The sequence below is a fragment of the Pantoea sp. UYEF8 genome, assembly GCF_040546285.1.
GTDB classification, from domain to species: domain Bacteria; phylum Pseudomonadota; class Gammaproteobacteria; order Enterobacterales; family Enterobacteriaceae; genus Pantoea; species Pantoea brenneri.
Map to the genome: position 1 here is coordinate 1 of NZ_JBEPNM010000015.1, position 57671 is coordinate 57671.

Annotated in this window: 41 protein-coding genes, 1 tRNA gene, 5 pseudogenes and 1 riboswitch (1 of these 48 running past the window's edge); of the genes and pseudogenes, 22 read left to right on the forward strand and 25 right to left on the reverse strand. The window is 52.9% G+C overall.

The window, feature by feature from the left end; all coding sequences use genetic code 11:
* A partial coding sequence (locus ABIB18_RS20815) for an IS1 family transposase (RefSeq protein ID WP_001401901.1) occupies positions 1 to 79 on the forward strand: 79 nt, incomplete at its 5' end.
* Between the two features lie 15 nt (positions 80 to 94).
* Here the strand turns inward: ABIB18_RS20815 and ABIB18_RS20820 are convergent.
* From ABIB18_RS20820 to hutU, 5 genes and pseudogenes are all read right to left on the reverse strand, one after another.
* Positions 95 to 1027 (reverse strand): annotated as a pseudogene (locus ABIB18_RS20820) (IS3-like element ISKpn38 family transposase); the annotation flags it as partial.
* Positions 1028 to 1281: 254 nt separating this feature from the next.
* Entirely contained in the window at positions 1282 to 2091 is an 810-nt protein-coding gene (gene hutG, locus ABIB18_RS20825) for an N-formylglutamate deformylase (protein WP_004118865.1), read from the reverse strand.
* Positions 2084 to 3292 carry an imidazolonepropionase gene (hutI, locus tag ABIB18_RS20830; protein WP_354475540.1) on the reverse strand — a complete coding sequence of 403 codons (1209 nt, stop codon included), beginning with the start codon at positions 3290 to 3292 and terminating at the stop codon, positions 2084 to 2086. The genes hutG and hutI overlap by 8 nt, the downstream gene beginning before the upstream one ends.
* Positions 3293 to 3303: 11 nt before the next feature.
* Positions 3304 to 4695 (reverse strand): purine-cytosine permease family protein, encoded by a 1392-nt coding sequence (locus ABIB18_RS20835; RefSeq protein ID WP_004118873.1) that lies wholly within the window; start codon positions 4693 to 4695, stop codon positions 3304 to 3306.
* A 52-nt stretch (positions 4696 to 4747) separates the two neighbouring features.
* Positions 4748 to 6424 carry a urocanate hydratase gene (gene hutU, locus ABIB18_RS20840; protein WP_004118875.1) on the reverse strand — a complete coding sequence of 559 codons (1677 nt, stop codon included), beginning with the start codon at positions 6422 to 6424 and terminating at the stop codon, positions 4748 to 4750.
* A 499-nt stretch (positions 6425 to 6923) separates the two neighbouring features.
* On the opposite strand from hutU, the pseudogene ABIB18_RS20845 reads away from it, so the two are divergent.
* Both ABIB18_RS20845 and ABIB18_RS23815 read left to right on the forward strand, forming a co-directional pair.
* Positions 6924 to 7932: pseudogene (locus tag ABIB18_RS20845) on the forward strand (ATP-binding cassette domain-containing protein).
* A gap of 200 nt (positions 7933 to 8132) precedes the next feature.
* A pseudogene (locus ABIB18_RS23815) lies at positions 8133 to 9143 on the forward strand (aromatic amino acid lyase).
* A gap of 33 nt (positions 9144 to 9176) precedes the next feature.
* Here ABIB18_RS23815 and ABIB18_RS20860 read toward each other — a convergent pair.
* Together ABIB18_RS20860 and hutC are read right to left on the reverse strand one after the other, a co-directional pair.
* Positions 9177 to 9734 carry a HutD/Ves family protein gene (locus tag ABIB18_RS20860; RefSeq protein ID WP_004118884.1) on the reverse strand — a complete coding sequence of 186 codons (558 nt, stop codon included), beginning with the start codon at positions 9732 to 9734 and terminating at the stop codon, positions 9177 to 9179.
* Positions 9731 to 10492, reverse strand: coding sequence for a histidine utilization transcriptional repressor HutC (gene hutC / locus ABIB18_RS20865; protein WP_354475543.1), 762 nt, complete (start codon positions 10490 to 10492; stop codon positions 9731 to 9733). The genes ABIB18_RS20860 and hutC overlap by 4 nt, the downstream gene beginning before the upstream one ends.
* A 98-nt stretch (positions 10493 to 10590) precedes the next feature.
* Here hutC and ABIB18_RS20870 point away from each other — a divergent pair, with 98 nt between their 5' ends.
* Positions 10591 to 11958: a formimidoylglutamate deiminase gene (locus tag ABIB18_RS20870; RefSeq protein ID WP_354475545.1), complete on the forward strand. Its 1368-nt coding sequence runs from the start codon at positions 10591 to 10593 to the stop codon at positions 11956 to 11958.
* Between the two features lie 222 nt (positions 11959 to 12180).
* Here ABIB18_RS20870 and ABIB18_RS20875 read toward each other — a convergent pair.
* Both ABIB18_RS20875 and ABIB18_RS20880 read right to left on the reverse strand, forming a co-directional pair.
* Positions 12181 to 12873: pseudogene (locus ABIB18_RS20875) on the reverse strand (IS1 family transposase).
* 209 nt (positions 12874 to 13082) lie between these two features.
* Positions 13083 to 14085: pseudogene (locus tag ABIB18_RS20880) on the reverse strand (integrase core domain-containing protein).
* Between the two features lie 954 nt (positions 14086 to 15039).
* On the opposite strand from ABIB18_RS20880, the gene ABIB18_RS20885 reads away from it, so the two are divergent.
* From ABIB18_RS20885 to ABIB18_RS20900, 4 genes are all read left to right on the forward strand, one after another.
* On the forward strand, positions 15040 to 16446 hold the full coding sequence (locus tag ABIB18_RS20885) for a purine-cytosine permease family protein (RefSeq protein ID WP_004118895.1): 1407 nt from the start codon (positions 15040 to 15042) through the stop codon (positions 16444 to 16446).
* Positions 16447 to 16482: 36 nt separating this feature from the next.
* On the forward strand, positions 16483 to 18072 hold the full coding sequence (locus tag ABIB18_RS20890) for a class I adenylate-forming enzyme family protein (RefSeq protein WP_004118898.1): 1590 nt from the start codon (positions 16483 to 16485) through the stop codon (positions 18070 to 18072).
* Positions 18069 to 19061, forward strand: coding sequence for a thioesterase, FlK family (locus ABIB18_RS20895; protein ID WP_004118901.1), 993 nt, complete (start codon positions 18069 to 18071; stop codon positions 19059 to 19061). The genes ABIB18_RS20890 and ABIB18_RS20895 overlap by 4 nt, the downstream gene beginning before the upstream one ends.
* 99 nt (positions 19062 to 19160) lie before the next feature.
* Positions 19161 to 20311 (forward strand): IS3 family transposase gene (locus ABIB18_RS20900; RefSeq protein ID WP_087924331.1). Its coding sequence is split into 2 segments (ribosomal slippage): positions 19161 to 19419 and positions 19419 to 20311, totalling 1152 coding nucleotides; the frame shifts between segments, so codons are not numbered across the junction.
* A 13-nt stretch (positions 20312 to 20324) separates the two neighbouring features.
* Here the strand turns inward: ABIB18_RS20900 and hsdR are convergent.
* On the reverse strand, positions 20325 to 22754 hold the full coding sequence (gene hsdR / locus ABIB18_RS20905) for an EcoAI/FtnUII family type I restriction enzme subunit R (protein WP_354475608.1): 2430 nt from the start codon (positions 22752 to 22754) through the stop codon (positions 20325 to 20327).
* Between the two features lie 416 nt (positions 22755 to 23170).
* On the opposite strand from hsdR, the gene hhe reads away from it, so the two are divergent.
* Positions 23171 to 28861 (forward strand): DUF4011 domain-containing anti-phage protein Hhe, encoded by a 5691-nt coding sequence (hhe, locus tag ABIB18_RS20910; protein WP_354475548.1) that lies wholly within the window; start codon positions 23171 to 23173, stop codon positions 28859 to 28861.
* 297 nt (positions 28862 to 29158) lie between these two features.
* On the opposite strand, the gene ABIB18_RS20915 is transcribed toward hhe, so the two are convergent.
* From ABIB18_RS20915 to ABIB18_RS20935, 5 genes are all read right to left on the reverse strand, one after another.
* On the reverse strand, positions 29159 to 30451 hold the full coding sequence (locus tag ABIB18_RS20915) for a YagK/YfjJ domain-containing protein (protein WP_354475550.1): 1293 nt from the start codon (positions 30449 to 30451) through the stop codon (positions 29159 to 29161).
* A gap of 127 nt (positions 30452 to 30578) precedes the next feature.
* Positions 30579 to 30782, reverse strand: a complete 204-nt coding sequence (locus ABIB18_RS20920; RefSeq protein WP_283342604.1) for a helix-turn-helix transcriptional regulator — start codon at positions 30780 to 30782, stop codon at positions 30579 to 30581.
* 120 nt (positions 30783 to 30902) lie between these two features.
* Positions 30903 to 31691: a hypothetical protein gene (locus ABIB18_RS20925; protein ID WP_283342605.1), complete on the reverse strand. Its 789-nt coding sequence runs from the start codon at positions 31689 to 31691 to the stop codon at positions 30903 to 30905.
* A 120-nt stretch (positions 31692 to 31811) separates the two neighbouring features.
* Positions 31812 to 31887, reverse strand: a tRNA-Ile gene (locus ABIB18_RS20930).
* A 190-nt stretch (positions 31888 to 32077) separates the two neighbouring features.
* Positions 32078 to 32869, reverse strand: coding sequence for an SDR family NAD(P)-dependent oxidoreductase (locus tag ABIB18_RS20935; RefSeq protein ID WP_089561962.1), 792 nt, complete (start codon positions 32867 to 32869; stop codon positions 32078 to 32080).
* A gap of 138 nt (positions 32870 to 33007) precedes the next feature.
* On the opposite strand from ABIB18_RS20935, the gene ABIB18_RS20940 reads away from it, so the two are divergent.
* Positions 33008 to 33592 (forward strand): TetR/AcrR family transcriptional regulator, encoded by a 585-nt coding sequence (locus ABIB18_RS20940; RefSeq protein ID WP_354475553.1) that lies wholly within the window; start codon positions 33008 to 33010, stop codon positions 33590 to 33592.
* Positions 33589 to 34101, forward strand: coding sequence for a G/U mismatch-specific DNA glycosylase (mug, locus tag ABIB18_RS20945; protein WP_031376491.1), 513 nt, complete (start codon positions 33589 to 33591; stop codon positions 34099 to 34101). The genes ABIB18_RS20940 and mug overlap by 4 nt, the downstream gene beginning before the upstream one ends.
* Before the next feature lie 83 nt (positions 34102 to 34184).
* On the opposite strand, the gene rpoD is transcribed toward mug, so the two are convergent.
* The 3 genes from rpoD to rpsU all read right to left on the reverse strand — a co-directional run bounded on the left by rpoD (position 34185) and on the right by rpsU (position 38484).
* The gene (gene rpoD / locus ABIB18_RS20950) at positions 34185 to 36029 is read right to left on the reverse strand and encodes an RNA polymerase sigma factor RpoD (protein ID WP_031376492.1); all 1845 of its coding nucleotides are present in this window, start codon (positions 36027 to 36029) and stop codon (positions 34185 to 34187) included.
* 375 nt (positions 36030 to 36404) lie between these two features.
* Positions 36405 to 38150: a DNA primase gene (dnaG, locus tag ABIB18_RS20955; protein WP_031376493.1), complete on the reverse strand. Its 1746-nt coding sequence runs from the start codon at positions 38148 to 38150 to the stop codon at positions 36405 to 36407.
* 118 nt (positions 38151 to 38268) lie between these two features.
* Positions 38269 to 38484, reverse strand: coding sequence for a 30S ribosomal protein S21 (gene rpsU, locus ABIB18_RS20960; protein WP_001144069.1), 216 nt, complete (start codon positions 38482 to 38484; stop codon positions 38269 to 38271).
* Between the two features lie 278 nt (positions 38485 to 38762).
* Between rpsU and tsaD the strand changes: the two genes are divergently transcribed.
* The gene (gene tsaD, locus ABIB18_RS20965; RefSeq protein ID WP_069729241.1) at positions 38763 to 39776 is read left to right on the forward strand and encodes a tRNA (adenosine(37)-N6)-threonylcarbamoyltransferase complex transferase subunit TsaD; all 1014 of its coding nucleotides are present in this window, start codon (positions 38763 to 38765) and stop codon (positions 39774 to 39776) included.
* Between the two features lie 30 nt (positions 39777 to 39806).
* Here tsaD and plsY read toward each other — a convergent pair whose 3' ends face one another.
* Complete coding sequence (plsY, locus tag ABIB18_RS20970; protein ID WP_046289254.1) at positions 39807 to 40412, reverse strand: glycerol-3-phosphate 1-O-acyltransferase PlsY; 606 nt, start codon at positions 40410 to 40412, stop codon at positions 39807 to 39809.
* A 108-nt stretch (positions 40413 to 40520) separates the two neighbouring features.
* Between plsY and folB the strand changes: the two genes are divergently transcribed.
* Positions 40521 to 40880, forward strand: coding sequence for a bifunctional dihydroneopterin aldolase/7,8-dihydroneopterin epimerase (gene folB / locus ABIB18_RS20975; protein ID WP_031376495.1), 360 nt, complete (start codon positions 40521 to 40523; stop codon positions 40878 to 40880).
* Positions 40881 to 41073: 193 nt separating this feature from the next.
* Positions 41074 to 41892 carry an undecaprenyl-diphosphate phosphatase gene (gene bacA, locus ABIB18_RS20980; protein ID WP_354475557.1) on the forward strand — a complete coding sequence of 273 codons (819 nt, stop codon included), beginning with the start codon at positions 41074 to 41076 and terminating at the stop codon, positions 41890 to 41892.
* A 15-nt stretch (positions 41893 to 41907) separates the two neighbouring features.
* On the opposite strand, the gene ABIB18_RS20985 is transcribed toward bacA, so the two are convergent.
* On the reverse strand, positions 41908 to 43140 hold the full coding sequence (locus ABIB18_RS20985; RefSeq protein WP_031376497.1) for a multifunctional CCA addition/repair protein: 1233 nt from the start codon (positions 43138 to 43140) through the stop codon (positions 41908 to 41910).
* Positions 43141 to 43298: 158 nt separating this feature from the next.
* On the reverse strand, positions 43299 to 43919 hold the full coding sequence (locus tag ABIB18_RS20990) for a TIGR04211 family SH3 domain-containing protein (RefSeq protein WP_069729240.1): 621 nt from the start codon (positions 43917 to 43919) through the stop codon (positions 43299 to 43301).
* Positions 43920 to 44191: 272 nt separating this feature from the next.
* On the opposite strand from ABIB18_RS20990, the gene ABIB18_RS20995 reads away from it, so the two are divergent.
* The 3 genes from ABIB18_RS20995 to hldE all read left to right on the forward strand — a co-directional run bounded on the left by ABIB18_RS20995 (position 44192) and on the right by hldE (position 49886).
* On the forward strand, positions 44192 to 45502 hold the full coding sequence (locus ABIB18_RS20995; protein WP_354475558.1) for a CYTH domain-containing protein: 1311 nt from the start codon (positions 44192 to 44194) through the stop codon (positions 45500 to 45502).
* Between the two features lie 33 nt (positions 45503 to 45535).
* Complete coding sequence (gene glnE / locus ABIB18_RS21000) at positions 45536 to 48388, forward strand: bifunctional [glutamate--ammonia ligase]-adenylyl-L-tyrosine phosphorylase/[glutamate--ammonia-ligase] adenylyltransferase (RefSeq protein WP_354475560.1); 2853 nt, start codon at positions 45536 to 45538, stop codon at positions 48386 to 48388.
* Between the two features lie 70 nt (positions 48389 to 48458).
* Positions 48459 to 49886: a bifunctional D-glycero-beta-D-manno-heptose-7-phosphate kinase/D-glycero-beta-D-manno-heptose 1-phosphate adenylyltransferase HldE gene (gene hldE, locus ABIB18_RS21005; protein WP_031376500.1), complete on the forward strand. Its 1428-nt coding sequence runs from the start codon at positions 48459 to 48461 to the stop codon at positions 49884 to 49886.
* Between the two features lie 42 nt (positions 49887 to 49928).
* Here hldE and ubiK read toward each other — a convergent pair whose 3' ends face one another.
* A complete protein-coding gene (gene ubiK / locus ABIB18_RS21010; RefSeq protein WP_354475562.1) occupies positions 49929 to 50321 on the reverse strand; it encodes a ubiquinone biosynthesis accessory factor UbiK in 393 nt (130 codons plus the stop codon).
* Positions 50322 to 50491: 170 nt separating this feature from the next.
* Positions 50492 to 50650: riboswitch (FMN riboswitch) on the forward strand.
* Positions 50651 to 50760: 110 nt separating this feature from the next.
* Here ubiK and ribB point away from each other — a divergent pair.
* On the forward strand, positions 50761 to 51417 hold the full coding sequence (gene ribB, locus ABIB18_RS21015) for a 3,4-dihydroxy-2-butanone-4-phosphate synthase (protein ID WP_354475564.1): 657 nt from the start codon (positions 50761 to 50763) through the stop codon (positions 51415 to 51417).
* A 250-nt stretch (positions 51418 to 51667) separates the two neighbouring features.
* Positions 51668 to 52453 carry a 4,5-DOPA-extradiol-dioxygenase gene (gene ygiD / locus ABIB18_RS21020; protein WP_354475566.1) on the forward strand — a complete coding sequence of 262 codons (786 nt, stop codon included), beginning with the start codon at positions 51668 to 51670 and terminating at the stop codon, positions 52451 to 52453.
* A 38-nt stretch (positions 52454 to 52491) separates the two neighbouring features.
* Here ygiD and ABIB18_RS21025 read toward each other — a convergent pair whose 3' ends face one another.
* The 3 genes from ABIB18_RS21025 to tolC form a co-directional block, all read right to left on the reverse strand.
* Positions 52492 to 53652 (reverse strand): glutathionylspermidine synthase family protein, encoded by a 1161-nt coding sequence (locus ABIB18_RS21025; protein ID WP_354475568.1) that lies wholly within the window; start codon positions 53650 to 53652, stop codon positions 52492 to 52494.
* A gap of 7 nt (positions 53653 to 53659) precedes the next feature.
* Positions 53660 to 54334 (reverse strand): DUF1190 family protein, encoded by a 675-nt coding sequence (locus tag ABIB18_RS21030; protein WP_031376505.1) that lies wholly within the window; start codon positions 54332 to 54334, stop codon positions 53660 to 53662.
* 143 nt (positions 54335 to 54477) lie between these two features.
* Complete coding sequence (tolC, locus tag ABIB18_RS21035; protein ID WP_031376506.1) at positions 54478 to 55944, reverse strand: outer membrane channel protein TolC; 1467 nt, start codon at positions 55942 to 55944, stop codon at positions 54478 to 54480.
* 213 nt (positions 55945 to 56157) lie between these two features.
* Between tolC and nudF the strand changes: the two genes are divergently transcribed.
* The 3 genes in view from nudF to cpdA are tightly spaced (at most 42 nt apart) and all read left to right on the forward strand, a layout consistent with a single transcriptional unit that may run on beyond the window.
* Positions 56158 to 56793, forward strand: coding sequence for an ADP-ribose diphosphatase (gene nudF / locus ABIB18_RS21040; protein WP_354475610.1), 636 nt, complete (start codon positions 56158 to 56160; stop codon positions 56791 to 56793).
* Positions 56790 to 57215: a DUF1249 family protein gene (locus ABIB18_RS21045; RefSeq protein WP_031376508.1), complete on the forward strand. Its 426-nt coding sequence runs from the start codon at positions 56790 to 56792 to the stop codon at positions 57213 to 57215. Before nudF ends, ABIB18_RS21045 begins: the two co-directional genes overlap by 4 nt.
* Before the next feature lie 42 nt (positions 57216 to 57257).
* A protein-coding gene (cpdA, locus tag ABIB18_RS21050) for a 3',5'-cyclic-AMP phosphodiesterase (RefSeq protein WP_031376509.1) crosses the window boundary here: on the forward strand, positions 57258 to 57671 show its 5' portion. 414 nt of this gene lie beyond the right edge of the window; only the first 414 of its 828 coding nucleotides appear in the window; the start codon lies at positions 57258 to 57260; the stop codon falls past the right edge of the window.

Consider the following 57671-nt stretch of genomic DNA (forward strand, 5'->3'; position numbering starts at 1 on the left):
GTCGCTGTCGTTCTCAAAATCGGTGGAGCTGCATGATAAAGTCATCGGGCATTATCTGAACATAAAACACTATCAATAAGTTGGGACCATTACCCTCTTCTGCCATCAGTCTGCGGACAACCTTTTCAGAAATAACCCTGTTGTTACCGCGAAGCATCGCGTGAAGGCGCCGGTAGCCGTAACAGCGGTAATTCTCCTCAAAGATATCGGCCATGATCACGCGTATTTCCGCATACTTATCGCACAGACGTTTGCTGGCTTTGTGGTAAAAATAACAGCTGCGGGCAAGTTGCAGAACGCTTAGCAACTCAGCAACGGGGTACTTTTTCTTAAGGGCATCAACTATCAGGGTTTTCTCCCTGTTTTTCAGTGTCAGAAAGCTGATGCCCAGATCTTTTTTTATCAGTTCATTCGCCTTTGTCAGTATGTCACGTTCGAGCTGCAGCTGATGAACCTGCTGCCTGAGTCGCTGGATTTCACCGAGTAAAGCATCCTGATTTTTATCTTGAGGGGCTGCCTTTCGTTTGCGCATGGATTGATAAGCCTCGTCACTGATAAGGTCTTTCTTCCATTTGTACAGGACCGGGACGCTGACGCCTATGCTTTGTGCAACTTTACGCGCGGTTCCACGTCGGTTACAGAGCTCCCGGACGGCCTGAGACCTCTCTTCCGGGCTGAAGCATTTGTTTGTGCCTGAGCGAATGACCAGGGGACGCGCATTTGGGTAAAACTCTTCAATCCAGCGCTTTAGAATTTCGTTACTGGGGTAGCCGATGGCTCGGCGAGTGTACGACAGGCAACCACCGTGAGTAAGATAATGCTCAACAGCAGCAATTTTCTGTGTCCGTGAATAGCGTTCTCTTGGCTTTAATTCCCTGGGTAAATCGCCCTTCTCTTCATAAATCCGAACCCAACGGCCCAGCTGTTTTGTGGAAGGATATCCCAGCTCCATGACGACAACGGAGGCTTTCTTTCCGTACCGGTAATAGAGTTCGACGGCCCGGATCCGGTCCTCGTATGAATGCATAAATTAACCCCTGAAGGTCCAGGAATTCGTCCGCACTCCCCCTCGTCGTGAGGACAGGATTTTGTCTACAGGCGTGGGGTCAGTCCATTGGCTGATTATAACTGTCAAGCTGTATGGGGTCAGTTCCTTCATGGGAGAATCCTGCTTCAGCATTAAGGCTAAGCGATCGTTGTGTCAGCACTTCCCTTCCTTATCGCTTTCGTCTATTTTGGTGTTTTCGTGTGATTGTGTCTTCGGCTTTTCAATATACGTGTTCACATTCCGGGCTTGCCGTACTCCTCTCGTCCCCACTGCAACGCAGTATTAATCAACCTCTCCAGCAGTTGTTGCGCCTGCAGCCCTTTCTCCGGAAGATAAGCAAAGCTCTCCTCATCCATATAGCAGCACTGGGCCATTTCTAGCTGAACTGCATGAATATGGTTGACGGGATCGCCATAGTGACGGGTGATATATCCGCCTTTAAAGCGGCCATTGAGTATCCGGCTATACTGCGGGAACGCACTGCAGCTTGCCAGCAGCGCCTGGCTGAGCTGCGTCGAACAGCTGGCGCCGTCCGCCGTACCAAAGTTCAGATCCGGCAGGCGCCCTTCAAACAAGCGCGGCACCACGGATTTGATCGAGTGCGCATCCCACAACAGCGCATAGCCAAATTTCTCACGCAGGCGTGCCAGTTCAGCGGCAAGCGCCTGGTGATAAGGCTGCCAGACCTGTTTTAGGATCGCGTCCTTCGCCGCCGCGTCAGGCGCACCGCCCGGCACGAACAGGGCTTCGCCGTCAAAAAAGATATCGGTAAACAGCCCGGTTGTCGCCGTGCTGTAAAGCGGTTTATCATCCGCCGGGCGATTGATATCCACCACATAGCGGGAATAGCGGGCGCATAACGTGCTGGCCCCCATGTCCGCGATGGTCTTATAGAGCAAGGGAACATGCCAGTCGGTATCTTCCAGACGCTTCGCCCTCGGCGTGAGTCCCTGGTCGACTTCGGGGGTTAATAACGTTCCCGGATGGGGCATACTGACCAGCAGGGGCAGGTTCCCCTGCCGCAAATCAAACGCCTTAATCACAATAAACCTCCTTACCTTGATAAATCACCTGTTTCGAAAGGGAGCCTCCCAGCCAGTAGCTTAGCTCCGCCGGATGAGCGATATCCCACGCCACGAAGCTGGCCTCTTTTCCGGCTTCCAGAGAACCGCAAACTGTATCCAGCCCCAGCGCCTTCGCGCCGTTAAGCGTCACGCCAGCCAACGCCTCTTCCGGCGTCATGCGGAATAGCGTACAGGCCATATTCATCATCAGACGCAGGGACAACACCGGCGAGGTGCCGGGATTTAAATCGCTGGCGAGGGCAATCGGCACCCGGTACTGACGCAGCAGATCCAGCGGCGGTAGCTGTTTCTCACGCAGGAAGTAATAGGCGCCCGGCAGCAGCACCGCCACCGTCCCATGGCGTGCCATTACGGCGACATCTTCTTCGCACAAATATTCCAGATGATCCGCCGACAGCGCATGGTAGCGAGCGGCCAACGCCGCCCCATGCTGTAGCGTTAGCTGTTCAGCATGGAGCTTCACTGGCAGCCCCAGTTCCCGGGCCTTCTGAAAGACCCGCTCCACTTGCGAGGGCGAAAATGCCAGGTGTTCGCAGAACGCATCCACCGCATCCACCAGCCCTTCCTGATGCAGTTCCGGCAGCAGTCGTTCGCAAATATAGTCAATCCAGGCATCCGCCCGCTCCTGATACTCGACGGGCACCGCATGGGCCGCCAGGCAGGTACTGCGCACGGTCAGCGGCACAATGTCGCCTAAACGGCGGATCACCCGCAGCATTTTACGTTCGTTAGCCAGATCCAGGCCGTAGCCGGATTTGATCTCCAGCGCCGTTACGCCGTCCCGGCACAGCTCCCGGATACGCTGCCGCGCGCTCTCCAGCAACTGGCTTTCGCTGGCCTGTCGCGTGGCGTTGACTGTACTGGCGATCCCACCGCCGCCGGCCGCGATCTCCGCATAGCTCGCCCCGTTGAGACGCATTTCAAATTCCCGGGCCCGGTCGCCGCCAAACACTGCGTGGCTATGACAATCCACCAGTCCCGGCGTGACCACCCTGCCCTGCAAATCCACCTGCTGCGCAACGGGCAAGTCCGGCATTTCTGCCCGGTTCCCGGCCCATAACAGCACTGCGCCGTCGGTCAGCATCGCGCCATCGTTAAGCAACTGATAATGCCCTGCGGCCATGGTGGCGATCCGGCAGTGGTGCCAAAGGGTATACATGACGCTCTCCTTTAACGACTGATGGCGGCGACAGCCGCCGCGGACGGCGCTTTGCGCAGGACATAGTAGAGCCCCGCCGGAAGCGCCAGCCCAATGAGCCAGGAGATATCGATACCGCCCAGCATCTTCACGAATGGGCCGGAATAGAATCCACTATCAATAAACGGCGTCTGTACCGCCACTCCAACGAGATAAACCCCGAGCCCCGTCACATTCCACGCCCGATATTTCCCGTTCGGATCGTTCAGCGCCTCCATGTCTATCGCCTGATGGTTGAAAAAATAGTAATCCACCAGGTTAATCGCGCTCCACGGTGTAAAGAAAGTCAACAGGAACAACAGGAAGGATTTAAACGCCGACAGGAAAGAGTGTTGCCCGATAATCGCGATAGCGGTCGCCAGGGTAATAATCATCGCCAGCACCAGCAGACGTACCGACTGGCTTACGCGCACTCGCTGCTTCCCGCAGCTGTACACCGTCGCCAGGCACATCAGGCTGCCGTAGGCATTCAGGGTATTGATCGTCAGTTTACCAAACGCGATGCTCAGATATAACAGCGTGGCAATCGCGCCGGTGCCGCCCAGGCCGACGATATAGTCCACCTCATGACCGACCAGTTTTCCCTGAGAGAGAGCGGCAGCCAGCACCCCGACGGTCATGGCGATTTGCGCGCCAATCACCGAACCGCTCCCGACGGCGAAAAAGACCTTCCCGGGAGAGGTGCTGCGCGGCAGATAGCGGGAATAATCGGCAACATAGGGGCCAAAGGTGATCTGCCAGGAAGCCGCAAGGCCGGTGGCGGTTAAAAACGTACTCCAGCTAAAGGGTCGGATACTCAGCAGGTCGCCAATAGCCGGAAAGGCACTGATTTTCCACAGCAGGTAGATAAACGCGATAATCCCCACCAGGCTTGCCAGCTTACCCAACAGGTGGATCAACCGATAGCCGACGTAGGCGATAACCAGCGTGGCGGCAGCAAAAAGCAGAATGCCGCTGGTTTCCGTAGTATGGAAAACCGCTGAGATCGCCTGGCCGGACAGCACCGCCCCGGTGGCGATAAAGCCAAGGTACATCAGGCAGACCAGCAGAATCGGCAGGCAGGCGCCGTAGACGCCGAACTGTACCCGGCTGCTGATCATCTGTGGTATCCCCAGCTGCGGCCCTTGCGCGGCATGCAATGCCATCACAATCCCACCGGCAATCTGCCCCAGCATAAGACCGGCCAGCGACCAGAAAACATCCCCGCCGAATACAATCGTTAATGCGCCAGTGACCATGGCGGTAATTTGCAGGTTAGCCCCCAGCCACAGGGTGAACTGGCTAAAAATGCTACCGTGGCGTTCACCGTCAGGGATGGGTTCAATAGAACGTGTTTCGATGTATGTTGTGTTGTTATTATTCATGGCTGCACTCCGGTGAGGCGAAGGGGATACATTGCCCCCTTCGCCGGAGAAATTAATCCGCAATCATTGGCAGGTTAAGTCCTTGCTCTCTGGCGCATTCAATCGCGATGTCATAACCCGCATCCGCATGGCGCATCACACCGGTGGCCGGATCGTTGCTCAGCACCCGGGCAATACGTTCCGCCGCTGCATCGCTGCCGTCGCAGACAATGACGACGCCGGAGTGCTGGGAGAAGCCCATCCCTACGCCGCCGCCATGGTGCAGGGAAACCCAGGTCGCGCCACTGGCGGTATTCAGCAGCGCGTTCAGCAATGGCCAGTCGGATACCGCGTCGGAGCCGTCCTGCATCGCTTCCGTTTCGCGGTTAGGGCTGGCAACGGAGCCGGAGTCAAGATGATCGCGGCCGATCACGACTGGCGCCGACAGCTCGCCGCTGCGGACCATTTCGTTAAACGCCAGGCCCAGACGGGCGCGCTGCCCCAGGCCGACCCAGCAGATGCGGGCCGGCAGCCCCTGGAAGCTGATGCGCTCTCTGGCCATATCCAGCCAGTGGTGGAGGTGTTCGTCGTCGGGGATCAGCTCTTTAACTTTCGCGTCGGTGCGGTAGATATCCTGCGGATCGCCGGAAAGCGCCGCCCAGCGGAATGGGCCAATACCCCGGCAAAACAGCGGACGAATATAGGCGGGAACAAAGCCTGGGAAGTCAAAAGCGTTTTCCACCCCCATCTCTTTCGCCATCTGGCGGATGTTGTTGCCGTAATCGAAGGTGGGAATCTCCTGCTGCTGGAAGGCGAGCATGGCTTTAACGTGTTCGGCCATTGAGGCTTTCGCCGCGTGGATCGTCTCCACCGGGTGGGACTGCGCGCGTGCGCGGTAGTCTTCCCAGCTCATGCCCAGCGGCAGATAACCGTTGAGGGGATCGTGTGCGCTGGTCTGGTCGGTCACCATGTCCGGGCGCACGCCGCGTCTTACCAGCTCCGGTAAAATTTCCGCCGCGTTGCCATGCAGCGCGATGGATACCGCTTCTCCTTTTGCGGTATAGCGGGCAATGCGGGTCAGGGCGTCATCCAGGTCGCTCGCCTGCTCATCGACATAGCCGGTACGCAGACGGAAGTCGATACGCGACTGCTGGCATTCAATATTCAGCGAACAGGCTCCCGCCAGGGTTGCGGCCAGCGGCTGGGCGCCGCCCATCCCCCCCAGACCCGCAGTCAGCACCCAGCGTCCGCGCAGGCTACCGTTATAGTGCTGGCGCCCGGCTTCCACAAACGTTTCGTAAGTGCCCTGAACAATGCCCTGGCTTCCGATGTAGATCCATGAGCCGGCCGTCATTTGCCCGTACATCGCCAGACCTTTTGCATCAAGCTCGTTGAAGTGCTCCCAGTTTGCCCAGTGCGGCACGAGGTTCGAGTTGGCGATCAGCACCCGCGGGGCATTGTCGTGGGTTTTGAAAACCCCCACCGGTTTACCGGACTGGATCAGCAGCGTTTCATCATCATTGAGCTGCTTCAGGGTCTCCACGATCTTGTCGTAGCATTCCCAGTTGCGGGCCGCCCGGCCAATACCGCCGTACACCACCAGCTCTTTTGGATTTTCGGCGACATCGGGATCCAGGTTGTTCATCAGCATGCGCAGCGGCGCCTCTGTGAACCAACTTTTTGCGTTCAGCTTAGTGCCTCGCGGGGCTCTGATTTCAATATCGCGAAAACGGGTTGCTTGTTTACTCATGCGCTTTACCTTCTTATCTGTAACCTGTCATATGCTACTTAATCGTAAATTTTATTTTTTACGGCTTAGTTGTGTATACATGATAAGCATATTGAATGCCAGATTAGTAATAAATTTATAAAACCCATAAAATACAGCAAGTTAACATTAAATAAGAGAGGCATCCTGCGCTATACCATCGTGAACACACTGTGGTGATGTGCCATTATGGTGCAAAAATACAGCTCTCTGCCTTATTTTTGTGCACCAAAACATCACAAAAAGATAACACCAGTGCATTTTCTATCTCGTCATGACTTCTTATCTCGCCATAAACGGCAGTACCCTATAACGGAAAAATACACTAATGAATTGTTTTAAATCACTAAATAACCATCTTATTGCGTATTTCACTGGTACTGACGCAAGCGTTTTTGTTGTACATACAAGATTACCTATAGCAGAATTTTGTCGCGTGACTCCCCTGCACTCGGGAACACCACACACAACAATCAGACGCGTGAAGACGATTACCTTCCAGAATGTGGCTGAGCACTACGACAACGGTTCGATCGAAGTAAATGGCCTTAGCCTGGTAGCACCGTGTGGCAATATTAGGGTATTTGTCGGCCCTTCGGGCTGTGGAAAACCACCTTGTTGCGGATAATTAACCGGTTACTGGAATCGTTATGCAGGATTTGGCCCGATAACGGTTCCAGTAACCGAGCAAATGGATATCGTGCAACTGCGCCACTAAAAGTAAAGCCAGAGCCGGGGGAATTACTGGAAGTCGTCGGTCTGGATCCGCAAATCGCCAAACCTTCCGCTGACAGCTTTCCGGAGGCCAGCAGCAGCAGCGCGTGGGCGTTGCCCGCGCCCTGGCGGCAGACCCGGAGTTTATGTTGATGGACGAACCGTTCAGCGCGGTCGACCCGGTGGTCCGCGAACAGCTGCAGGAAAAGTTTTTGTGTATTCAGAAAGAGGTGAGCAAAACCATCATTATGGTCACTCACGATATTGATGAAGCCATGAAGCTCGGCGACCTGGTCGCGGTACTTAAACCTGGCGGCAAGCTGGCGCAGATGGCCTCTCCTGGCGAACTGCTCAATACGCCGCAAAACGCCTTTGTGTCGGACTTTATCGGCAAAGACAGAGGCTATCGCAAACTGAGTTTCCACGCCTCCGACACAGAAACCGGGTTACGCAACTAGCCCTATGCCGAGCTGGACTGTTCCTTCGAGCACGCCAAAGAGATGACCATCGACCGCTGGCTGCTGGTTACCCAAAACGGCAAAGCGTTTGGCTGGTTCGACACCCATCAGCCGGCAACAGCAATTACCCACGACAACATCAATCTGGGGGCGACGTTCCACCAGCAAGGGAGCCCGTTGCGCCATTTACTGGACGCTGCACTGAGCTCGCCCAACCACCGGGCCGTGATCGTCGATGAACGGCAAATCCCGCAGGGGACCATCCACCTCGATCAAGTACTCGACATGTGTAAATCCACGCGCCAGGAGGGAGCATGAGATTCGATTGGCTATGGGCGCAGAGCGATTAAATCTTCAACCTGTTTCTCTGGCACAGCTATCTCGAAATTGTGCAGGTAGTAATAGGGGTAATTCTGGCGCCCCCTGTAGCCTGGGGCATTCACCACCTGCCATCGGTCAAGCCGGCGATCGTTAACCTGTTTGGCATACTGTATACCATTCGGTCACTGGCGCTGTTTGTGCTGCTGCCCCCGCTGCTCTACACACAGATTCTGGACCCCATTAATGTTGTTGTCGCACTTGCCATCGGCAGCTTTGCGCTACTGGTTTGCACCGTCTGCGACGGGCTGAACTCCGTATCGGCCGATACCCGTCAGTCCGCGGCAGCGCTCGGGTATAAACCCGCCCAGCAGTTTTTCCAGAACGACCCGCCGCTGGCCGTGCCGGTGATTCGTTACGGTCTGTGCGTTGCCGTGGTGTTTAAGGTCAGAATCGTTTCCGTCGCGGCATTAATTGGCACACCACAGCTCGGCTCGCTGTTTACCCTGGTGCTTCCTGCTGCAATTTCTGACTCCCATCATCGGTGGGATCGCGGACAGCATCATTCTGGCGCTGCTGCTGTATATGCTGGTGGTTTACGCCACTCATCAACTCAGCAGCTGGCAACCTCAGAGAGGATAATTATGCTTCAGGACTCGCTTAGTATACGCTGTATCCCCCAGATCCGCGGTGCGCCAACGGCGCTGGCCGTTGCGATTGCCCAGTTGAGCACCGCTTCCCAGGCCCGTTGCGACCGAATAACCAATACGCATCTCAGCGGGCTGCCGGCCTTTCTTATCTCGCCGGATTCGGGGTACTCCGGGATGATGATCCCACCCTACGTCGCCGCTGCGCTGGCGGGCGATAACCGCAGTCTGGCCGGCCCGGTCAGTATCCACACGGTGTCCACCTGCGCCGGTCAGGAAGATCATGTCAGCATGTGGAGGTTGCCGCCGCACGCAAAGCGCTTCAGGCGGTAGAAACGCCGTGGACATCGTCGCCATCGAACTGCTGTGCGCCTGTCAGGCGCTGAAGTTCCATCGCCCGCTGCGTGCCGCCGTGGGCAGCGAGGCGACGCTGGAGAGAGTGCGTCAGGCGTGCCGTTTCGGGATAAAGATACGCTGCTCTACCCCGATATACATGCGCTACGCGCCCTGATTCATCAGGGCGAACTCAGCGCGATGCTGCAGGCATTGTGCGAAGAGGAGTGACAACAGGCGCCGCAGATGGAGCCTGCGGCGTGATTAAAGGGGAACCAGCGTGATGCGGGCCAGACGCACGCCCGGAGAGTCCTGGATAACCAGCGCCACCGCTTCATCCACCAGCAGGCTGTCGTAATGTTCCAGTAAATAGCGTTGGTCGCCGACGCTCACCCGCAACGCGGGCCCGGCATTAAACAATATCCGCAGTCCGCCCTGATACGACCACGTTCCCGCCCCGCACCAGCTCACCGTCGCCCGCAGAGCGGCTTCCCGGTAAATCACATTAAAATCCAGCAGCGGGCCGCCGACAATCTCACAGGATACGCCGCTCGCGCCGTTGAACCCCAGCGCCTGGAAAGGCGCAATCAATGCGCTGCGCTGCCCATCAATTGTCAGGTACATCCCGCCGCCTTCCAGCACGCTGATATTGCGCAGGTAGCCGGGAAATGTGGAGAACGGACCAGGCTGGCGAATGGTCGCCAGGGATATACGCCATTCATATTCTCCCGATTCCGGATAGCGGGCCACTTCGCGCGTCACGCCCAGGCCGTTTTTCCAGGGCATTTCCGTATACAACCCGGCAGGGAGCAGACGGATCATTTGCGCATGCTCCCTTCCAGACGGTAACGCGGACCGGGATAGACCAGGCGCACGCTGGTGACGATTTTCTTCTCCTGACGGCCGGTCCACGTCCGACGATTGACCAGCAGACAAGGCGTATGTTCATCAATTTCCAGGTAAACACACTCGGCCCGCGTGACGTTGACCGCTTCAATAACGTGTTCGCCTTCAACAATCGGCGCAATTGAGGAGAGATAGGCGTTCGGCGTGATACGTGTAAAATCCTGCTGCAGGTAGTCAGGCACAACCTGCATATTCACCAGTCGGTCTTCCAGCATAACCGGTACGCCATTTTCATAATGGCAAATCAGCGAATGGTACAGACCGCAACCCTGCTGCATGCCAAAGCTGAACGCCTGCTGGGCATCGGCTTCGATTTCCGTCAGTCTGAAAACTCTGGCGTGGTGGCGATGGCCACGGCTGACGATTTCGTCAGCTATATTGTTAATGTCCAGCAACGCCGACTGACCGCGAATTTCGGCGATAAAAGTACCGACCCCCTGCATTCGCACCAGCAAGCCCTCCGCGGTCAGTTCTCGCAACGCGCGGTTAATCGTCATCCTGCTATAACCAAACAGCGTAACCAGTTCGCTTTCAGAGGGAACACGGTAATTCGCTGGCCATGCCCCGCTGTGGATCTTGGTTTTGATCATGACCTTAACCCTTTCATAAAAGGGGGCGGGATGTTCAAGTATCTCATCCACGGAATCCGAATTTGACAAGTCATTACGCGCCATTAACTATTCCTCATATGCTGACGTTGTAAGTTTACTCTATGACCTGTTAGATGTATATATATGTACAAGTATATTAGCACTAATAATAAGGTGGTAAAATGGCAGTCTGGTTGGCAGAAAAAGCGCTTTTGTCTGATGGCTGGGCAAATAACGTCGGCATAACCGTGTCCGAAGAAGGCATCATAACCGCGCTGGAAAAGAACGCAGCGCCGAGTCCGCATGCGACGCGCATCAAAGGGGTCGTCGTGCCGGGTATGCCAAACCTGCACTCCCATGCCTTCCAGCGGGCGATGGCCGGGTTAACGGAGGTCGCGGGAAACCCGTCGGATAGCTTCTGGACCTGGCGGGATCTGATGTACAGGCTGGTAGATAAAATTACGCCAGAACAGCTGGAAACCATCGCCAGCTATCTGTACATCGAAATGCTCAAAGCCGGGTACACCTCGGTCGCCGAATTCCACTATCTGCATCACAGCAGCAGCGGCGCGCCTTATGAAGAGCGGACGGAATTAGCGCTGCGTATCGCCAGAGCAGCGAAACATACCGGCATCGGCCTGACGCTGCTGCCCGTCCTGTACAGTTACGCCGGGTTTGGCGCGCAGCCGCCCTCCGTTGGACAGCGCCGCTTTATCAACGATAGCGACAGCTACCTGACAATGTACGAGTCGCTCACATCGCGGCTGGCCGGCGAGCCAATGCAGCGTACCGGTCTGTGCTTCCACTCATTACGGGCCGTTACGCCGGAGCAGATTGGCGCCATTCTGGCCTGCCATCCTGGCCAGCAGCCGATTCATATTCATATTGCTGAACAGCAAAAAGAGGTGGATGACTGCCTGGCCTGGTCCGGCGAGCGCCCGGTGGAGTGGCTGTACAACCATCTCCCCGTGGATTCGCGCTGGTGCCTGATCCACGCCACTCATCTGATGCCTCAGGAAACGATGAAGATCGCCACATCCGGTGCGGTGGCCGGCCTGTGCCTGACCACCGAAGCCAATCTCGGCGATGGCATATTCCCCGGCCCACAATATCTGGAGAATAACGGCGTCTGGGGAATCGGTTCCGACAGCCACATTAGCGTCAGCGTCAGCGAGGATTTACGCTGGTTCGAATACGGGCAGCGCCTGATAGCCCAGCGCCGCAATCGGCTCATCGTCCCAGGCGAGCCTCACGTTGGCAACGTGCTGTATCAAGGGGCACTACGAGGCGGCGCCAGAGCGCTGGGCCAAAACATTGGCCAGCTAAGCGTAGGATATCGGGCCGATCTGGTCGTATTGGATAGCCAGAATCCCTTTATCGCCAGCGCAGAAGACCAGATGCTGCTCAACCGTTGGATCTTCGCCTGTTCATCTAATCCCATTACCGCGGTGATGACTGGCGGACGCTGGGTGATTGAGGATGGGCATCACCATCAAGAAGAATCTGTCTCACAGGCATTTATTCAGGTAATGAAACATCTTGCAGTCTGACATCGAACAAACCGGTTCAACGACGGTGAACCGGTTTTGTTTCTGAATGAAGTTTAAATAATTCAAATGATTTTACTAACGGGATCATGTCGGTCGTGAAGCATCGCCCCTCTTGCTTGGCTTCACTCCTTGCAATTCAGGAGGTGAATACCTTTTAATGCAGAATTATAAGTTACTGGTTATCTCATGAATCAATATGCTATTTAGGGTAATGACTCCAAATTATTGATAGTGTTTTATGTTCAGATAATGCCCGATGACTTTGTCATGCAACTCCACCGATTTTGAGAACGACAGCGACTTCCGTCCCAGCCTTGCCAGATGCTGCCTCAGATTCAGGTTATGCCGCTCATTTCGCTGCGTATATCGCTTGCTGATAACGTGCAGTTTTCCCTTCAGGCGGGATTCATACAGTGGCCAGCCATCCGTCATCCATATCACCCAAAGGGTGACAGCAGGCTCATAAGACGCTCCAGCGTCGCTATAGTGCGTTCACCGAATACGTGCGCAACAACCGTCTTCCGGAGCCTGTCATACGCGTAAAACAGCCAGCGCTGGCGCGATTTAGCCCCGACGTAGCCCCACTGTTCGTCCATTTCCGCGCAGACGATGACGTCACTGCCCGGCTGTATGCGCGAGGTTACCGACTGCGGCCTGAGTTTTTTAAGTGACGTAAAATCGTGTTGAGGCCAACGCCCATAATGCGGGCGGTTGCCCGGCATCCAACGCCATTCATGGCCATATCAATGATTTTCTGGTGCGTACCGGGTTGAGAGGCGGTGTAAGTGAACTGTAGCTGCCATGTTTTACGGCAGTGAGAGCAGAGATAGCGCTGATGTCCGCCAGTGCTTTTGCCGTTCGCACCACCCCGTCAGTAGCTGAACAGGAGGGACTGCTGATAAAAACAGAAGCCACTGGAGCACCTCAAAAACATCATCATACGCTTAATCAGTAAGTTGGCAGCATCACCCTCCTCGTGGATGAATACACCTCGGTAGGAGTACTGTCCTCATAAGTTACAGGTGATGACCAGTCCCAGTATCAGATACAACCATCAGTTTGTCATGTCGGTTGGTTGACCCTGACCCCGAATATGGTCCATTCGTAATCAGGAATAACAGACTTCATGTTGACTGCATATTCTGCCAACAGGCAGACTTCTCTGCGAATTTGGATGGCGTCATCCAACCGGGTATATAATACGGACGCCTCTGGTTATAGTGTATGCACCAGGCCTCGATTCTGCACCGTGCAACCTCCAGAGACATGTACCAGTCCTTGTTCAGTCATTCCTGTCGCAGACTGCCATTGAACGACTCCACTGTGGCATTGTCCCTCGGTGTTCCCGGCCTGGAAAAGTCTATATGGCCCTCCCCTTCATACACCAACTTGTCCAGCATTTTCCAGCAAATTCAGAGCCGTTATGAGTTTTCAGCAACTGTGGTAAGAGACGTGTGAGGGCAATGGTGTTCATCTCTGCGATCTCCGTTGAGCGCTGATTCTGGCCCACGCAGATCCCAAGAGATTCGCGTGTGTAGAGATCAATGACTGTCAGCTGGCGTAACCGACGCCCGTCAAATTAGGCATCAGAAAAAAAGTCCATGCCTCAGGCATGATTCGGATACAGCCCCTGCTCGCTGTAGAGTCGGTAAATACGCTTATGTTTATCCCGCCAGCCCTCCCGCCTTAGCATAACGTGAACCCTCCGGTAGCAATAGTGAACCCGTGTCTCGGTGATCCCACTGATACGCGAGCGCAATGCGCTGTCGTCTGTCGACACAGAACGGTAGCGTAGAGAGCTGCGGCTGACCCGTAGCGCAAAACAACACCGCCTCTCACTGGCTCTATAGCGTACCTGCAGGTCACGGCCCCATTCGCGCAGACGCGCCAGCGTCAGTTCTTTTTTGCCAGCACGTCTTCAGCATGGCCTTGTCGAGGCTCAGAACGGCAACCAGCATCTTCAGCCTGAGATTCTCATCCACAAGCTACCGCATGTGCTTCAGTTCGGTAGGAGATGTTGTGCCGTTTTTTTCGTCACGTATAACACGTGGGATCATAAATACCCTGCTTACGGCAGGCCTCCGGCACGGACGTCACCGGATCAGCCTGCTTCAGGGCAAAAACAATCTGCTCTTCGGTGAATCGTGATTTTTCATCGGCACGAACTCACCACCTCCGTTCAGGGAGTGTAGAACATGCCGGCATTTTGTTTCTGAATGGTGCAGGAGTTCGAGTCAGGGTTAGCTTAGTTGTATATACATGACCAGTTTAACGGTTGCAAAGATGGAGTGATATTTTTTATAAAACAGGAGGATATAATATTTTATTTAAATCAATAGCTAATGATTATCTAGTGGATAACTTCATTGCTCAATTGTGGTGCAAATGTTAAGTGTTTATCCCTGTAATGGGGCATGTCATGCTTACATTTTATCAACAATTGATTTCTTTGAGGATACTTTACAAAACTCCGCTCTGGTAAAACCAGCGGAGATAAAAATAACTGCTTTAAATTCAACTTTTTATGTTTTAGTGCGCAATCATGGCATGGCTAATGCAAGTTGTATATGCAGGCCTGTACATTAAATCTTTCTTACAGCTTATATTTTATGAGAAAAATCCAACAACCAAAGTAAAGGGGCGGTTATTACGATGAGTACCTTCAATCACAGAATTAAACATGATGGCTCTGACTTTGTGGTGGTTGATAACCAGAACCCGAGACTGCCGAGTACTTCAGGCGGAGGAAAAAATACATCACGATCGAAGATGATACTACGTCATGCTTAATTAATATCTGAGAGTAGTTAATTTCTGAGGTATTCGAATCAATGATATGAGGTTTATCCCATGAGGAGTAGTGGCGTATGTCGTCATAACACGTTTATCGTCAAGGTATCGGCACCCTAATTTATCGGGGCACTGCAAAAAAAACGGGTATTAAAGACTGAATCGCAGAAAGGCAGAGGTTTAAGTCTTCATGTTGATGACAGCAGGCGGCCTATAGCAGAACGAGTAAATGTTGCTAGCAGGCAGCGTACCGTTCAGATTATATGCTTGTAATTTTCAAAGGATTCATCTATGAAACATTCCACTAGCACTGTAAAGCACACGGTTATAGAAAGACGGTCAATCGATTATGTACCTGATAATGAGCGCTTCGGCAGCGCTATGGGACAGTTTACATTATGGCTAGGGGTTAACCTTAATATTACCGCTATTGTGACCGGCGCGTTGGCCGTTGTATTAGGCGGCGATGTTTTCTGGTCATTAATCGGTTTATTTATAGGTCAGATATTAGGCAGTATCATAATGGGGCTACAGGCCATACAAGGGCCAGCTACAGGACTGCCACAAATGATTCGAAGCCGTATGCAATTTGGTGTTTATGGCGCGGTCATCCCTCTTTTACTGGTAAGTTTTTTATATATAGGGTTCTCTGCTGGAGGCACCTTGCTGGCAGGACAGGCCGTGGCAAAAATTTTGAATGCCGCAGAATGGCAGGGTATCGTTTTATTCGGTGTCATCACGATCTTGGTTGCCACCTTAGGCTACCGCGCCATACATTCTTTAGCACGGATCGCGAGTGTGGTCGGCATCATTGCATTTATTTACATGTTCGTTGCATTATTAGCTGGCCATAATATTAGCAGTCTTCTAGAACAGAGAAAGTTTATTCCCAACCAGTTTATCCTTTCCATTTCACTGGCGGCGGCCTGGCAAATTGCTTATGGCCCCTATGTCGGAGATTATTCACGTTACCTCCCTACGGATACATCAAAACTGAAAGTGTTCTTTGCCGCCGCCTCTGGAACAACGCTGGGCTCTCAGGCAGCCATGACATTTGGTGTTTTTTCCGCCGCTATTGCCGGAGTGGCATTTACCGGACATGAAGTAGAATTCGTTGTAAATCTGGGGGCATCCGGTCTCGTCGCATCTTTGCTTTACTTTGTCGTAGGCTTCGGCAAAATAACCATGATGACATTGAATGCGTATAGCAGTTATATGTCGAGTGCGACGCTTGTGAATGGTTTCAGAGGAAAAGCAACCGTCTCTGTCGGTCATCGATTTATTTATGTATCAGCCATGATTTTGTTAGCTGTTTCCATTGCGTTATGGGGCTCGGGAAGCTTCATACACGCTTTTTCTTCTTTTTTATTATTTCTACTGACCTTTATTTCTCCCTGGAGTGCAATTTGCCTGGCTGACTGGCAGTGGGGGCATCGTTCTAAATGCGACCTACAGGCATTAAACGATCCACAAGGAATATATGGCCGCTGGAACTGGAGTGTAATTTCCATTTACTTCATTGGCTTATTAATGGAACTTCCTTTTGTTTCCAGCAGTATTTACACTGGTCCGATTGCAGGCTTGTTAGATGGCGCAGATATCTCTTGGTTAGTTGGCCTGATTGGCACCGGCATAGTGTATTACATTTACAGCAGAATATTGCCCCCCGCTTCTATGAAAATACAGGCTACTGATTAACAGTAAAAATAATAATCCCAAATAAAGGATCCATACATGAAATATATTGTTGACCCATTTTCCGAAAAAACGTCGCTTAATACGCCATACAGTTTACTGCGTCATTATGCAGAAAAATGGCCTGATAAAGAAGCTCTGGTATTCGATGCTGGTAATCAACGAATGACCTTCAGAGGTTGGCTTGACAGTGTCGACAAGTTGGCGCTAGAGCTAAGTCGTCGTGGTGTAAAAGCGGGTGACCCGGTGGCTCTGTTGGCAGAAAATCGTATTGAGTGGCCAGTTGCCCAGATTGCAATTTCGGCCTTAGGTGCGATACTGGTGCCTGTTAATACTCATTTCCGTGATAATGATTTACGCCACGTTCTCGATCACAGCCAAGTGGTTGCCATCTTGCTGTCCGAACGTTTTCGCTCCAGCGAATATTTAGCCATGGTACGAGCGATTCATCCTCAACTCCCTAGCCTAAGAGACATTATTAACTTCGATGATATGGAATATGAAGCGGTAATGCGCCAACCCGTTTTGGCTGAACTGACGGAGTGGGTATGGTCCCCCAGAGAGTTGGCTAGTATCCAATATACTTCTGGTACTACTGGACGGCCTAAAGGCGCAGAACTCTGTATGGAAGGGATAATGATGAATGCCTGGGGCACCGTGCAGCGGCTGGAAGTGACGGAGATGGATCGCTGGACATCCATTATTCCGCTCTTCCACTGTGCAGGTTGCATCATGAATATTCTGGCATGCCTGACAGCTGGTGCGACATATTTGGGTATGCGTGCTTTCGACGCCGGACAAATGCTTTCGCTGATAGAACGGGAGCGCTGTACAGTTCTGACGGGAGTCCCCACGTCCTACTTAGCGATGTTAGAGCATCCGGACAGACCATATTTCGATCTCTCGTCTTTGCGTACCGGAACCTGCGGTGGTGCAGACTGCGATCCGAGACTTCTGGAACAGTGCGCGCGGGCGTTTCCTATTAATGGGTTGGTGCAGGTTTACGGGCAGACGGAAGCCAGCACACTGATAGCGTTAGATTACTGGCAAAGTCCCCAGCGCTTTGCCACCGCTGGCTTGCCCTTACCTGGAGTTGAAGTGCAGGTCTGCGATCCGAATACCGGAGTGGTACTCCCCCACGGGGAAATCGGCCAGCTACAGGTTCGTGGGCCAATGGTCATGTTGGGATATCATCGAGATGCGGAGGAAACCGCTCGCTGCATCGATCCTCAAGGCTGGATGAATACGGGCGATCTCGGTCGGCTAAACATCGATGGTAGGGTCGAACTGGTAGGAGGACGCCTGCGCGATATGATCATTCGCGGTGGTGAAAATATCTATCCTGTAGAGATAGAAAATCTGCTGCGTGAGCATCCGTCGATCACTGAAGTTGCAGTCTTCGCTCTACCCGATAAATTTTACGGCGAAGTGGTAGCCGCCGCTATTGAGTCCACCAAGCCGTTATCCAAAGATGAAATAAGAAAAGCCTGTGTTGGTAAAATAGCTGGTTTTAAACATCCTGCTCGGGTCTTTACCATCGTAGAATGGCCGATGACGTCAAGCGGGAAGATCCTCAAGCGCATGTTGAAAACCGCAGCCCTTGATGGGCAACTGAAGGAGCTTTTATGAAAATGAGTGTGACAGGCTATCCACATACATGCGTCTTCACCCCTGGGCCGCACCAAACAGCAGCTGCAATTGGCAACACGGGTGTGAAAGTGGTGTCGACACCAGCGTTGATCGCTCTATTGGAGGAGACCAGTGCCGATGCTGTAGCAAAAGACTTACCGTCCGGCTGGGTGAGCGTGGGAACCCATGTCGACGTACATCATCATAAACCCGCCTGGCCTTATCAGGAGGTTCGCTGTACGGCGACGTTAATTAGCGCAGACGAGAAAAGATTGCAGTTTTTCGTACAGGCGCATCAAGCGGGAGCATTGATCATGAGCGGTAAGCATGAACGTGCTCTAGCGCCACTCAGCCGTTTTGAACGTGCTGATGGTAAACTGCCAGAGGGAGCTCCGCTGGAGTTTTTCTTTGATTTTCACAGCCCTTGGTGCTACCTCGCCTTCCCCCGTCTAAGAGAAATTGCCGCTGCGTACGGAAGAATGATAGTACTACGTCCCTTCCATCTGGCTAATTTGATTGACCGCATAGGTGGTCGTAGACCGTTGGATGCCTCGCCAGCGTTTGTCAACTGGTTCAAACAAGATATGCAGGACTGGGCGCGCATTCGCCGGCTGCCACTAAGTTATCATCCTAAGTTCCCGTTGCGGCCTTCACGTGCGCTGCGAGCTACCCTGTATGCAGTTGAAGAGGGGCTGGGAGAAGCATTCGCCTTCAAGGTGATGCAGGCGTATTGGTCACAAAGTCTGGATATTAGCGATGTTGCCATCTTAGGCGACTTAGCCACTTCAGTAGGGCTAGATAAAAATGCGTGCATCTCCTCCATCGGCGATGAAGCCCGGAAGCTAGCCATAGTCTCGAACACAGATGAAGCTATTGCTCGCGGGGTATTTGGTGCACCAGCAGTGTTTGCCGATGGCAAACTGTTCTGGGGAAATGACCGCCTTGATATGATGGACACTTGGCTGGCATCTGCGGGAGAGCGCTGCTGAGCCACCGACGGAGAGAAGTAGGCTAACGCTTCCTTCTGATCTTACCCACGAATAGTGGACACACGACTAAGTGAGTAAACTCTTAACCAGAGGTGACTCATGACAAAACCAGCATCAACCAGTAAGAAGCCCCGCAAACAGTACACGCCTGAATTCCGCAACGAAGCCCTGAAGCTTGCGGAACGTATCGGTGTTGCTGCCGCTGCCCGGGAACTCAGCCTGTACGAATCCCAGCTCTACGCATGGCGCAGTAAGATTAACAATGCCCGCAGCTCTTCCGAACGTGAGCAGGAAATGTCCGTTGAAATTGCCCGTCTTAAGCGCCAACTGGCGGAACAGGCAGAGGAGCTGGCCATTCTCCAAAAGGCCGCGACATACTTCGCGAAGCGCCTGAAATGAAGTATGTCTTTATTGAAAAACATCGGGCTGAGTTCAGCGTCAAAGCCATATGCCGGGTACTGCGGGTCGCCCGTAGCGGCTGGTATGCGTGGCGTCTGCGTCGTCAGCAGATAACACCACGTCAGCAGTTCCGGCTCGTCTGTGATACTGCTGTCCGTCAGGCATTCACTGAGGCAAAACAGCGTTATGGTGCGCCTCGTCTCGCTGACGAACTGCCTGAGTACAACGTCAAAACCATTGCCGCCAGCCTGCGGCGTCAGGGGCTTCGCGCAAAAGCGGCCCGGAAGTTCAGCCCGGTCCGATACCGCGAACATGGCCTGCCGGTGTCTGAAAATCTGCTGAAACAGGATTTTTACGCGAGTGGCCCGAATCAGAAGTGGGCGGGTGACATCACGTACTTGCGCACGGACGAAGGCTGGTTGTACCTGGCGGTGGTCATTGACCTGTGGTCCCGTGCTGTCATCGGCTGGTCGATGTCGTCGCGGATGACAGCGCAGCTGGCCTGCGATGCGCTACAGATGGCACTCTGGCGACGTAAGCGCCCGGAAAATGTCATCGTGCATACGGACAGAGGCGGGCAGTACTGTTCGGCAGACTATCAGGCGTTACTGAAGCGGCATAATCTGCACGGTAGCATGAGTGCCAAAGGATGTTGTTACGACAATGCCTGCGCGGAAAGCTTCTTCCACTCGCTGAAGGTGGAATGTATCCACGGGGAACGCCTTATCAGCCGGGAAATCATGCGGATGACGGTGTTTAATTATATCGAGTGTGATTACAATCGGTGGCGCCGACACAGTGCCTGTGGCGGACTCAGTCCCGAACAATTTGAAAACCAGAACCTCGCTTAGGGCCGTGTCCACATTACGTGGGTAGGATCAGTTCGTAGATTTCGTTTTCCAGTTCACTCACGGCACTCATGTAGCTTTCCTTGTCACCAAAGTTCTTTTTGATGATCTCCAAAGGGCGGCCCATGGTATCAAAAGGTCGAAGCTTCAGTACCTGAATATCTTCGATTTCCTTTACGCCCGCATCGGCGTATTTATCGAGCAGGTTGCTCAACACGGCCTGAGCCGACTCAGAGTATTTGGTGAAGTAATTACGCTTTCGTACATTATCGGCGCGTTCTCGGCGGGTGAGCGGCGGCTGGCCGTACACGACATGGCAAAGCATATCGAAGGGATCCAGCTCTTTGCCGACCTCTTCCGTCAGCACATCCCAGATAATGCCCTGCTGTTCCAGCTCTTCGATAATGGCCTGTTTACGTTCAGCACTTTGCCAGCGCTGAACAAAGTCATTTAAAGACGCATACTCTTTCATCAGCGTACGACGGGTGTAATCCTGAAATGATTCGGTAACAAGCTTACCATCAGCGTCGTAATACTGAACGCGTTTAGATAGCACGTTAACAGCAACGCCTTTAACGTAAAACTTTCTGCGTCGTTCTTCGTCAGTTTCGGGCAGTTCGCCGTCAGGTTCGGTTTCTGTTGAGGGGCCAGAGGGATAGTCTGGTGATGCCTCTTCTGCATGGCCTGTTTGACCCGCTCCATCTGATACTTCATCTTCCAGCTGTTCATCAAAATCTGACTCTGGATCGGCGACCTCATCTTTTGTCGTCGTTATGACTTTCACCGGCAAGCCATCAAAGCGTTCATCTGCAAACAGTTCGGTGGCTTTTCGGAAATCCAGAATGGTGAACCATAGCTTGTTGTAGCGTTCATCAATACGCGTGCCGCGTCCGATGATCTGCTTAAATTTGGTCATCGACTGGATGTTTTGTTCAAGCACAACCAGCTTACAGGTTTTGGCATCCACACCCGTTGTCATCAGTTCTGATGTGACGGTAATGACCGGGTAGGGCTTCTTCGGATTGATAAAGTTATCGAGCTGGTTTTTTCCCTCAGTCTCATCGCCGGTAATACGCATGATGTATTTATCATTTTCTTTCATTTGCGCTGCGTTGAGATTCACCAAGGCACGCCGCATCCGCTCTGCGTGAGGTATGTCATTACAGAAGACGATGGTTTTATCCATGGGGTTGGTACGCTTGAGGTAATCCGTAATGGTTTCTGCCACCAGCTGAGTGCGTTCATCAATGACTAAGTTGCGATCAAAATCTTTTTGGTTGTAGATACGATCTTCGATCAGTTCACCATTTTTATCAACTTCCCCTTTCGCTGGACGCCATCCTTGCAGGTCAACATTGATGTCAACGCGTACCACTTTATAAGGTGCCAGGAAGCCATCCTCAATGCCTTGTTTAAGCGAATAGGTATAGACCGGCTCACCGAAATAATCTGTATTTGAGACCTCATGGGTCTCTTTCGGCGTCGCCGTTAAACCGACCTGAGTCGCACTACTAAAATATTCCAGAATCTCGCGCCAGGCGCTGTCTTCAGCGGCGCTGCCGCGATGGCATTCGTCAATGATGATCAGATCGAAGAAGTCACGCGCAACCTGCTTATACGCTTTTTCATGCTCTTCGGTTCCTGTCATCGCCTGATACAGCGCCAGATGGATTTCGTAAGCGGGATCGACAGTGCGGCCAGTGATTTTGGTCATTGCCTGACCAAAAGGCTGGAAATCGTTGGTGCGGGTTTGATCAACAAGAATATTGCGATCGGCAAGGAACAGGATGCGTTTCTTGTGCTTGCCTTTCCATAACCGCCAGATAATCTGGAAAGCGGTGTAGGTTTTGCCGGTACCGGTTGCCATCACTAATAAGATGCGGTTCCGGCCTGCTGAGATAGCCTCAAGCGTTTTATTGATTGCCTGAAGCTGATAATAGCGCGGCGATTTACCGGAGCCGTCGTCATAGTAGTCCTGCGTAATAACAGGCAGCTGTGCGGCGGTATAGCCTTTCCAGAGACAGAACTTCTCCCATAACTCAGCAGGCGTTGGGAACTCTTCAAGTGTGATTTCTCGTTCCAGCTGATCAGGGTTCGTTTTGTCGTGAAATACGAAGCCATCACCATTGGAGGCAAAGACGAAAGGAACCTCTAACAAGGCGGCATAACCCAGTCCCTGCTGCATCCCTTTGCCGATTTCATGCTTGTTTGCTTTCGCTTCAATGACAGCCAGCGGTAAGCCTGGCTTATGGTAGATTACGATATCTGCTGATTTGACTTTCTGACGTGATGCCAGCTTACCCCGCACAACTACCTTGCCATCACGTAACTTCACCTCCTGGCGAATCTGCGTCATATCATCCCATCCAGCCTTTTTAATCGCAGGCAGAATAAATTTAGTTACGATGTCGGTTTCAGTCAGTTGAGCTTTGTTCACGCCAGCCATAGCATTTCCGGTCAGATAAAAGTGAAGGAAGATGGACCGATTTTTGCACAAATAAAGTGCTTCGTTAATGCCTTTAGCTAACAAAATCAGCCCGGTGAAATCTTTTATCATGCTAAGTCAAATTTGCAGTTTTGTGCTTTTTGTTAAATATTGCTTATTGATGATCCTCTTGTGTTCATCACTGCTCAGGGTATGATTTTCTATCCCAATGCTTACCGGTTGGGTTTTTCAGGTAAAAAAAGCCTTTTTTCCGGTAAGGTCTGTCTCTGAATTCACCAGCGTTAGCAATAAAAACAGAACTCGTCACGACAGCCAGAATGACTTTAAGTGGCACGGCTTCTATTCCTGACAGACATTGAGAACAGACAGGTTGGTGAATTCTTTTAATCTTTTGCTGATGATCTACAGGGTTTGATATGGCGGAACACTCTTCTTCAATCGATGACGAATCTCAAGGGTATATCCTTAAATCACTTGAGGATATGCGGCGTAAATTGCTGGATTTGACTTCACGAAACCGGCTATTAAATTTTCCGGTTAACCAAAAGCACTCTTCCTTACGTATCATCAATGAGCTGCCAGATCAGCTATTTCAAACCCTCAGGTCAGAACAGGTCATGCAGTTCGCTCCTGTGCCGGATCCGACCAAAGCACAGTTACAGCATTTTGGTTATCTGGATAAAAATGCCTCTTCAGCAGAAGAGAAAGCAACGAAATCCTTGCCCGATGCGAAAACCTGGGCTGGAAAATTGGGTATCAATACCAGCTATGAGTTGCTGAGCAGTGCTCAAAACAATATCTCATCAGAAGATTATGAGCTGGTAATCAAAGCAAGAGATGTCATCCTTGAGCATCTGAAAGAAAACGGGGGCTCTTTAGCAGGCATCAGAAGTACTGAGGCTAACTCCGGCCTTCCAGGCGAACATCTGGATTCTCTTCTTACCCGGTTTGGCTACAAAGATATCGGTGAGTTTGAGCGCGATACGAAAGCGGGCAAGCCGTTGCGTAAACCATCAGTTCAGGCATCCCTGACCGATGACCAAATACAGACACTTTACTATCCAGCCGAGCTGGAAGCCGTGTTGCGCTCTATCCATGGTAAGGCGCAGGTCGCAATTGAAGAGACGGGGGCCGGTATTCTCTATTTGTCCCTTGGCTTTCTGGAATGGTATGAAAGCGAAGATTCAGATAAGGCTCGACTTGCTCCACTCTTTACTGTTCCGGTGACGCTTGAGAAAGGTAAGCTCGATCCACAGGCCGGCCTCTATCGTTACCACTTACGTTATACCGGGGAAGACATTATCCCTAATTTGTCGCTGCATGAGAAATTACAGGGCGATTTTGGTATTGCCTTGCCCAGCCTTGATGACGAGATGTTGCCTGAAACTTACTTCAAACAAATACAGGCAATCATCGAAAAGAATAAGCCGCGCTGGAAAGTGCGTCGCTACGGAGCATTGAGCTTATTAAACTTCAGCAAGATGCTGATGTATCTGGATCTTGATCCAGAGCGTTGGCCTCAAGGTAGTAAAAACTTACTGAATCATGAAGTGATCAAACGCCTTTTTACGTCTCAGGCGGGAAATAATTCGAATACAGGAAGCTTGTCCAGGGAGTATTCGATCGATACTCTCGATAACATTCATGAAAAATTTCCGCTTATTTATGATGCTGATAGTTCGCAGCATAGTGCTCTGATTGATGCTGTAAACGGCGAAAATTTGGTAATCGAAGGACCACCAGGGACGGGGAAATCACAAACAATAACGAACCTTATTGCCGCTGCGATGCTAAATGGTAAAAAGGTTCTCTTTGTTGCGGAAAAGCTCGCTGCGCTAGAGGTGGTAAAACACAGACTCGATAAGGCGGGATTAGGTGACTTTTGTCTGGAGCTTCATAGTCATAAATCGCATAAGCGTAAGGTTTTAGAGGATATTCAGAAAAGGCTGCATAATCCGTCATTGCAAAAAACGCCTGCGCAAATTGACGCAGAGATTTCACGCTATGAAGATTTGAAGAGTCAGTTAAACAGTTACGCTCAGGAAATTAATGAGATTTGGAAGCATACCGAGCTTACTATTCACCAGATTTTGACCGGGGCGACACGCTATCGACGCGAACTGGGTATCGATCCCACTCAATTGCATATAGAAAACCTTTCGGGGCAGAAATTGGATCGCGTGGCGCAGTTAAGACTACGTGACCAAATCAAAGAGTTTAAAGATGTCGTTGTGGAATTTCGTCAACAGGTCGGTGAGCAGGCTGAACTATGGGAGCATCCCTGGTATGGCATCAATAACGTCGATATCCAGCTTTTCGACAGTGATAGAATCGTTTCAATTCTGAATGAATGGAATGTAGCGCTAATCTCATGGCAGCAGGCACTCTCAGGTTTTCTAAATCAGTATTCGATTGTTACTGCCAATCATGATGAAATGAGCTGGCAGACTCAGTTAGTTGAGTTGTCCGGTCGACTTCCGGATCTGCCCGCTGAAGCTGATTTTCAGGCTTACGCCAGACTTGATGACAATAAGGTTGAACATTTAAAAAATTGGCTGGTGGATTTCAATGTCGTTCAGGCTGATTATCGTCATATGGCTGACTACCTGATGCCTGAAAAATTGCGTCTCCTTGAGGAAGGGGCTTCTGCGCCTGACTTCCCGAATATCGCTAAAACGTTTGGTCTGGATAGCGTGACCACGCTTGCTGATGTCGTACGTCTGATTCGCAGTTTAGAGCAAATGCATGCTTCTTTTGAATCAGATCGTGAGCATCTTTCCGCACTACTTGAATCTTTACCATCTTCTGTTTCCGAAAGATTTCCTGTTACTCCGCAAGGTTTTAGTCAAATAGCGACATTTATTTATGTTGCATTTGAGCTACCTGGCGATTTAGTTAAATACAGACATGAAAGGTTCGATGATGATGGTATCGAGCCGCTGATCGAAGAGTTAAGCCAGCGGTTGGCATCGTTACAGACCCTGCGCGACCAGTTAAAGTCACGCTTTGTACTGAATAAAGTAACTGATGATGAACAGCTGAAGACTATTGAAAGCAGCTTGCACGACTCTGGCTTGTTTAGCTGGTTAAGCGGCTCATGGCGACAAGCCAAAAATACGCTAATCGGCTTATCCAGCGAACCTAATACAAAATGGAAAACGCTTTATGATGAACTGCCCAGGCTTCGTCAGTATGCTCAAGAACTAGCTGAGTTTGAGGCACGTAATTTTAGCCAAATTTTCGGTGAGCTTTATCAAGGATTAGAAACCGAGCCGAGCCAGATGCGGCAGCTTCGAGACTGGTATAGCAAAGTGCGTAGTGTCTGGGGTATCGGCTTCGGCGCTAACGTTGCCATAGGCAGCGCTTTACTCACTTTGGATAGTCAGATTTTCAAAGGTATCCAGCAGTTAAAACATCAAGGTGTGGATACTCAAATCTCGCAGCATCTCACCAAACTGAAAGAGTATGAAAAAACTATCCCGTCAAACGTTTTGTTCCCTGAAAACGTTCAAACACTGACCGGTGACACAAATATTTTTTCACCTCTTATAGCGAACCTTAAGGATGCACTGTTTCCAATACAGCAATGGTTTACAGCTGAGCAACTTACTTTGGAGACAGTAAATGAAAAGATCGTCATCTTGCATCAAATACAAGAAAAGCAGAGTGCTATAAGTGAAGATACCTTGCTTGGAGATATTTTTGCGATAGCCAATGAAATAGCTTTTGGAGCAAGTAAAGATAACACGCGTCTTCTAAATGTGATGAGTGAAACCATTACTTTTACAGAACAAATGCGTGAAAAAATCCACAACTCTGATTTGGCTGATGCTATCAAAAAGTTATCCGGCGGCGATGAGTACCGAAGCCTACAACAGCATTTTCACGCCCTTGAGCACAAGTGGGAAATTCAAACAGACCGGCAAATGAATTTTGCAAAGGAGACTCAGCTTGATATTGTGCAATGGCAGCAACGATGCCAAGATCGTCTCTCCGCATTAATAGAGCGTAATAAAGGAGCAATATCTAAACCTCGATGGTTAAATGGTTGGATTAATTTTACCCGCGTATCTAAAGCAATTGAAAGTAACGGACTACAGCGTATCCGTGATGCGATCATGAGCCATACACTTGCAATTGAACACATCGATACCGGCTTGCAGGTGGCTATTTTCGATCAGCTGGCGCGCGAAGTTGCTTCTGAACGTCCGCATCTTCTACAGGTGTCGGGTAATAGCCGGAGCGCCATGCAGAAAACATTTCGTGACTATGACAAGGCGCTTCAGAAACTGCAGCGTGAACGTATCGCAGCCGTTATTGCGAGCAATCCGGTTCCCCAGGGTGCATCAGGGGGAAGAAAAGCAGACTATACGGAAATGGCTCTTATCAGAAACGAGACCGGCAAGAAGACGCGGCACGTTCCGATTCGTCAACTTATTAATCGAGCCGGTCGCGCACTGCTCCAGTTGAAGCCCTGTTTTATGATGGGGCCAATGTCTGCGGCTAATTACCTTCAACCGGGTGACATTGAATTTGATCTTGTTGTGATGGATGAAGCTTCACAGGTTAAGCCTGAGGATGCGTTGGGAGTTATCGCGCGCGGTAAGCAAATTGTTGTAGTTGGTGACCCTAAACAGCTTCCGCCAACCAGCTTCTTTGATCGTGCAGGCATTGATGATGATGATGAAGACACCGCTGCAGTAAGTCAGACTGACAGTATTCTTGATGCCTCTTTGCCGCTTTTCAAAATGCGCCGTTTAAGATGGCATTATCGTTCTCAGCACGAGAGCCTGATCGCCTACTCTAACCGTCATTTTTATAATAGCGATTTAGTGGTTTTCCCATCACCTAACGCTCATGCTCCAGAGTATGGCGTTAAATTCAGCTTCGTTAAAAACGGCCGTTTTATTAATCAGCATAATATTGAAGAAGCTCGGGTTATTGCCAAGGCTGTGGCTTTACATGCAATTCATTCACCTGAGGAGTCTTTGGGGATCGTAGCCATGAACTCAAAGCAGCGTGAACAAATTGAACGAGCCATTGACGAAATGTGTCGTGAAGACTCTCAAGCTGAGGCGGCTATCGATCGGTTAAGAACGAAAAGCGATGCACTCTTTGTTAAGAACCTCGAAAACGTTCAGGGCGATGAGCGCGATGTCATCTTTATTTCGTTTACTTATGGGCCGGGTGAGGCCGATGGCAAAGTATATCAACGCTTTGGCCCTATCAACTCAGATGTCGGCTGGCGTCGCTTGAACGTTCTTTTCACTCGTTCCAAAAAAAGGATGCATGTTTTCAGCTCAATGCGAGCGGAAGATGTTCAGGTAACAGAAACATCTAAGCGTGGCGTTCAGGCTTTACGCGGCTTTTTGCACTTTGCTGAAAAGGGCAACATGGATGGGCTTTCTCAGATTACTGGAAAAGCGCCGGATAGTGATTTTGAAGTAGCCGTTATTACAGCGCTGGAAAGTGCTGGCTTCCGTTGTGAACCTCAGGTCGGGGTAGCCGGATTCTTTATTGATATTGCGGTTCGTGATCCCGGTAAGCAGGGACGTTATTTGATGGGGATTGAGTGTGATGGTGCAACTTACCATTCTGCTAAGTCCGCTCGTGACAGGGATCGCTTACGGCAGGATGTGTTAGAGGGACTGGGATGGCGGATTCGTCGTATATGGTCCACAGATTGGTTCAGTAATCCGGATGAGGTTTTAGCACCTATCCTTCGCGAATTACATCAGCTAAAAACTCCGGCTCCTGACGAATCCTACTCGGAAGAACAAGCTATCGCTGAGTTAGTTGTTGAGGAACATAAAAATAGAACGGATATTGCGGCATACAACAATACTTCTGAGCCTTTGAGAGCGAGGCTAGAACGTTTCGCTCGTGAAGTTATTGATATAGCCTGTCCCGACATTCCTGCTGAAAACAGACTACTTCGACCGGCAATGATTGAAGCTTTAGTAGAACATCAACCACTTTCACGGTCAGAATTTGTGGAGCGTATACCAAAATATTTGCGTGAAGCGACCGATAGCAAGGCTGGGAAAACATATCTCAATAGTGTGTTAGCGTTGATTGATGGTGAAGATATCTCAAGCGAGATTTAGTACCTCGCCTGAAATGTTGGAGCATGGATGCTCAACAGAGACATATGAGCCAGGGCGGTGATCATTAATCGTGATCATAAAAATAGTGATCACTCCGTTCGTGAGTGATCACTATACTGATTAACTAACTGATTTTTTTGTTTTTTTATCATCTACCCTTGCGCACGTGATCATTTTCTTGATCACTCATTTATATAATGTATTGAAAATAAAGGAATTTCTACTGCGTCGTTTTAACAGCTGATATTTTTAATATGACTTGTGTCGTCAATGTCGCTATACAGTCATTACACTCATCTAAATCATATCTCGTATTGTAAATGGCGGGATAATCCCTTGGGGTAAGTTAATCAGATAACGACGCGCAGTACTGGCTTTCAAATTATGCAGCTCGCAGTAAAGCGTCACCGAAGTACCTATAGGCCAAAAGTGAGTGTAATAGCGATCAAAGTGTTCTTTCCAGAAAGCGCTCATCTTACGTTGCTTCAATCGGCGGACTGCATTTTTTTCCGGTAATTTATTCATTTCAACATACTGCTCTGCACTCACTCCGCATTGTTTGAATTGTTGTTGCCAGGTGCAGCGATGCATACTCCAATAGACCAGACGCTGGATTTCAACTCCTGAGTCTCTGAAATTTTTATAAACCCACCAGCGCGGTAGGCTATGTTCGTCTGCATATTCCGCTGGTGATACGTTGTGATTGAGGACCATTTGCAGGTAATTCTGACGATGTCTAAAGACGTCAGGTTCATTTTTTCCTGTCATGAGATTAATTGTGTTTAACGAATATGGCTTGAACCAATTCAGCTCATCGTCTTCCCACCCGGGGAAACGTTTTGGCTGGTGGTCGTTATCATGTTGTTCGGTAGAAGACAAAATGGTTTTTTCCTCAGTCTCTAAGGTGGAGTCAATAATGGTATGGAATGCTTTCTGCTTTTTCTGATGACGAATCCCGGTTTCGTAAGTTTTAATCCCAGCAGGGTTTCGCTCTTTACTCCGCCTCTTTCCAAGGTAGCTTATGCGCTTTATAAATCTCGCTTGCGAATCGATATCTCCACGGTTGACCTTGTACCATGGATTTTGTGGCAACCAATGAGTTCCGCCGGTGGTGCTCTCCCATAGCTCGGCCATTAAATCCACTAAAGGCTGCGCATAACAAACATAATGTCCATTAAGAATCAGCACATAGTGGTAGTGCTGCGCGTGGGACTTATCCTGCTCACGCACCCATGCAAAATTAATAAATGTTTTGGGATACTTTTTGCGGATAGCAGGAATAAGCACCCTCTGGAAACGGGTCATCGGACTATTGTCATGCGTATATGTGCTAAGCCTGAAATCCATGCGGATAGCAAACAAACGGCTTGAGAGCTGAAGTGATTCCTCAGCCAATGCAAACAGTCTATTTAAAATGCCTTTATTCTGGTCTGATTCACTGGGAATCACATTCCAGATAATGTCTTTGTAAATGAAACTATATCTGTTTGAATCGAACATCATGGTCAGCCTATAAGTAAATATTATAAATATCCTGAATCCTGTCAGTACCCGGTAAAACTTATTTCCAGCCGCCTCAATGCCTGGCAAGATTTTTCACCGTTATTTAATATTGCTTTCCTGCATAGATCTTGTTTCATCCTGTTACAGGAGTACGGAGCAATAAAAAAGCAGAGCGGGGCTCTGCTTTAATTTGCAACAATTGTGGATTTTATTATTAGCTTCTTTTTTGCCAGGCTTCGTAATCAGCAAACTTCCAGCCAATTGTACGGCCTTCACGCATGATCGGCTGCGGGAAGGCACCTTGTTTAACCCAGCGGTAAAGGGTTGTCCTGCTGCAATCTAATAACTCCATCATTTTGCTGATGCGGATAATAGGTTGCGGACGGAAATGTACTTCGTGGATGTTGTTTGTGTTCAACTCATACCTCATTAAATTGCTTTGGTGTGAGCGAGATTGAAACAAAATTGCGAAATGCTGTCCGGTGAGTACCTTGGGTAGTCACCGGTGACTACTTAGTATCTTATTGATTTTTATTGATTATAACGGATCGTTATTTTTAGGCGGTTTCTTGGTTGCTCGGGACAGTAACCTTGCGACTTGTTCCATTGACAAGGGAGGAGAACCATTTTTCCAAAGATGAAAGCCTTGGTCTTCCAATTCCTTAGCTATCTTTGACGGCAATGGCAGAAAGTTTTTTAAATCATTTTTTGTTTTATGCTTCCATTCATGAGGCTCGTTATAAAGAACGTATAATGCTGCCAGAAGAATCTGTTCGCGGTTAGTAGCAAATTTCTCGGCGTTTGGATGTGGCTCACTAAGCTCTTTTTTCAATCGGGCATTTTCTGAACACAATTGCTCAATTTCCGCCATTAAGGTGGCTTCACGATCCGTCCATGAAGGTGCCATAGTCCCCGCATCGTTAAAGTCTGTATCGAAGGCGCTTTTTAAGTCAGCTTTCCGGTACCCATAGAGTTCCAGTTTCGGATCGTTGATGCTTTCATCGTTCAGCTTGCTCATGAGTGATTGAGCCGAAGTGCCAATAAAGCGTCCCAACTCTTCAAAAGATCGAGGCTTGCTATCCCTTTCTCTCTCTAGTGACGCATTCAAGATGGACACATCAAGCATTAACCCGTTTTCTAATCGATATAGCTTTGGAGCTACTTGTAGAGCAAGAAGCGTAGTAACAAAACTATCAGCAACGTCTTGCCATGAAGCGGACGGTTTAACGGATTTCATATACAAGCAAATTTGTTTAAGGCTGACAAACTCCGCTTCTTTGTCACGCCGCTCACTAATCTTTTTGTCGATTCTATCAAACAGGTTCATGTTCACTGAGTCCTGATAGCAGATGATGTAGCATGAGGATTACATCACCCACTACATCACCTTAAAAGCCAGAAAACAAAAAGGACTCAGCCAGTTTCCTGTCTAAGTCCTTGATAAATTTGGTGGCCCCTGCTGGGTTTGAACCAGCGACCAAGCGATTATGAGTCGCCTGCTCTAACCACTGAGCTAAGGGGCCAGCGGAGCGGGGATTATAAAGTATCTCTTCTGAGCGATCCAGCACTCAGCCACCGGTTGCTGAAATAAGCAGCAAGCTTTTAATTGCTGATTTCTATAACAAATATCCTGATAAACCGTAACAGGGTCTCAAACTGGTACGGCAGGATGCCGCCGTACCCTCATCAAAAACGCCCTGACGGGTAGCGGAATCAGCTCTGGTGGTAGCGCGTAGCGGATTTATTACGCGACAGGTGAGGCACCATAGTGCCGCGTGCGCGATCGTAATCCTGCCACATCTGCAGATCTTCCAGCGGTGGAATCGTTACCGCTTCCTTGTTGTCGAGGCCCGCCAGCGCCGCATCGACCATTTCATCGACTTCCATCAGCATTTCGGCAGGGATGGTGTTGATCGGCTGGCCGGCACGGTCAAAAATCTCGGTACGGGTTGCGCCAGGCAGCACTGCCTGCACCTGCACACCGCTGTCAGCAAGCTCACGCTGCATCGCACGCGTTAGCGTCAGTACGTAAGATTTAGTGGCATTGTAGGCACCGTTGAACATCTCATGCACCAGTGCCAGCACCGAGGCAATATTAATAATGATGCCGTTGCCACGCGCTTTGAAGACCCGGGCAGCGGCCTGCGCCAGCCGGGTGGGCGTCACGATATTTAACGTCAGCATGGTATTGATGCGGTTGATGTCCGCCTCAAGGAACTCTCCCTCCACGCTCATACCCGCGTTGTTCAGCAGCAGTGTAATGCTGGCATTAGTGACCAGTTCAGACTCTACCCGCTGCACATCCTGTTCACTGGTTAAATCAGCAGCCAACACCTTAACCTGAATAGCGTGCTGCTCACTCAGTAACGCCGCCAGCTGGTTCAGACGCGATTCGTCGCGTGCCACCAGAATCAGATCGTAACCGCGTGCAGCCAGTCGTTTTGCATAAGTTGCGCCGATGCCGCTGGACGCACCGGTTATTAACGCCGTACCTGATGTTGACATAATTTACTCCTCGTATGATGGTCGTCATAATTCACACCAATATGACGACCATCATATGCGCCGTCAAGCTGGAATATGATGAGCGTAATAATTACTATAATAGCCAGAAGCAGCGCATCTGAAACCGCAGGAGAGGATATGGAGAAGCAGACCAGCAAAGCGCATACGCGGCAGCGTATCCTGAGTGAGGCTGCGCGAGTTATGCGTGAAACCGGCACCGAGGGCATTGGTGTGGCGGCTCTGATGAAGCGGGTTGGCCTGACGCACGGCGGCTTTTATGCGCATTTTGCCTCACGCGAGGAACTGGTACAGGAGGTGCTTAAGCATATGTTTGCCGAGGCGGGCAGTTTTGCGCCAGCGGATCGGGTGACCCAGCCAGGCCAGCGGTTAGCCGGATTTATTGATACCTACCTTTCCGAGGCGCATCGCAATACCCCAGCGGAAGGATGCCCAATCGCTGCGCTGGTGAGCGAAGTCGCGCATCTGCCTGAACAGACCCGCTCTATTTTTACGCAGGGTATCGATGCGCTGCATGACGGCCTGGCGCAGATGCTGCGCGAGCTGGAGCGTGAAGATACGGATGCGCTGGCATCCAGTATGCAGGCCGAGATGGTCGGGGCGCTGGCGCTGGCGCGTGCCTGCCCGGATGCGAAGCATGCCGGTCAGCTGTTACAGCGCAGCCGTGACGCCCTGAAGCAGCGCGCCGGACTGGTGGCAGCATGATTGAGCACAGTATCCGCGACATCATCAGCGCCAATCTGAACGTCCTGTTCTGTGGCATTAATCCGGGTCAGTCAACTGCACATCAGGGCTATCACTTTGCCCATCCCGGCAATCGCTTCTGGAAAGTGATCCATCTGGCCGGTTTTACTCAACAGCTGCTTAAACCGGAAGAGGAGCAGCGGTTAACCGAGACGGGATGTGGCATCACCATGCTGGTTGAGCGTCCAACCGTGCAGGCGAATGAGTTAGCACCGGATGAATTACGCGATGGCGGCAAGCGCCTGATTGAAAAGGTGCTGCATTACCAGCCCGCAGCCTTGGCGATTCTGGGTAAAGATGCCTTCCGGCGCGCCTTTCAGCAGAGCAAAGTGGAATGGGGTAAACAGCCGATAGCGATCGGTAAAACGGCGGTGTGGGTACTGCCGAATCCCAGTGGACTGAATCGCGCTTCACTGGATGAGATGGTTGAAGCCTATCGACAGCTCCATAACGCATTGCAGGCGGGTTAAAACCGACGGTAACAGCAGGGCAGGGCGGTTATTGCTAAACGACAGGCATAAAAAACCCCGGCGTGCCGGGGTTTTTGTCTGACTTAATCGTCGAGGAAGCTGCGCAGCACTTCCGAACGGCTCGGATGGCGCAGTTTACGCAGTGCTTTGGCTTCAATCTGACGAATACGCTCACGCGTCACGTCGAACTGTTTGCCCACTTCTTCCAGCGTATGGTCAGTGTTCATGTCGATGCCGAAACGCATGCGCAGCACTTTCGCTTCACGTGCGGTCAGGCCAGCCAGCACGTCGTGGGTCGCAGAACGCAGACTTTCTGAGGTAGCAGAGTCCAGCGGCAGCTCCAGCGTGGTGTCTTCGATAAAATCGCCCAGATGCGAATCTTCATCATCACCAATCGGCGTCTCCATTGAGATCGGCTCTTTAGCGATTTTCAGCACTTTGCGAATCTTATCTTCTGGCATCAGCATACGCTCAGCCAGTTCTTCCGGCGTCGGTTCACGGCCCATTTCCTGCAGCATCTGGCGCGAAATACGGTTGAGCTTGTTGATGGTCTCAATCATATGCACCGGAATACGGATGGTACGTGCCTGGTCAGCGATAGAGCGGGTGATTGCCTGACGGATCCACCAGGTCGCATAGGTCGAGAATTTGTAACCACGGCGATATTCAAACTTATCAACCGCTTTCATCAGGCCGATATTACCTTCCTGAATCAGGTCGAGGAACTGCAGACCACGGTTGGTATATTTCTTCGCAATCGAAATAACCAGACGCAGGTTTGCTTCCACCATCTCTTTCTTCGCGCGACGCGCTTTCGCTTCACCGATCGACATGCGACGGTTGATATCTTTTACCTGCTCAATGGTCAGGCCGGTCTCTTCTTCGATCTGCGCCAGTTTCTGCAGGGAACGCATAACGTCATCCTGCACTTCCAGCAGCTTTTCAGACCACGGCTTGTTCATCGCCAGCGCCGCTTTGAACCAGCTTTCGTTGGTTTCATTGCCGGTGAACAGGGTAATGAAGTTTTTCTTCGGCATTTTGCACAGTTCGATACACAGCTTCATGATCAAACGTTCCTGAGTACGGACACGTTCCATCATTTCGCGCATGTTGTTCACCAGGTAATCGAACTGCTTCGGTACCAGGCGGAACTGTTTGAAGACGTCAGAGAGGTTCTGGATTTCGGCAACGGCATCAGCGTGGCTGCGGCCTTTGCTCTTAATCACATTGCGGGTGGTTTCATACTGCTTACGCAGGTCAGAAAACTTCTCGCGCGCCAGTTCCGGGTCGATAGAGTTATCGTCGTCGGAGCTGTCATCGTCGCTCTCTTCATCTTCTTCTTCATCGTCAACACGATCGGCTTCAGAAAGCTCAGAGCCCACGTGCGTTGCCGTAGGGGCCAGATCTTCTTCCGCGTTAGGATCGACGAAACCGGTGATCAGATCGGACAGGCGTGATTCGCCTGCTTCAACTTTGTCGTACTGATCCAGCAGGTAAGTAATCGCCTCAGGGTATTCAGCAACGGAACATTGAACCTGATTGATACCGTCTTCAATACGCTTCGCGATGTCGATTTCGCCTTCGCGCGTCAGCAGTTCGACGGTACCCATTTCACGCATATACATGCGGACCGGGTCGGTAGTACGCCCAATTTCAGATTCAACGCTGGATAACACCTGAGCTGCAGCTTCCGCGGCATCTTCGTCAGTATCGGAGCTGTTTTCGTTCAGCATCAGATCGTCGGCATCCGGGGCTTCTTCAACCACCTGAATACCCATGTCGTTAATCATCTGGATGATGTCTTCGATCTGATCTGAGTCGACGATATCTTCCGGCAGATGGTCATTGACCTCAGCATAGGTCAGATAGCCTTGCTCCTTACCACGGGTGACAAGAAGCTTAAGCTGTGACTGCGGGTTTTGCTCCATAAGACGGTATCCACACTTCTGTTAATTAGATTGGTGTCGGTCGGCAGCGAGCCAACAATAGCAGTGAAGGCGTTTAGTTCTTGCCGCTGCCCTCGTCGCGGCGTGGGCTTTGCCCATCAGTATTCGGCACTTAAGCCGCTTGTATAAACTCGGTGCTAATGGCCTGGCTTACTCGCCATTCTGGTCCCCGGCAGTGCTCGCCTTCCTCACGTACTTCAGTACGCTGCGGAGGCTGTGCGCTGGCGATAACCAGACTGGCAGCGACGCCGACGGCCTTTAAAATTTGTGCTGCTGGCCTGGCTTACTCGCCATTCCGGCCATAAAACGCTTAATCTGTCCTTTCATACATCAGAACGGACAAATCATTAAAAAAGGTTATTTTCTGGCAAAAGCCTGGCTCAGTGTCCAGAGCTCGCGGCGCTCATCGGCGCTCAATCCCTGGGTGCGCTCGCGCGCAATCAAAAACTCCAGGCGCTCTTCAAGAGCAGAATCGTAGATGCTGGCCAGCGAGTCCTGAAACACCGCTTCGGCTTCCTCATCTACTATCATGTGGTTCCAGATCGCCAGAGTTTCAAGCGTCTGACTAAAATTTGTCCCGCGATATAACTCTAGTAGCTGTCCGGTGGTCAATCCAGGATTCTCATTACAACGGCCCACTAATTCGATAAATAGCGGTAATCCCGGCATTTTTGACTCAGACAACCCATCAAGCGACGGCACCAGGGTGGCCAGCTGCGGGTTCTGAATCAGCAGCGCGACCAGCACCCGCATCGTGGTTCGCTTAAGCGGTGGTGCAACTGGCGCCGTTCCGCTTGCGGCCAGCTTAGGCATCAGCTTTTCAAGCTGATTGTCATCCAGGATACCCAGCTTATTGCCCAGCTCCTGACGCATATAAATACGCAGGGTTTCGCCAGGAATCTGCGAAATCAGCGGCAAAGCCAGCGTACTCAGGCGGGCTTTACCGTCGCGTGAACTCAGATCAACCTGCGGCAGCAAACTGTCGAATAAAAACGAAGAGAGCGGCATTGCCTGCTCCATCCTCGCTTCGAAAGCCGCTTTGCCCTCTTTGCGCACCAGCGTATCCGGGTCTTCGCCATCCGGTAAAAACATAAAGCGTAGCTGACGACCATCATTCATGTAAGGTAATGCGGTCTCAAGCGCACGCCAGGCGGCTTCACGGCCAGCGCGATCGCCGTCGTAACAGCAAATCACGTTGTCGGTACTGCGAAACAGTAGCTGAATATGCTCAGCCGTGGTTGAGGTGCCCAGCGAGGCGACGGCGTAATCAATGCCGTACTGCGCCAGTGCCACCACATCCATGTATCCCTCGACCACCAGTAAACGGGCGGGTTCCGGATGATTTTTTAGTGCTTCATACAGGCCGTAAAGCTGACGACCTTTATGAAAAATAGGTGTTTCCGGCGAGTTCAGATACTTAGGCGTATCGTTGCCTAATACCCGTCCGCCAAAACCAATGACGCGGCCACGCTTATCGCGAATCGGAAACATGACGCGGTCGCGAAACCGGTCATAGGTGCGACCCTTATCATTGCTGACCAGCATGCCAGCTTCCATCAACGACTCACGGTCTTCCGACTGCTTACCAAACCGTTTGAGAACGTTATCCCAGCCGGCAGGCGCGTAACCAATGGCGAAATGATTGATGATATCGGCGCTCAGACCACGACGATCAAGATAGTCGCGTGCTGGCTGCGCACTGGATTGCTGCAGGCCCTGCTGATAAAAACCGTTCAGGTTCTCCATCAGCTGATACAGGCTCTGGCGCTGATGGCGTTCCATCTGGCTGGGCCCGCTGCCTGCTTCATAAGGCACGTCTAAACCGTGGGAAGTGGCAAGCTCTTCGATACTTTCAACAAACTCGAGACGATCGTAGTTCATTAAAAAGTCGATAGCGTTGCCGTGTGCGCCACAGCCGAAACAGTGATAGAACTGTTTTTCGCCGTTTACGGTGAAAGAGGGCGTTTTTTCATTATGGAAAGGACAGCACGCGTGGAAATTCTTACCCTGCTTTTTCAGCTTAACGCGGGCATCGATCAGATCCACGATATCCGTGCGGGCAAGTAAATCATTAATAAATACGCGTGGAATTCGTCCAGCCATACGCCCCAGATTTTCAGCTCATAAACGGCAACAAGCCGCGCTTCCTTTCGGAAAGCACGGCCTTTTACTTGACTCTGTCTGCGTTTAACACGCGGTGGAGGCGGACCTCCAGAAGAAATTAGTACAGACGAGTGCGGCGTGCGTTTTCGCGAGCCAGTTTCTTGGCGTGACGCTTAACTGCAGACGCTTTAGCGCGCTTACGTTCGGTAGTCGGTTTTTCATAGAACTCACGACGACGAACTTCAGCCAGAACGCCTGCTTTTTCGCAGGAACGCTTGAAGCGACGCAATGCTACGTCAAATGGCTCGTTTTCACGTACTTTAATTACCGGCATGTAACTCTCACCTCGATAAAATTCGGTTTTTGCTGCTGACTGCGGCGCCAGCACATTTCAAAATGGTGCAGCATTTTACTCCAACTCGCGTTGGTTTGTAAAGCACCATGGATAATTTGAAACCAACAGGAGCGTTTGCCTGTGCGGCTGCCGGTTTTTCCAGGGGCGGGAGTATAGCGTACTCTTTAGCCGACAGAAAATGACTTTTTGCGGGGATTGCCCGCTCTGCCCGCACAATTGCTGTGCTAAACTGCGCGCCGCGAGAAAGAGGTGATGCAATGCGAATTCTGGGTATTGAAACGTCCTGCGATGAAACCGGCATCGCAATTTATGACGATGAGGCCGGGTTACTGGCGAATCAGCTGTACAGCCAGGTAAAACTGCACGCCGATTATGGCGGTGTGGTGCCGGAACTGGCATCACGCGACCACGTGCGTAAAACGGTGCCGTTAATTCAGGCGGCGCTGAAACAGGCTGGGTTAGCGCCGAATCAGATCGATGCGGTGGCGTATACGGCCGGTCCGGGCCTGGTCGGCGCGCTGCTGGTCGGTGCCACTATTGGCCGCGCGCTGGCCTTCGCCTGGAAAGTGCCCGCGGTGCCGGTTCATCATATGGAAGGCCACCTGCTGGCACCGATGCTGGAAGACAATCCGCCTGCATTTCCGTTTGTGGCGCTGCTGGTATCGGGCGGGCATACCCAGCTGATTAGCGTCACCGGTATCGGTGAATATGCATTGCTGGGCGAATCAATTGATGATGCGGCCGGTGAGGCGTTCGACAAAACTGCCAAGCTGCTCGGGCTGGATTATCCTGGCGGACCGATGCTGTCGAAGATGGCGCAGCAGGGAACGGCAGGACGCTTTACCTTCCCGCGTCCGATGACCGATCGTCCGGGGCTGGACTTTAGCTTCTCGGGCCTGAAAACCTTTGCCGCCAACACCATCCGCGCCAATGATGATGACGCGCAGACCCGCGCTGATATCGCCCGGGCCTTTGAAGATGCGGTGGTCGACACGCTGGCGATCAAATGCAAGCGCGCGCTGGATCAAACCGGTTTTAAACGTCTGGTGATTGCCGGCGGCGTCAGCGCCAACCGGACGCTGCGTGAGCAGATGGCGGTGATGATGCAGAAGCGTGGCGGAGAAGTATTTTACGCGCGCCCTGAGTTCTGTACCGATAACGGTGCGATGATCGCGTATGCGGGCATGGTGCGGTTGAAAGGCGGAACGCGCGGGGGATTAGGCGTCAGCGTACGACCACGCTGGCCGCTGGCGGAACTCCCCGCCATCTGAAGGTAAAAAAGCCGGCTTAGCCGGCTTTTTTTATTCCTGCGATTTCTTCTTACGCTTCCAGATCTTTCCTTCCTGACCGCGCCACAAACGCTGAATATTGTCGTGATGGCGTAACAGGATCAGGCAGGAGAGCATCGAAACCGGAAAGGTGAATTGGGGCTTAAACCACCAGACGTAGAACGGAGCAATCAGCGCGCTGACAATCGCGCCGAGCGATGAGTAGCCGCTGAGCAGCACGGTGAGCAGCCAGGTGCCGGTCACCAGTCCGGTTAAGTCCCAGCCAATCGGCGCAATCGCCCCGAAAGCCGTCGCGACACCTTTGCCACCGCGGAACTGGAAGAACACCGGATAGATATGACCGAGGCAGGCCGCGATCGCCGTCAGGCCCAGAAACAGTGGCGTCACATGCAGCAGATACGCCAGCCAGACCGGCACCATCCCTTTCAGCACATCAAACACCAGCACGCAGGCTGCTGCCGCTTTACCACCAAGGCGTAACACGTTGGTAGCGCCAGGGTTGCCTGAACCGTGGGTACGGGGATCGGGCAGGCCAGCGAGTTTGCAGACCAGAATCGCACTGGAAATCGAACCGCAGAGATACGCGAAAATAATCATACCAGGCGCGAAAGCACTCATAACACCGTACCGTTACCTTTTGGGTCGTTTTGATCTCATCAACCGTGGATAATACGCATAATCCGCCGGAAGTGGTATCCGGCTTAGCCAAAAACAGAGACCATCATCATGGATATCGTATTTATAGAACAACTCACGGTGTTCACCACCATTGGCGTTTACGACTGGGAACAGGGTATGCAGCAGAAGCTGGTGCTCGATGTCGAAATGGCGTGGGATAACCGTCTGGCGGCGCGCAGCGACAATGTGAACGATTGCCTCAGCTATGCCGACGTCTCTGAAGCGATTCTGACGCACCTGACCGGCAGTCGTTTTGCGCTGGTTGAGCGGGTTGCTGAAGAAATCGCGGATCTGTTGATGAACCGTTTCAATTCGCCTGGCGTACGCGTAAAGGTAAGCAAACCGGGCGCTATCGCCCAGGCAGCGCAGGTTGGCGTGCGAATTGAGCGCGGGACTATTCCTAAATAAATGCGATGTGATTGCCATCACAATGAAACCAAACCAAATTACTGTCTGTCATAGCGAGTGCCGTTTCGTTGGAGCAAGCGAAATGGCCTAAGACCTTAAGGTTTTACTCAGGCTGATGCAGGCATGATTTCAGGCGATAGCCTTTGCGCTAGCGCCTTTTTAATGGTTTTAAAACGGATAGAGGAAAAATTTGATGGCAGATATTCATCAGCTTTGGGTAGCTGCAATCCTGGGCGTTGTGGAAGGGCTGACCGAATTTTTACCGGTCTCATCCACAGGGCACATGATTATAGTGGGTCACCTGCTGGGCTTTGAGGGCGAGAAAGCAGAGACCTTTGAGGTGGTTATCCAGTTAGGCTCGATTCTGGCCGTTGTCGTGATGTTCTGGCGGCGTCTGTTTGGCCTGATCGGTATCCACTTCGGTGAAGTAAAACATGAAGGTGTCGGTAGCGGACGTTTATCACTGATCCACATTCTGCTGGGCATGGTGCCAGCGGTGGTCGTGGGGCTGGTACTGCACGATCAGATCAAAACGCTGTTTAATCCGATCAACGTGATGTATGCGCTGGTGGTGGGGGGCGTGCTGCTGCTGGCGGCAGAGTATCTCAAACCGAAGCAGCCGAAAGCGGTCGGCGTCGACGATATTACCTATCGTCAGGCGTTTATGATTGGCTGCTTTCAGTGCTTAGCGTTGTGGCCGGGCTTCTCTCGTTCAGGCGCGACCATTTCCGGCGGGATGCTGATGGGCGTGAGCCGCTATGCGGCCTCTGAGTTCTCCTTCATCCTGGCGGTACCAATGATGATGGGCGCGACGGTGCTTGATATGTGCAAGAGCATCGGCTTCCTGACCATGGCTGACTTTCCGATGTTCGCCGTGGGCTTCGTAACCGCCTTCGTGGTGGCGCTGATCGCGATTAAAGCCTTCCTGGAGCTGATTAAGCGTATCTCGTTCGTCTCATTCGCCATCTACCGCTTTATCGTGGCGGCAGCGGTTTACATGGTCTTCATGTAAACCGAGCGCAGCCTGCTAGTCAGGCTGCGGTATAGCCAGACCCTGCGCGACGGCGTCAATCCGTCGTCGCGTTAACTCCTCCCGCACCTCTGCACCTTTAAAGCCCGCCTCAATCACCGCTTTGGTCGGCACCGCCTGCGCCAGCGCAAACGCTCGTCGCAGATAGTCACCCTGCGGATACGCCATACTTTCCAGACCGGCACGCCCGCGCGCATCGGCTTCGCTGGTCAGCGCCATCTGCTCGACGCGTTGCGGTTTGCGCCAGGCATCGATCCGATCAAACAGCGCCACCAGTGAGGCAGCCGACTGGCGCTCAATGGTATGCACGATGTCGTGAAATTCGGTGACGATTAGCGCCAGATCGCGAATCGCATTAGGCACCCGCAGACGCTGGCAAATCGCCTCAACCAGCGGCACGCCCGCCAGGCCATGGCCATGATGGCTGGGCCATTTTTCAGGCGGCGTCAGCGCCTTGCCGACGTCGTGGAACAACGTGGCGAAGCGCACATCGACTGATTCAGAAAGCGCGGCCGCCATGGTCAGCGTCATCAGGGTATGCACGCCGGTGTCGATCTCCGGATGCCACTTCGCCGGTGCCGGAATGCCAAACAGATTATCGAGTTCCGGGAACAGCACCTGCAACGCGCCACAGTCGCGCAGCACCTGAAAATAGACCTGCGGATTGCGGCTGGTCAGCGCTTTTTCCGTCTCTTTCCATACCCGCTCAGCGGTCAGATGGGCCAGTTCGCCGCTGCTGACCATTTGCTGCATCAACTGCTGCGTCTCGGCGGCAATACGGAAGTTGAGATGGGCGAAACGCGCCGCGAAGCGCGCCACGCGTAACACCCGCAGCGGATCTTCATTGAAGGCGTCAGAAACATGCCGCAACTGGCGCTGGGCGATATCACGCTGGCCGTGGTAAGGGTCAATCAGCCGGCCGTTTTCATCCTGCGCAATCGCATTGATGGTCAGATCGCGGCGTTGTAAGTCCTGCTCCAGCGTCACATCGGGCGCGGACCAGGTCACGAATCCGGTATAGCCTTTCCCGTTTTTCCGCTCGGTACGCGCCAGCGCATACTCTTCGCGGCTGTCAGGATGCAGGAAAACGGGAAAGTCGCGACCGACCTGTTGATAGCCCTGCTCAAGCATGGCCTCGGGCGTGGCACCGACCACCACCCAATCTTTGTCTTTAACCGGCAGCTTCAGCAGTGCATCACGCACTGCGCCGCCCACAAGAAACGTCTTCACGCAAAACTCCAGAGAAAAAGAAATGACCTGCACGCCGGGCGCATCCCGCGCGACACTTCAGCAGTGCATGTTGCTCTATTGTTGCACAGATTCAGCAGATTGCAGGCATGCCAAAAGGGGGATCTGGCGATCCCCTGATGAAAAACGGCAGAGACGGGTCAGTTCATCCAGCGATCGTTTTTCTTGCGGCGCGGCAGCATGTGCGGCAACAGTAAACCTAACAGCAGACCGACACCCAGCACGCCGCCGCCATACATGAACCACTGCATGATGATAGTGCGCTGCTTGTCATCAAGCTGGACGTTTGCCGCACTGACTTTCTTCTGCGCAACGATCAGCTCGTTTTTCAGCTTCTGGTTTTCGCCCTTCAGCCCGTTGATCACGCCGTCGCTACTGGCGACTTTATTCTGCATTTCAGCGGTGCGCTGATTCCAGCTGTTGTCGATATTATCCAGCTTGGCGGTAAGATCTTTAACCTGTTGTTCCAGCTGCGGCACCCGGGTACGCAGGCTGGGACTGGCGCTCAGCTGCGACAGGGGGATCCAGGTAGTGCGGCCTTCCGAGTCACGGATCTGGCCATAATGGGTATCATTATTGGTCTGAAGCAGCTGCACCTCTTCCCCGGCATTCAGCTTACCGAGCAGGCGAAACTGATCGCCCGGTCCGCTGCGAACCCAGGTCGATAATTCATCAGACACGTAGCGTTTTTCGTCGGCGTGGGCAGGTGCAAGGGTGCTGAGGGCCAGCAAAGTGAGTCCAGCGAGTGTGATTTTTTTCATTCGATTTCGTTTTGCTTAGTCTGACTAAAAATTTACCGGCACAGTCTGGAGAGGCCTCACATAAATCACTATGAGAACTATCCTGGTCTCATGAGAGTGCGAAAAGGTCTGCGAAAGCACAAAGAAAGCAGAGACAGCGCGGCTTCTGTGCATTAATCTTCGCCTGATAACCCCTTGCCCTCCAGGCGACAGCATGAGTAACCTGCTGATTATCGCCTGAAATATGCAGGAAACATCCTCTTAAGTGCCAGCGGCGTAGTGAATAAAAAATTATGACCATCGAAATCGAACTAAAGTTCATTGCAACTCCTCAGGCGGCCGGGAAACTGGCTGACCTTGTCGCGGCGTGGCCGCATCAGCATCAGCCTGCGCGCGAGCTGACCAACATCTATTTTGAAACCGACGATAACCAGCTGCGACGCTGGGATATGGGATTGCGCATCCGTGGCGTCGATAAGCGTTATGAAATGACGCTGAAAGCGGCCGGTAAAACGCTTGGCGGGCTGCATCAGCGCCCGGAATATAATGTCGACCTGAGCGAGCCCACGCTGGATATTGCGCAGCTGCCCGCTGACATCTGGCCGCAGGGCACCGACATTGCGGCGTTGCAGTCACGGTTACAGCCGCTGTTTACCACGCATTTCCAGCGTGAAACCTGGCTGATCACCATCGGCGACAGCGAGATTGAGCTGGCGTTTGATCAGGGCGACGTCACGGCGGGCGACCTGAGCGAACCGCTGTGCGAAATCGAACTGGAATTAAAGCGCGGTGAACGAAAAGATATGCTGGCCATTGCCCGACAGCTGGTGGCGCAAGGCGGCCTGCGCATGGGCAGCCTGAGCAAAGCCGCACGCGGTTATCAGCTGGCGCAGGGCAATCCGCCGCGTCAGCTGCGTCCTTTCCCGCTGCTGAAAGCCGGTACCAAAGCCACGGTAGAAGAGGGCATGGTGGCAGCTATGTCGGCCGGTCTCAGTCACTGGCAGTATCACGAAGAAGTCTGGCTGCGCGGCAACGCAGCGGCACAGGATGCGGTGCGTGAAGCGCTGGATGTGCTGCGTCAGGCGTTTTCCCTGTTTGGTGCATTGGTGCCGCGCAAGGCCAGCAGCGCCTTGCGTCAGCAGCTGACCACGCTGGAAGAGACGCTGGTCAACGACGAGGTGGATGCAACCAGCTTCTGCCTCTCATCGCTGGCGGTGGAAACCCAGCTGGCGCTGACGCACTGGCTGGTGGAATCGCAATGGCAGCAGTGGGTGGATGCCAAAGGCCAGGCCAAATTACAAGGCTCGTTTAAACGCTTTGGCGACATCATGCTGAGCCGCATTAATGCCGATCTCAGAGAGACCTTCAGCACGGTTAAGCAGCCTAATGAGTATCGGGATAAAGCGACCCGCCTGTCGCGCCAGTTGCTGGCGGTGCATTTACTGGCCGGCGCTTATCCGCAGGAAGATGTGGCGGTCTGGCTGGCACCATGGCAACAGCTGTTGTCAGCGATTCATGAGCAACAGGAAGCCGGATTAGCCTGGCTGACGACGCAGGCGCTGAAACAGCCACCGTTCTGGCTCACCAGCGGGTCTGCCCGCTAACCTGACCTGTGCCACGCCATCATGGAGGGATTTATGTTGTCAGCACTTCCCGCGTTGTTACGCGAACAGGCGGCACGCGCCGCGCAGCAGCTTGAGGTTCCCCTTGCTTCGCTGAGCACGGAGCAGGCGGCCGGGTTGGCTTTCAGTGATTTTGTGCTGGAAAACCTGCAACAGCATCCCGACTGGTGGCAGGCGATCTGTCATGCGCCGCCGCAGGCTGACGAGTGGCAGCACTACGCTGACTGGCTGAATCAGGTGATGACGACGGTTGATAGCGAAGCCAGCCTGATGCGCGAACTGCGACTGTTTCGCCGCCGGATGCTGGTGCGTATCGCCTGGATGCAGTGCCTGCAACACGCCAGCACGGAACAGAGCCTGCAGCAGTTAAGCGTACTGGCGGAAGTGTTAATCAGCCGGGCGCGCGACTGGGTCTATCAGGATTGCTGTCGTGATTTTGGTACTCCCTGCAACGCCGATGGCGAAGCGCAACCGATGCTGATCCTCGGTATGGGTAAGCTGGGCGGCGGCGAGCTGAACTTCTCATCCGATATCGACCTGATTTTTGCCTGGCCGGAAAACGGCAGCACCCGCGGCGGACGGCGGGAACTGGATAATGCCCAGTTCTTTACCCGCATGGGACAGCGGCTGATTAAGGTGCTTGATCAGCCGACCATGGATGGTTTTGTCTACCGGGTTGATATGCGTCTGCGTCCGTTTGGCGACAGCGGCCCGCTGGTCATGAGCTTTGCCGCTCTGGAAGATTATTACCAGGAGCAGGGACGCGACTGGGAACGTTACGCGATGGTCAAAGCGCGACTGATGGGAGACGAGCACGATCGCTGGAGCCAGGAGTTACAACAGATGCTGCGGCCGTTCGTCTACCGGCGTTATATCGACTTCAGCGTGATTCAGTCGCTGCGTAACATGAAAGGTATGATCAGCCGGGAAGTGCGGCGGCGCGGCCTGAAAAACAACATCAAACTGGGCGCAGGCGGCATTCGCGAAACCGAATTTATCGTCCAGGTGTTTCAGCTGATTCGCGGCGGACGTGAGCGCTCACTTCAACTGCGCGCCTTACTGCCGACGCTGGAAGCGATAAAAGCGCTGGCGTTATTACCCGCAGAGCAGGTCGATGCGCTGCGTGGAGCCTATCTGTTCCTGCGGCGGCTGGAGAATCTGCTGCAAAGCCTGGGTGATGAGCAGACCCAGGCTTTACCTGAAGATGAGCTGCATCGCGCCCGCCTGGCATGGGCGATGGGCAGCGCGGACTGGCCCGCCCTGATGGCGGCACTCGAAAGCCAGATGGCGGCGGTTCGCGCTATTTTTGATGAGCTGATTGGCGAAGATACGCCAGAGATTGGCGATCAGCGCGAGCTGGCGGAATACCAGATGCTGTGGCAGGACCCGCTGGAAGAGAGCGAACTGGCACCGCTGGTGCCACAACTCAGCGATGAACAGTGCCGCACGCTGCACCAGACGCTGGAGGCGTTTCGCCAGGATATCAGCCGGCGCACCATCGGCCCGCGCGGTCGTCAGGCGCTGGACCAGCTGATGCCGCGTCTGTTAAGCGAAGTCTGTCCGCGCGACGATGCTGCCGTCACGCTCAGCCGCCTGACGCCGTTACTGCTTGGCGTGTTGACCCGCAGCACCTACCTCGAATTATTAACCGAATATCACGGTGCGCTGCGGCATTTGATCCGTCTGTGCGCCGCTTCGCCGATGGTGGCCAGCCAGCTGGCCCGGCACCCGCTGTTGCTGGACGAACTGCTCGATCCGGCCACGCTCTACCAGCCCACCGCCACTGATGCCTACCGTGATGAGTTGCGTCAGTATCTGATGCGAATTCCCACCGATGATGAGGAGCAGCAGCTTGAGGCGGTGCGTCAGTTTAAGCAGGCGCAGCATCTGCGTATTGCCGCTGCCGACATCGCCGGCACGCTACCGGTGATGAAAGTGAGCGATCACCTCACCTGGCTGGCCGAGACGATTATCGAATCGGTGGTACGCCAGGCCTGGCATATGATGGTGCAGCGCTACGGCCGGCCATCGCACCTGAGTAATGAGCACGAACGCGGCTTTGCGGTGCTGGGCTACGGCAAACTGGGCGGCTGGGAGCTGGGATACAGTTCCGATCTCGATTTAGTCTTTCTGCACGATTGCCCGGCAGATGCGGTGACCGAAGGAGAGCGCAGCATTGATGGCCGCCAGTTCTATCTGCGCCTCGCCCAGCGCATTATGCACTTGTTCAGTACCCGCACCTCATCCGGCATTCTGTATGAAGTAGACGCGCGGCTACGTCCTTCCGGCGCGGCGGGCATGCTGGTCAGCACCTTTGAAGCGTATGACGAGTATCAGCGCAATGAGGCCTGGACCTGGGAGCATCAGGCGCTGGTGCGGGCGCGCGTGGTGTTTGGCGAACCTGCGCTGGGCGAACGTTTTAACACCATCCGCCAGGCGATCCTCTGTCTGCCGCGTCCCGCTGAGGCGTTACAGACTGAAGTGCGAGAGATGCGAGAAAAGATGCGCGCTCACCTCAGTAACAAGCATAAAGGACGCTGGGAGATTAAAACCGATCAGGGTGGAATCACCGACATTGAATTCATCGCCCAATATCTTGTCTTACGCTACGCCGCTGAACAACCTGAGCTGACGCGCTGGTCCGACAATGTGCGTATTTTTGAACTGATGGCGAAATACCATAAAATGCCCGCCGATGAAGCGCAGGCGCTGACGCAGGCGTACGTTACGCTGCGCGATGCGTTGCACCATCGGGCATTGCAGGAGCTGCCCGGCCATGTGGAGCCGGATGCTTTCGCCGCCGAACGGCAAACGGTTGTTGCCAGCTGGCAGCGCTGGCTTAACTCGCCCGCGTCTCTCCCGGCGTGATGCTGATAGCACAAATCGCAACTGTGCTATCATCCGCGCACTATTTTTAATGCAGTCTGGAGTGTCTGGAATGAAAGTTACTCTGCCCGCGTTCGGCCAAGCCTCAGTGCTGGTCGTTGGCGATGTGATGTTGGATCGTTACTGGTATGGCCCTACCAGCCGTATCTCGCCTGAAGCACCGGTTCCGGTGGTGAAAGTGGACACCGTTGAGGAGCGTCCTGGCGGCGCAGCAAACGTGGCGATGAACATTGCAGCACTCGGTGCCGCCTCACGGCTGATTGGCCTGACCGGTGAAGATGATGCGGCGCGCGTGTTGAGTAACACGCTGAAAGACGTCAATGTACATTGCGATTTCGTGGCGGTGAAAAGCCATCCGACCATCACCAAGCTGCGCGTGCTGTCACGTAACCAGCAGCTGATCCGCCTCGACTTTGAAGAAGGTTTTGATCAGGTCGATCCCGAACCGATCCACCAAAAAATGCGTGCTTCGCTGGCGGCTGCGGGCGCACTGGTGCTGTCTGACTACGCCAAAGGCGCGCTCTGCAGCGTGCAGACCATGATCGCCCTGGCGCGCGAAGCAAACGTCCCGGTGCTGATCGATCCGAAAGGCACCGACTTTGCCCGCTACCGTGGCGCAACGTTGCTGACACCTAATCTGTCTGAATTCGAAGCGGTGGTCGGTAAGTGTAAAAACGAAGAGGAGATCGTGGCGCGCGGTATGCAGCTGATCGCTGATTTCGATCTCTCCGCGCTGCTGGTGACCCGTTCAGAAAATGGCATGACGCTGCTACAACCCGGCAAAGCGCCGTTGCATCTGCCGACTCAGGCCCAGGAAGTTTATGACGTGACGGGTGCGGGCGACACGGTTATCGGCGTGCTGGCTGCGGCGTTAGCGGCTGGTGACTCGCTGGAAGAGGCCTGTTTCCTCGCCAATGCCGCCGCTGGCGTAGTGGTGGGTAAACTCGGGACCTCCACCGTCAGCACCGTTGAGCTGGAAAATGCGATTCATGCCCGTCCGGAGCAGGGCTTCGGCATCATGACCGAAGCGGAGCTGAAAGCGGCAGTCGAAATGGCGCGTCGGCGTGGCGAAAAAGTGGTGATGACCAACGGTGTTTTCGACATCCTGCATGCCGGTCACGTCTCTTATCTGGCCAATGCGCGTAAGCTGGGCGATCGCCTGATCGTGGCGGTGAATAGCGATGCGTCAACCAAACGGCTGAAAGGCGCGAGCCGCCCGGTTAACCCGCAGGAAAACCGCATGATCGTACTCGGTGCGCTGGAAGCGGTGGATTGGGTGGTGGTATTTGAAGAGGATACGCCGCAGCGGCTGATCGCCAGTATCCTGCCGGATCTGCTGGTGAAAGGCGGTGATTACAAACCGGAAGATATCGCCGGCAGTAAAGAGGTGTGGGCCAACGGCGGAGACGTGCAGGTGCTGAATTTTGAAGATGGCATCTCAACCACCAATATCATTAAAACCATTCGCGGCGACAGCTAATACCCGCAGTCAGCGGGAGACCTGCTCCCGCTAAACCGGTGATTAGTTGTTGCTGTCAGTATCAGGTTTGACCACATCTGGAGTAGTGATCGCTGACGGTGCGGGTGACGCGGCAGGAGAGGTCGCTGCGCCCGCCGCTGCGGTGTTTGCCGTAGCAACGGGTGCGCTGGTGGCTGGTGCTGTCGGCGTTGCGCCGCTCTGGCTTTCCAGCTGTGCCAGACGCTGTTCCAGCGCCGCCAGTTTTTCCCGCGTACGCAGCAACACCTGCGTCTGCACATCAAACTCTTCACGGTTGACCAGATCCATACGCGTCAGCTGCGCCTGAAGAACCTGACGAATTTTCTTTTCGACATCATCACCAAACTCACGTACTCCTTTCGGCATCGCTTCGTGAACCTGACGTGCAAGTTGTTCAATTTTTTTCGTGTCGATCATGATGATTTCCTGGTTTCGGGGAGCTGTGTCAGCATTTTACTAACCTGATAACGGTTAAGTGTAATGCCAGAAATGAAAAGGATAAACCTCAAATCGGCAACGCAGGAAATGCAAAAGCAATTGCACTATTGATGATTGCCGCTCCAGATAATCGGCGCTATAGTAAAAACGCTTATTCTCAGGGCGGGGCGCAATTCCCCACCGGCGGTAAATCAGCTTAGGCTGAAAGCCCGCGAGCGCTTCATGATGATGAAAATTCGCCATGAAGGTCAGCAGATCCGGTGTAATTCCGGGGCCGACGGTTACAGTCCGGATGGGAGAGGGTAACGACATCTGTCGGACAATTGTGTCTGCTTCACGTTATTGCCACGTCTTTTTGACGTCACTCCTAAGCACGCCCTGATTCTGGTAACCCATACATTTAAAGGTTTTTATTACCATGAATCAGACGCTACTTTCTGAATTTGGCACGCCTGAACAGCGTGTAGAACGTGCTATCGCCGCCCTTCGTGAGGGACGCGGTGTGATGGTGCTCGACGATGAAAATCGTGAAAACGAAGGCGATATGATCTTCGCCGCGGAAACCATGACCGTTGAACAGATGGCGCTGACCATTCGCCACGGCAGCGGCATCGTCTGCCTTTGCCTGACCGAAGAGCGTCGCCAGCAGTTAGATCTGCCGATGATGGTGGAGAACAACACCAGCTCCTACGGCACCGGTTTTACCGTGACGATTGAAGCGGCCGAAGGTGTGACCACCGGGGTTTCTGCCCAGGATCGTATCTCCACCATTCGTGCCGCGATTGCCGATAACGCTAAACCCAGCAATCTCAATCGTCCTGGTCATGTCTTCCCGCTGCGCGCGCGCGAAGGCGGTGTGCTGACCCGTGGCGGTCACACCGAAGCAACCATCGACCTGGTTACTCTGGCGGGCTTCAAGCCGGCAGGCGTACTGTGCGAACTGACCAACGATGACGGCACCATGGCGCATGCGCCGGAAGCCATTACGTTTGCCAGACAATACAATATGCCAGTGGTAACGATTGAGGATTTAGTGGCCTGGCGTCGTAGCCACGAAACGCGTCACGCCAGTTAATCAGCGTGATGACGCGGTAAAACAGGCCAGCCCGGCCTGTTTTACCGGCGCTTAATCCGCACGTCCGCTTTTGTGGCGGCAATCTGAGCCGTCAGCCAGCCTTCGTCTGATGTTATCCCCGATCGGTCATCTCCTTTATCATCAATCTTATTCAGATTTTCTGAGCATCATCATCAGGCTTATCCGCGTGATATAGCGGGTAAAGCGCGTATCGTAGTGGCTATCAAACATTCAATTCTGAGAACCCGTTATGAGCCAGTCACGTATGCCAGCGCTGTTTTTGGGCCATGGCAGCCCGATGAACGCCCTGGAAGAGAACCGCTATACCACCGCGTGGCGTCACGCGGGCGATACCCTGCCGCGACCCCGCGCCATTATTGCGGTCTCGGCCCACTGGTATACGCGTGGCACCGCAGTAACGGCGATGGCACATCCTCGCACCCTGCATGATTTTGGCGGTTTTCCGCAGGCGTTGTTTGATACCCGCTACCCGGCGCCGGGATCGCCGGAACTGGCTGAACAACTTGTTAGTCTGTTAGCGCCAATTCCGGTACAGCTGGATCACAGCTGGGGATTCGATCATGGCTCGTGGGGGGTGCTGATCAAGATGTACCCGCAGGCGGATATTCCGGTGGTGCAGTTAAGTATCGACAGTACCCAATCGCCGGCCTGGCATTTTGAACTGGGCCAGAAGCTGGCGGCGCTGCGTGACGAGGGCGTGATGATTGTTGCCAGTGGTAACGTGGTGCATAACCTGAGAAAGGTGCGCTGGGACGGTGGCGATGAGGTCTATCCGTGGGCCAGCAGTTTTGAGCAGTTTGTGCGTGACAACCTGACGGCAGAGAGCGACGCGGCTTCGCATCCGCTGGTTAACTTTATGCAGCATCCTGGTGCTGCGCTCTCAAACCCGACGCCAGAACACTATCTGCCACTGTTATATGTGCTGGGCGCACGCCAGCAAGGGGAAGCGATCAGCATTCCGGTGGATGGAATGGAGATGGGCGCGATCAGTATGTTGTCGGTGCAGGTCGGCTGAATGCAAACAGACCCAGGGCGGGTCTGTTTGTCAGGGCATTAATCGATGAAGGCGTGCGGATAGAAGCGGGAAAGATCCTGAGTGATCAGATCGCGATCTTCACGCAGGCCGATACCGGCCGGCTGATCGTCAATCAGCCAGCTACCGATCAGCGTGTAGCTGTCGCCAAATTTCGGCAGCGGATGGAACTGCTGGACGATCATACCTTCTTCGCCATACGGACCGTCGACGCGGGCAATCTCCTGACCGTTTTCAACAATGCGGATGTTGGCGCCTTCGCGAGAGAACAGCGGCTTCACCACATATTTGTCCATCGGCGGCACCTCATCTTCGGCAAAGAAGGCGGGCAGCAGGTTAGGGTGATTCGGGAACATCTGCCACAGCATTGGCAGCAGCGCTTTGTTCGACAGAATGCTTTTCCAGGCCGGCTCCAGCCAGCGTACGCCGGCGTCGCCCAGCTTGGTGGAGAACATCTCGCGTAGCATGAATTCCCACGGATAGAGCTTAAACAGGTTGCTGATGACCTGGTCGTGGACGTCGGTAAACTCACCTTTTTCACCCAGACCAATTTCATCTATGTAGAGAAATTCGCTCGGCAGGCCCGCTTCGGTGGCGCAATCCTGCAGATACTGCACCGTGCCGCGATCTTCGTCAGTGTCGCGGCAGCAGGCGAAATGCAGCCAGTTAAAACCGTGCTGCTGATGCAACGCGGCAAAGCGTGCGATCAGCTTTTCCTGCAGGCTGTTGAACTGGTCACTGCCTGTCGGCAACTGCCCGGCGCTGAGCTGGTCTTCCAGCCACAGCCACTGGAAAAATGCCGCTTCATACAGTGAGGTCGGCGTATCGGCGTTGTTCTCAAGTAATTTGGCGTCGCCTTTGCCATCCCAGGCGAGATCAAGACGGGAATAGAGCGAAGGCTGACGCTGATGCCAGGAATCACGCACAAAATCCCAGGTATGTTTGGGGATGCGGAATTTGGTCAGCAACGCTTCATCGTTAACGACTTTGTCGACCACCTGCAGGCACATCTGATGCAGCTCAGCGGTGACGTCCTCAAGCTGTTCAATTTGTGCCAGCGTAAACTGGTAGTAAGCATCTTCACACCAGTACGGCTCGCCGTGCATGGTATGAAAACGAAAACCGAACTCGGTGGCTTTTTCCCGCCAGCCTGGGCGTTCTGAAATGGCAATGCGTTGCATCGGGGCGTTAGCCTCCCATTGTCCGGCTGGAGGTGCCGGTAGCGCTGCTGCGCTGCATGCTGTTCTGTTTGGCTACCGTCTCGCCAAAGCCACCACGGGTGATGGTCGAGGTGGTGGCAGGCTTCGGTGCCAGCGCCGTCTTCGGCACATTCATGGTTTTGCCTGAGGTGGCAGCACCATAGTTACGACCGGACGCATCAACAAACTGACCGTTTGCCGGGCTGTTAGGGGTTTTGGGTGAAAACAGCGGTTGCTGGGCGAAGCCTGCGCCGCCGCCCATCATCCGGCCCATCATGTAACCGGCCATCAGTGGCATCCAGAAGCTGCCGCCGCTCTGTTGCGCTTCCGCATTGTTGGTGCTGCCGACGCCAGCCTGAGCCGGAGCCTGCTGACACTGATTCTCGCCGAATTCGGCGACGCAATCTTCACGGGTCGCATATTTAGGCGCGGTGCGTTCTGCCTCTTTTTTGGCTTCATTGAAGGCGGTGGTGCACTGCGCACTCTGGCCTGGATTGGCTTTCGAACAGTCATCCGCATTCTGATACATCGAGACGGATTCATCGTTTTGTTCACAACCTGCCAGCATAAATACCGCCGAAACGGCGATCGCGACGGGCGTTAAATGGCGTGCCTGCCAGCTCTTTCGAAAAGCGGCATAGCGAATAGATTTTGTGCGTTTCATTATGATTATCCTGTGCCCAAAGGTAGCGCATAGAATAGGGGATGAGGGGTCAAAATTGAAGCTGAGGGCCTGATACTGTAGGGATCTTTACTTAGCTATACGTTCGATAGAGAGACGGGCCGCAAAGCGACCCGTCAGCGTCATCAGTTACCGAAAGGATTGCTGCTGCTGTTACGAGCTGCAGGGCGTGCTGCGGCGGCAGAGCCGTTGGCAGACGGGCCATTATCCACGCGCGCGGTCTGCTGCGCGTTTTCCGGTGCCACCGTTTCTGGTGACGTTGGGATCTCTTTACCCAGCTGGCTGTTCAGCGCCTGCAGGTTCTGCTCGTTGAGCGTTCCCAGTGCATAGCTGATGTTGAGCTGGTTGATCAGGTAGCTGTAGCGCGCATCAGAAAGCTGCTGCTTAGCGTTATACAGCGCGGTGGTCGCATCCAGCACATCGACGATGGTACGCGTACCGACCTGATAACCGGCTTCAGACGCATCCAGTGAGCTTTGCGCTGAGACCACAGCCTGTTTGTAGGCGTTGATGGTGCTGATCGATGCATTCACGTTGTTAAACGATGAGCGCACGGTCTGCACCGCTGAGCGGTGCGCACTTTCCAGCTGCTCGCTGGCGCTGACAAAATTATACTGCGCCTGTTTCACCTGCGAGGTCACGCTGCCGCCGCTGTAGAGTGGCAGAGAGAAGCTCAGGCCAACCTGGTTAGAACCGGTAATCGAATCGGTCGTACCGGCGCTCTGGTTAGCGCGGCTGCCGCCATATTTGCTGTTGGACATGCCGGTTGAGGCAGTCAGATCCAGCGTCGGCATGTGGCCGGTTTCTGCTGAACGAATCTGCTCACGTGCCAGATCCTGATTCAGACGGGCAGACAGCAACGTCAGGTTACGACTTTCAGCCTGCTTGAGCAGCGCGCTGACCGCATCCGGCTTATCGGTTTTGAAGCGGTCGATATTGAGCGACGCCAGAGCCTGATAATCCATGCCGGTAATCTGGCGCAGTGATTCAACCGCGTTATCCAGATTGTTGCGCGCGGTGACTTCGTTAGCTAATACGCTGTCATACTGCGCACGGGCGTTCTGCACGTCAGTGATCGCCACCAGGCCGACGTTAAAACGTTGGGTGGTTTGATCGAGTTCGCGATAGATCGACTGCTTCTGCGCTTCGGTGTAAGAAAGGGTATCAATCGCTTTCAGTACGTTGAAGTAAGCGGTCGCGGTGTTCAGAATCAAATCCTGCTGCGCAACCTGATAGGTAACGTCCTGGATGCCGGCGGCTTTTTCCTGCAGGGTCAGGGCGCGCCATTTCGACATGTCGAAAATTGTCTGGGTTAATTGCAGCGTGCCGCTGGTCGTGTTGGAATGAAGACCGCTGCTGTCACGGTAGCCGTTGTTATAGGTGTAATCCGCACCCAGACCGAGCTGCGGTAATAATGGGCTACGCGCTTCGTTGATTTTCTCAAAGGCAGAATCGCGATCGGCAGCGGCGCTGCGCAGATCCGGGTTGCTCAGACGTGCTTGTTGATAAACCTGAAGCAGGTCTTCGGCCTGGCTGGCGAAGCTGAAACCGCCCAGGCTCAGCCCAATAAAAAATGGGAGCAGTTTTTTCATTTGCATTCCTTTTGTTGCAGCAAATTGCAGTGGTAGCGCTGCCGGGTAAGCCAAAAAATTATCGCCGATTCTAGCAGAGGGCAACTGTGAGATAAGTTGGCTGAACGTGCCTTATTCCCCTAATTTACGTAAATAATTCAGAAAGAACCACTCAGACGGAGCTCTGTGCCAGGCTTTTTTCGCTCCACCCCAATCTGCATAAGGAACCAGATGATGTCGGAAGAAAAAAAATCCCCTGTGACTTTTACAAAAAACGATGTAGAAATTATTGCACGCGAAACCGTCTACGATGGTTTTTTTTCAGTGGTACGCTATCGCTTCCATCACCGCCGTTTTAATGGCGAAATGAGCGCCGAAGTGCAGCGCGAAGTTTTTGAGCGCGGACATGCCGCCGTGCTGCTACCTTATGATCCCTTACGCGACGAAGTGGTGCTGATCGAACAGATCCGCATTCCGGCCTATGACAGCAGTGCATCGCCCTGGCTGCTGGAGATGGTGGCCGGCATTATCGATCCCGGTGAAACCGTTGAACAGGTGGTGCGTCGCGAAGCGGTCGAAGAAGCAGGATTACAGGTCGGACGGATTAAGCCAATGCTTAATTACCTGGCCAGCCCCGGAGGCACCAGTGAACGTTTATCGGTGCTGATTGGGGAAGTGGATGCCAGCCAGGCAACAGGATGCCATGGTCTGGAGGAAGAGAATGAGGATATTCTTGTCCATGTGGTGAGTCGCGAACAGGCTTATCGCTGGGTGGAAGAGGGGATTATTGACAATGCGGCGTCTGTCATCGCCTTGCAATGGCTGGCGTTGCACCATGAGAAACTACGAGAAGAGTGGATACCACAATGAAACAGCGCTATACCCCTGACTTTCCCGAAATGATGCGGCTGTGCGAAACCAATTTCGCCCAGTTACGCCGCCTGCTGCCACGTGATGATGACGCGGGCGCATCGGTGATCTATCAGGTGAGTGGCGCCCGTTATCAGTTGACGATTCAGGAGTCGACGCGCTACACCACGCTGGTGGAGATCCGCCAGGTGGCGCCTGCCGTGAGCTACTGGAGCCTGCCTTCGATGTCGGTGCGGCTCTACCACGATGCGATGGTCGCCGAAGTGTGTTCAACTCAACAGATCTATCGTTTCAAAGCGCGCTATGATTATCCTAATAAAAAACTGCATCAGCGTGATGAAAAACATCAGATAAACCAGTTCCTCGCTGACTGGTTGCGCTACTGCCTGGCGCACGGCGCGATGGCAGTTCCGGTCTGCTGATGCGTATAATGCGTTAAATGGCGTGGAGACGAAGGAAACGCTTTGGATAGCCTGCTAACTCTTCCTGCAGCGAACGGTTCCGCAATCAGGATTCTGCAAATCACGGACACCCACCTGTTCGCAGGAAAACATGAATCGCTACTTGGGGTGAATACCTGGTCGAGCTATGAGGCGGTCCTGGATGCGATAATTGCACAGCATCGGGACTATGACCTGATCATCGCCACGGGCGATCTGGCCCAGGACCACTCTGTTGAAGCCTATCAGCATTTTGCTGAGGGCATTTCACGTTTGCCCAGGCCCTGCGTCTGGCTGCCCGGCAACCACGATTTCCAGCCCGCAATGGTCGATACCTTAGCTGACGCCCACATCAATCCGCACAAACAGGTGCTGATCGGCGAGCAGTGGCAGATTGTCCTGCTCGACAGCCAGGTGTTCGGCGTGCCGCACGGTATG

What these genes read in the sequence shown, in the direction of transcription:
- hutI (WP_354475540.1), bottom strand. Translation starts at nt 3,292, where the DNA reads ATGTATACCCTTTGGCACCACTGCCGGATCGCCACCATGGCCGCAGGG.
- ABIB18_RS20835 (WP_004118873.1), bottom strand. Translation starts at nt 4,695, where the DNA reads ATGAATAATAACAACACAACATACATCGAAACACGTTCTATTGAACCC.
- hutU (WP_004118875.1), bottom strand. Translation starts at nt 6,424, where the DNA reads ATGAGTAAACAAGCAACCCGTTTTCGCGATATTGAAATCAGAGCCCCG.
- ABIB18_RS20860 (WP_004118884.1), bottom strand. Translation starts at nt 9,734, where the DNA reads ATGATCCGTCTGCTCCCTGCCGGGTTGTATACGGAAATGCCCTGGAAA.
- hutC (WP_354475543.1), bottom strand. Translation starts at nt 10,492, where the DNA reads ATGGCGCGTAATGACTTGTCAAATTCGGATTCCGTGGATGAGATACTT.
- ABIB18_RS20870 (WP_354475545.1), top strand. Translation starts at nt 10,591, where the DNA reads ATGGCAGTCTGGTTGGCAGAAAAAGCGCTTTTGTCTGATGGCTGGGCA.
- ABIB18_RS20885 (WP_004118895.1), top strand. Translation starts at nt 15,040, where the DNA reads ATGAAACATTCCACTAGCACTGTAAAGCACACGGTTATAGAAAGACGG.
- ABIB18_RS20890 (WP_004118898.1), top strand. Translation starts at nt 16,483, where the DNA reads ATGAAATATATTGTTGACCCATTTTCCGAAAAAACGTCGCTTAATACG.
- ABIB18_RS20895 (WP_004118901.1), top strand. Translation starts at nt 18,069, where the DNA reads ATGAAAATGAGTGTGACAGGCTATCCACATACATGCGTCTTCACCCCT.
- hsdR (WP_354475608.1), bottom strand. Translation starts at nt 22,754, where the DNA reads ATGGCTGGCGTGAACAAAGCTCAACTGACTGAAACCGACATCGTAACT.
- hhe (WP_354475548.1), top strand. Translation starts at nt 23,171, where the DNA reads ATGGCGGAACACTCTTCTTCAATCGATGACGAATCTCAAGGGTATATC.
- ABIB18_RS20925 (WP_283342605.1), bottom strand. Translation starts at nt 31,691, where the DNA reads ATGAACCTGTTTGATAGAATCGACAAAAAGATTAGTGAGCGGCGTGAC.
- ABIB18_RS20935 (WP_089561962.1), bottom strand. Translation starts at nt 32,869, where the DNA reads ATGTCAACATCAGGTACGGCGTTAATAACCGGTGCGTCCAGCGGCATC.
- ABIB18_RS20940 (WP_354475553.1), top strand. Translation starts at nt 33,008, where the DNA reads ATGGAGAAGCAGACCAGCAAAGCGCATACGCGGCAGCGTATCCTGAGT.
- mug (WP_031376491.1), top strand. Translation starts at nt 33,589, where the DNA reads ATGATTGAGCACAGTATCCGCGACATCATCAGCGCCAATCTGAACGTC.
- rpoD (WP_031376492.1), bottom strand. Translation starts at nt 36,029, where the DNA reads ATGGAGCAAAACCCGCAGTCACAGCTTAAGCTTCTTGTCACCCGTGGT.
- dnaG (WP_031376493.1), bottom strand. Translation starts at nt 38,150, where the DNA reads ATGGCTGGACGAATTCCACGCGTATTTATTAATGATTTACTTGCCCGC.
- rpsU (WP_001144069.1), bottom strand. Translation starts at nt 38,484, where the DNA reads ATGCCGGTAATTAAAGTACGTGAAAACGAGCCATTTGACGTAGCATTG.
- tsaD (WP_069729241.1), top strand. Translation starts at nt 38,763, where the DNA reads ATGCGAATTCTGGGTATTGAAACGTCCTGCGATGAAACCGGCATCGCA.
- plsY (WP_046289254.1), bottom strand. Translation starts at nt 40,412, where the DNA reads ATGAGTGCTTTCGCGCCTGGTATGATTATTTTCGCGTATCTCTGCGGT.
- folB (WP_031376495.1), top strand. Translation starts at nt 40,521, where the DNA reads ATGGATATCGTATTTATAGAACAACTCACGGTGTTCACCACCATTGGC.
- bacA (WP_354475557.1), top strand. Translation starts at nt 41,074, where the DNA reads ATGGCAGATATTCATCAGCTTTGGGTAGCTGCAATCCTGGGCGTTGTG.
- ABIB18_RS20990 (WP_069729240.1), bottom strand. Translation starts at nt 43,919, where the DNA reads ATGAAAAAAATCACACTCGCTGGACTCACTTTGCTGGCCCTCAGCACC.
- ABIB18_RS20995 (WP_354475558.1), top strand. Translation starts at nt 44,192, where the DNA reads ATGACCATCGAAATCGAACTAAAGTTCATTGCAACTCCTCAGGCGGCC.
- glnE (WP_354475560.1), top strand. Translation starts at nt 45,536, where the DNA reads ATGTTGTCAGCACTTCCCGCGTTGTTACGCGAACAGGCGGCACGCGCC.
- hldE (WP_031376500.1), top strand. Translation starts at nt 48,459, where the DNA reads ATGAAAGTTACTCTGCCCGCGTTCGGCCAAGCCTCAGTGCTGGTCGTT.
- ubiK (WP_354475562.1), bottom strand. Translation starts at nt 50,321, where the DNA reads ATGATCGACACGAAAAAAATTGAACAACTTGCACGTCAGGTTCACGAA.
- ribB (WP_354475564.1), top strand. Translation starts at nt 50,761, where the DNA reads ATGAATCAGACGCTACTTTCTGAATTTGGCACGCCTGAACAGCGTGTA.
- ygiD (WP_354475566.1), top strand. Translation starts at nt 51,668, where the DNA reads ATGAGCCAGTCACGTATGCCAGCGCTGTTTTTGGGCCATGGCAGCCCG.
- ABIB18_RS21025 (WP_354475568.1), bottom strand. Translation starts at nt 53,652, where the DNA reads ATGCAACGCATTGCCATTTCAGAACGCCCAGGCTGGCGGGAAAAAGCC.
- ABIB18_RS21030 (WP_031376505.1), bottom strand. Translation starts at nt 54,334, where the DNA reads ATGAAACGCACAAAATCTATTCGCTATGCCGCTTTTCGAAAGAGCTGG.
- tolC (WP_031376506.1), bottom strand. Translation starts at nt 55,944, where the DNA reads ATGAAAAAACTGCTCCCATTTTTTATTGGGCTGAGCCTGGGCGGTTTC.
- nudF (WP_354475610.1), top strand. Translation starts at nt 56,158, where the DNA reads ATGTCGGAAGAAAAAAAATCCCCTGTGACTTTTACAAAAAACGATGTA.
- ABIB18_RS21045 (WP_031376508.1), top strand. Translation starts at nt 56,790, where the DNA reads ATGAAACAGCGCTATACCCCTGACTTTCCCGAAATGATGCGGCTGTGC.